We start from the raw sequence: 57,671 nt of genomic DNA, 5'->3' as shown, positions 1-57,671 counted from the left end.
ACCTTTAGTACGAGGTTTACGAATGAATGACCCAAAACTGCAAAGAATTGCTAAAAAGTACGATAAAACTCCCGCTCAAATCATTCTGCGATGGGCTTTACAACATGGTATTTCAAGCATTCCTAAGTCAGCTAATTTGCAACGAATTAAAGAAAATTTTAACGTTTTTGACTTTCAAATTACCCAAGAAGACATGAGTTTTATTGATACATTCAACGAAAACCTACGTGTTGTAGAAGACCCAATGGATTTGTTCTAAAAATAAAGTCAATAATTTGCAACGCTTCTCTCATCTTTTGCATCTTATGAGTAATTATGAAATCTTAACAAACGCAATTGTATGAAAAAGCTACACTCATTAATTATTTTAGGTTTATTGGCAATCAATATTTCCTTTGCTCAAGAAAAAGAAACACCTTATTTTGTAAAAACGTACAAATCTTCTGAAATCAAAAATCTTTCTGTACGCACTTCGGGCGGGGGGATTTCGGTAACTGGCGGTGCAGGCGATGAAGCACGAGTTGAAATATACGTTAAAGGTAACAATGGCAACGCCAAACTCAGCAAAGAAGAAATTGAAGACCGTTTAAAAGAATACGAATTAAGCGTAAAAAAAGAAGGTGAAACCATCGCTTGCATCGCCAAACGCAAAAGTGAGAGCGGTTGGAACTGGAAAAATGGTTTGAGCATTTCATTTAAAATCTACACTCCAGAAAAAATTTCAACTGACCTAGTTACAAGTGGCGGCGGTATTTCTCTCAAAAATCTTTCTGGAAACTTAGGCTTTACAACAAGTGGAGGGGGCCTGAAACTACAAAATTTGGGCGGAAATGTTAAAGGTCGGACTTCAGGTGGCGGAATTGACATCAGCGGTTGTAGAGATAATATTGATGTAGCTACAAGTGGTGGTGGAATTGATGCCGACAATTGCAAAGGTGATATTAGACTTAGTACGTCGGGCGGTGGTTTAGATTTAAAAAGTTTAGACGGAAATATCAAAGCCACAACAAGCGGTGGTGGAATCAGAGCAGAAAATATTAGCGGCGAATTTATCACATCAACTTCGGGTGGTTCTATTCATTTAGAAGATATTACAGCTAGTGTAAAAGCGTCAACTTCGGGCGGTGGAATTGATGCCGACATTAAATCTCTTGGAAAATACCTTTCGTTATCGACCAGTGCAGGAAGTATTCATGTCAGAATGCCAATGGACAAAGGAATGGATTTAGACCTAGACGGACAAAGAGTAAAAGTGTCGACTTTAGCTAAATTCAATGGTCAAGTTGAAAAAGACCGTGTAAGAGGTTCGCTCAACGGTGGCGGAATTGCAGTGACAATGGACGCAAATTCAGGTGGAGTTTATATCAATGAATAAGCAAATGAAAAAGCTATTAATCGTCATGCTTTGTGCTTTCGTTGGAACGGAAGCCTCAGCCCAAAAGGAAATTTCGGCAAAAACAGTTTTTGAGAAAATTGATAAAGGGCAATCCGTTGATTATCAAGATGTAACGATTGTGGGAGATTTGGATTTAACCGAACTTTCCAACAAAAAACGTATCAAAAACAAAGGAAATTACGAAGAGTTTAAAAGCTATGTCGAAGTGCCTATTTCGTTCAAAAATTGTACTTTTAAAGGCGATTTTATTGCCTACAAAAATTTGGAAGAAGAAAAAAATCGTAAACTTGGCAATGGAAGCATCAATTGGAGCATTGGCGACGGTACTACCTATACGACAGATTTTGAGAAAAATGTTATTTTTGAAAATTGTACTTTTGCAGGGAAAACCGAATTCAAATATTCTGACTTTGCTGAGAAAGTATCTTTCGGTGGAGCAAAATTTGCCCAAAGTGCCAACTTTAAATATGCTGATTTTAAACAAGAAGTGATTTTTGCAAAATGTGATTTTGGTGAATACGCCAATTTTAAATACACAACATTTAAGCAAGATACTGATTTTTTTGATGTACGATTCAAGGATTATGCGGATTTTAAATATACTAATTTTGGCGACCGTGTAACGTTCAAAAGCACCGCTTTCAGTAATCATGCAGACTTCAAATATGCTGAATTTCGAGATGAAGCCAACTTCGATAACACTAAGTTTAAAGCTAGCGTTGATTTTAAATATTCAAACGGAAAAAAATACATGAATTAAGAAAACCTGTTTTTTTATCCAAAAACGCCTCTAAAACTTTTGTTTTAGAGGCGTTTCTATATTAATCATTCAAAACTTCTACACAATACCCCGACGCCTTTAATTGTGCAATAATATAACTTTCGTTGATTAGGGTTACTGCGTTTTCTATTCGCAAAATTTTATCGCAATCTTCCAAATCAACATTCCATTTACCTTCAGGCAGTACAAGCTCATTCAAAATTGGGGCTACTTTTCGTACCTGAACTTTACTTTTTATGGTAGTTTTAAAGACCCAAATCATGGCTTAATGTAATATTAGGTTTAATAATTACACAATTATATAATATTCAACTGACAACCCTATGTCAGTTAGTTTTACTATCTTTTGCTATTTTTTTATGAACTTGTTTATTCAAAATATATAACATAAAAATCGTAATCACCATTGAGGCAACAACTACATAACCCAACAGCGGATAATTCTGCATAGTTCCGTTGCTTCCTTGTGTTACAATGACACCTGCCAAAGCAGACGCAGCTCCACCCGAAATTTGCTGAATCGACGAGTTGATGCTCATAAACGCACCTCTATCGTGTTGCTCTGGAATAGCCGTCATCAATGCCGATGCAGGAATCATTCGAGCAGTTATTCCTGCAAACATCAGAATATTGATAATAATTACTATCCAAAGTGGCGTTTGGTTCAAATTCGTATATATCGCAACCATAATTATCGTTAAGACAGAGCCAATCACAAACATCTTATATTTACCAAATCTATCGCTAAGTTTACCAGAAAGTGGCCCAAAAAGTATCGAAAAAACACCTGTTACACCATACAAAATTGGCAAATCTTCCATCCTGATTTTTAGGTTATTAATACTAAATGCACTTCCAAAAGGCATCAACATAAAACCACCCGTTGCTAATAAGATAGTCGCCAAAAATGCCCTTATATATTCCGTGTTTGAAAGCGTTTTCCATAAATGTTGTAATGCATTTCGGTCATTTTGAGCATCTAAGTGAGCATTTATTGGTTTCATATAAACCACAATTGCTATACCAACAAGAACCGAAAATCCTGCTATCATCCAAAATGGCGAATGCCATCCAAACTCGTTGGCCAACAAAAGTCCAATCGGTAAACCCAAAATCTGACTCGCCGCAAACGCCATTTGTACGAAACCCATCACTCTACCACGAAACTCCAATTTGAATAAGTCCGAAATAATAGCAAAACTAATTGAGCCAATTACACCACCAAAAATCCCTGTTACAATACGAGCAATCAACAAAAACTCATAAGTCGTTGCCAATGCACATAAAATTGTACCAAAAACAAAACCTACATAAAAGAAAAGTAAGAGTTTTTTGCGGTCGAATTTATCAGCAAAACCCGCAGCCAATAAACCCGAAGCTCCTGCACTAAAAGCATAAGCCGATACAACTAAACCAAACTGCGAAGGTTGAATACTCAATTCTTTCATCAAAATTGCTCCCAAAGGCGACAAAACCATGAAATCCAAAATCAGTGTAAATTGTAAGATTGCCAAAATGGCAATAACAAAAATTTGATATTTCGTAAAACTTGTACTTGAAGTAGTATTATTCATAGAAACAATATTTTTAATTAAATAAATGTTCGTTTATTTATGTAGTAAATTTTTTAAATTTTAAAGGCTTTCATTACCAAATCGAATGTTTGCCACATAATTTCATTACTAAATTCAAAAGGTTGGCCTCCTATATTTTTTCCTTCATTATGAAAACGAAGCAAATTATACAATGGAGCATAAGCTACCGACCAAAAAACCTCAATCGGTATTGGTTTTACTTCTTTTCTGTTTATGGCATTTTGCATAAAAATGCTCATTTTTTCTCTAAATTCTGAAACAATATCAGCAGAAATAGCTTCTCGAAAAGTTGAGCTTTTTATTTGTTCATAAAAAGTCATTTCAAGTTGATGACTCAGCATAAAATTGGCTCGATTTTGCCATTGAACTCGCATTCCTTCGGTAAAAGAAGCATTTGTATCAAAGTTTTTGAATATTTCTTGATTCAATTTTTCGCCAATTTCACGCCCGATGCTCACAATCAGGTCTTCTTTATCTTTGTAATAAATATAAAGCGTTGCAGGCGAAACATTCGCAGCTCGTGCTAGTTTTTGCATACTAAAACCCTCAAAACCTTGATTTACAAGCAATTCAAGAGCTTTTTGTTTAACAACTTGTTCTTTATGTTCGTCACGTATTCTCATATTCAATGCAAATATAAATGAATGTTCGTTCTTTTAAAAGGGGTATTTATTTTTTTTGACTCTATCATTTCATTTTTCCAAAAAAGCTTGTTTTTAATTATATTTGAAAACACAAAAACTACCGAATAAATTATGAAAAGAATTACTTCAATTGATGTTGTTCGTGGCATTGTTATGCTCATTATGGCACTCGACCATACACGAGACTTTTTACTACAAAATGCTCTCACACAAAATCCTACAGATTTATCAAATACTTACCCTGCCCTTTTCTTTACTCGCTGGATTACACACCTATGTGCCCCTACTTTTGTTTTTTTGTCAGGTGTATCAGCTTACATTTCGGCCAAACGACAAAATAATATCAATGAGAGCCGTAAGTTTTTGCTTACTCGTGGTATTTGGCTGATATTCTTGGAGTTTAGTATCGTATCCTTCGGAATTTGGTCAGACATTGGCTTTCATACTTTACTTTTTCAGGTCATTGCTGCCATTGGCGTGGGTTTTCTATTGCTATCATTATTGGTTGGCAAATCACACAAAATTGCTTTGGGTATCGGCAGTTTTATTATGGTATTTTACGGACTGTTTGCTTTAGTCCCCGAATCGGGTCTTAGAAACACTTTGAGTCCATTATTCGTGCTTACCGTCCTTCCACTTGGCGAAAGATTGCTGATTTTGGCTTATCCAATACTGCCGTGGTGGTCAATTATGCTACTTGGCTATGGTTTAGGCGAATATTTTTTAGTAGAAAAACCAAATAGAATTAGATTTTTCATGAAAATGGCAGGAGGATTTTTAATTGCGTTTGTGGTTTTGAGGTTGATAAATATTTACGGAGACCCTGTTGCATGGAGTGTTCAAACAAAGCCTTTTTTTACATTTTTATCATTTATAAATGTATCTAAAAATGCTCCATCGCTCGACTTTACGCTTTGTATGCTCGGAATTGCTTTTGCTCTTTTATGGTTAACTGAAATGTATGGAGCAGATAAACTGAAATTTTTTAAAGTATTTGGCAGTGTTCCACTATTTTATTACCTCATTCATTGGTACGTGATTCGCACATTTTTGATAGTTATATTCTTGACTAAAGGTTATCATTGGGGAGATTTTGTTTTTAATGAACAGACGCTCGGTCGCCCCAAAAACGATGATGGAATTACGCTACCACAAGTTTATTTGGCTTGGTTTAATGTGATTTTGATTATGTATCCGATTTCTAAATGGTATAGTAATTATAAAAGCCAACATCCCGAAAAAACTTGGTTACGGTATTTATAGCTAAAAAATAACGCTGATTATCACAGTTATTTATCTGTGATAATCAGCGTTGTGAAAGCGTGGCAGCCATTAACAGCCCGTTTTATCAGCTTGCTAATTTTATTTAAACCAAAGTAGCTGTTAAAGAAATTTCGGCATTAAATAATTGCGAAATTGGGCAATTAGCTTTAGCATTTAAAGCTGCTTCTTGAAATTGTTCTTCAGTAATGTTTGGTATTGAAGCTGTCAATTCTAAATGAATATTCGTGATTTTGCCATCTTCAAAAACAACTTTTGCATTAGTATCAATGTTTTCTGCTGTAAAGCCTAATTCATTTAATACAAAACTAAATTTCATAGAAAAACATCCTGCATGTGCCGCTCCGATAAGTTCTTCTGGATTTGTTCCAACACCGTCAGCAAAACGAGTTTTGAATGATAACTGTGCTTTATCTAAAGTTGTACTTTGAGTAGAAACCGTTCCTACGCCTTCCATTCCTGTACCTTTCCAATTTGCAGATGCTTGTCTTGTAAATTTCATTGTCTTTATTGTTTAAAATGTTTATTTTGAATTGATGATACAAAGGTCAGCATCAGCTTCAACAAAAACTTTAACCTAAGTTAAAATCGTAAACAACAATTAATTTTTTTCTGAAATTCGTTTTCTAATCCGACTCAATGACGGCCCTTGAATACCTAAATAGGAAGATATATGATACAACGGAATTGTATTCATAATAGCCGGATGATGCGATATTAAATCTAAATAACGTTGTTCGGGCGTTTGAAAAAGTAAACTTTCGGTACGATTAAGTGCAATGTTTGACGCTTGTTCGGCAATCAATCGGCCTAATCGCTCCCACTCATGCGACTCTCGATAAAGGGTAGTCAGATTATCAAAATGGATATATATTACTTTGGAGGCCACCATCGACTGCGTATAAAAATGACACGGAATCTGGTTAATAAAACTCGCATACGAAACCACTAATTGATTGTTGGTGTAGAAAAAAATATTTTTCTCGTCAGCAGTTTTTTCATCAACATAGTAAGTTCTAAAAACGCCTTCCAACACAAAGCCCAAATGTTTACAAACTTGCTGAAAATCGTTATAAAATTCGCCTTTTTTGTAAGTTTTTACTTGCCAATATTTTAATGAAAGCTGAAACGCTTCACTACTCATTCCAGCAAAAGATTGAAAGGCTTTTCCCAATATTTCAATTTCGGTCATAATTTTAACATTTTTCAACAAATATGAATAACGAACGTCGATAAACCAAAACACTCTTTAAATATTGAAAATTAAGTTTAAAAACCTTTCACCACATTTTTAAACCGCCGAAGACCCAATACTTACAACATTATTTTGATTATTTACATCATTCACACATTCATAGTATTTTCTGTTCTCAAGCAATGTACCTTTCCTGATAAGTTATTTTTAACAAAGCAATGCATGATGAACAAAAAAGATAAAGCCATTATTGAGACAAAAAGCGAAATAATGGAAGAAAAAAAACTGAACTACAAGCGTTTTTGGGGATGGGGATTTGGGCTTATTTTAGCTTTGATGGGTATCGCTTATCTCGCTGGTTTAATTACTTTCGGAACAACCAAAAAGGCTTCAGATGTTACAAAAAAAGCCTATTTCGATAGAGATTCGATTGCAACTGCAAATTCGGCAAAAATGGATAGTACCAAAAAATAAAAAGAGGCCTTATTAAGACCTCTTTGGTTGCATGGATGCGTCAGCCTTAAAATAGCTTTTTCATAAAATTTTTACTAATTTTTATTTTAGAAATTTGTATCATCGGCACTTGGCCCATAAGTTCCAGGAATTGGTACGTCCAACAATCTCAAGAAAACACCCAATTGGGCTCTGTGATGAATCGTTTGACACAAAGCATGGTGAACAGTTTCGGCTTTTGTCATTACCATGTGTATGTGGTCCCCTGAACGTAAAGTCCAAGTTTCGGAGAGTTTTTCTTCATTTTCAGCAATTAATTGTGACCTTCCGTCAATCAATGATGCCTCAAATAGAGCAAGCAAATCAGCCGTATTATTAATGATTGTTGGGTCGTATGAAGCTGAGGCAAAATCTAATTCATCAGTAGTCAGAGCCATTGTTATCCAAGTTGGTAACTCAGCAATGTGCGTGGCCAATGTACGAATTGTCATACTTTTTGGGTGCGGCTGCCAGTCATATTTATCATCGGGAATGATAGACAACATTTTACGTGTAACAAGTGATTCTTGCTCCAATTCTTTGAGATACATTGCAATCATTGACATACTTTGTGTTGTTTTAGTTAATGATACAAAGCAACTGTGTGTCACTGACAACCCTATGTCAGTGCTTTTCAAAGAATTTTATAAATATTTATTTTAATAATTAACAGGCAATTGGGGCATATAGTCGCTTACTTCAATGTGGTCATTTTTCTTGAAAACTTGGAATGTGTCTTCAATATCAGACATTCTTGAAACATTAAAATCTCGGTATTCATTTCGTTTATAACACCAAGCAATCACGTGCCATCCGAAAGCATAAAAAATCAACCCAATTGGTTCGGCTTGGCGTTTGCTGATTTCTTCTTTATTATTTTTGTAAGCAAAAGAAATGACGGTTTTAGAGGCAATTGTTTTTTGTAGAATTGCTAAATGCTCATAATCTTGTTTGAGTCTGGCAGGAACTTGATATTTGATATTATTGGTTAAAAACTCTGCTTTTTCTTTCTGCGATGTTGGCAAAATCGACTTAATTTTATTCAACGCATCGGTATAATGTTTTTGTATTGATTTATCTGTAAAACCATACACCATTGATTCCATGAGTAAAAGGGCATTTGCTTCTTCTGTAGAAAGCGAAATGGGCGGCAGAAAATAACCCTGAACCACAAAATAGCCTTTATTTGGCTCAAAACTCAAAGGAATCCCCGACTCACTGAGGGCTTTCAAATCACGATAAACTGTACGGATACTGATTTTAAACTTATCCGCAATTTTTTCAGCCAAAACGTATTTCCTTGACTGCAACAAAGTTAATATCCCAAATAATCTATCAATTCGATTCATGTTGGTTTTATTTCTACTTTTTCATAATTTATTCTAACGTCTTCAAATATACGTTTGTTCATTTAAAAATACAATTAGCCTGTCTAAAAAGTATAAATGCCCAATCGTCCCAATGTCCGAAGGCGTACTAAACTTGTCCGTTTTCGGACAAATATTTTTAATAAAAATTATCTAAAATACTGATAGTAAGTTGTTTAAAAAAATTGGCACAGGTTTTGAAAATTAAATACTGCTGTCTAAAATTAGGGTTTAGGACATACAGTACACAAAATTATGAAAAAGTTAAATTATCAAAAACCAGAAAATAAAGTTCTGGCAAAATTAAAATCCATGCAACTTTTAAACAAAAAATATGTCGTTTCTATCAATCACTTTTTGTAACCTTTTTTTATTTGATGAGTATCCACAGTTTATTAATAATTGTTAAAAAACAGCTACTTAACATTTCTTAATGCTCATTCAAAGCAAATGAAAATAGATTTGCAACCACAAAAACAAATTATAAACGACAATTATGAAAAAGCTTATTTTATTTTTACTAACGCTCTCAAGTGTTGGCTTAAAACAGACTTTTGGTCAAATCGTACCACGTTCGCTCGAAGCAAAAAGAACCACAAAAGCAGTAATTATTGATGGGAAACTCAATGATTTAGCTTGGCAAGATGCTGCAAAAGCCGATGATTATACTGAATTTAGACCTGTTATTGGTCGAAAAGAAGAAAAAGGCAATCATACAGAAACATTTTTGATGTATGATGATGCAGGAATTTATTTTGGCGGAACGTGCTTTGAGCGAAACATTGATAGCATTGCCAAAGAATTAGTCGGTCGAGACGGTTTCGGAACGAATGATTATATTGGATTGATTTTCGATACTTACAACGATAAATTAAACGGTTTTGAATATTTCTTGACTCCGCTTGGAGAGCAATGGGATGCAAAAATGACTTCCAATCAAAACAGTAATAATGGTGGCGAAGATTTTAGTTGGAATGCCGTTTGGAAAAGTGCGGTCGTGATTCATGATAAAGGCTGGAGCTTTGAAATGTTTTTACCTTATTCAGCCATTCGATTTAGTAAAGATAAAGTACAAAATTGGGGAATGAATATTACTCGTCGGCGTCGAAAAACGGAACAACAATATACTTGGAATGCCATTAATCCAAATATCAATGGATTTTTGACCCAAGAAGGTCAGTGGACAGGCATTACCAATATTAAGCCTCCGCTACGCCTACAACTTTTTCCGTATTTTTCGGTTTATGGAAATCATTTTCCGACCAATTTAACGGACCAAAAAAATTGGACAAATCAGATTTCAGGTGGTCTTGACCTAAAACTTGGCTTAAATCAAGCTTTCACTTTGGATGCTACTTTGATTCCTGATTTTGGGCAAGTTCAAAGCGATAATAAAGTCTTGAATCTTACGCCATTTGAAGTTAAATTTAATGAATATCGTTCTTTTTTTACCGAAGGCACAGAGCTTTTCAATAAGGGAAACTTATTTTATTCACGCCGAATCGGCGGAACACCCATTCATTTATATGACGCTTACGACGATGTAAAATCTAATGAAAAAATGATAAAAAATCCATCGGAAGCAAAATTAATCAATGCGTCAAAAATATCTGGGAGAACTAAAAACGGACTTGGAATTGGCATTTTAAATGCCGTAACTCAAGCACAATTTGCTACCATAGAAAATATCGAAACAGGCGAAATACGTAAATTTGAGACAAATCCGACCACCAATTACAACTTAATTGTGCTTGACCAAACATTCAAACATAACTCAAGTATAAGTTTTGTAAACACAAACGTAACTAGAGGAAGTAATGATTATAATGCCAATGTAAGTGCTGGGTTATTTAGTTTTTTTGACAAGAAAAATACCTATAATTTATCAGGAAGTGCATCAGTTAGTCGCCTAAAATATAAAACATCTGACAGTGAAAACGCTTTGGGATACAGCCATACCCTTAGTTTCGGTAAAACCAGCGGAAGGTTTAACTTTAATGTTTCACAAGCATTGACTGACACCAAATTTAATAGCAATGATTTAGGCTATTTTACCAATAACAACTTTATCAATCATAGCTTTTATGTTGGTTACAGATACACCGAACCCAAAGGTTGGTACAACCGCCTTTTCCTTAATTTGAATGGAAGCTTGAGTAATTTATTCTCGCCAATTGGTAATATAAAAAGCAAATATCAACAGTCAAATTTGCAAGTAAATATCAACGCTCAAACAAAAAAACTGATTTGGTTTGGACTTTTTGGTAACTATCGCCCAGCCCAAAATGATTTTTACGAACCTCGCAATGAAGGTTATGTTTTCAAGCGAGGTAATAGCATTGCTTTGGGTGGTTGGATTGAGTCAAATTCAGCAAAAAAATATTCAATTAATGCTGAAGCAGTCGAGCGAGTTTTCTTGAATTTCTATAAAATTTCAGGTATAGACTTATTTTTAGGGCAAAACTACCGTTTTAGTAGTAAGTTTTCGATTGGGCATCAAATTGGTTTTCAGCCACGCCCAAGAGGTTTAGGCTACACCGCCACACTCGACGATAACAGCATTTTATTTGCCATCAGAAAAGTAAATACCGTTGATAATGTATTAAACCTGAAATATAATTTTACCAATAAAATGGGCTTAACTTTCAGAGCCAGACATTATGTGAGTGTGGTTGATAACAAAGAATTTTATACGTTGAATGAAAATGGTTCGCTTGATGCAAAAACAGGGATAACCGATAAACACAACCGAAACGTCAATTATTTTAATATTGACATGGTTTATACTTGGCAATTTGCCCCAGGAAGTTTCTTGAATGCTGTTTGGAAAAATGCAGGCTTTACCAATTCTGACATTGCGAATACACGTTATCTTGATAATTTTCAGAATACCATTCAAAGTGACCAAAACAATAATTTATCGCTCAAAATCATCTACTTTTTAGATTATTTACAACTAAAAAGGAAAGTGTAAATCGTTTAAGAAAACAAAACCAATGATTCAGCTAAAAAACGTTTCTAAATATTACCCCGCAGGTTTCGGCAAAACTTATGTGTTACGAAACATTAACCTCGAAATAAAAGAGCGAGAATTTGTGTCGATTATGGGGCCATCGGGTTCGGGAAAATCAACACTTCTCCATATTTTAGGTTTACTCGAAGAAGCATCTGAAGGAGAATATGTTTTGGGGGAAACTCCCGTATTGAAACTTTCCGAAAAGAAACGCACCGAACTGCACCGAACGAGCATTGGTTTTGTTTTCCAAGCTTATCATTTGATTGATGAATTAACGGTTTATGAAAATATCGAAACACCCCTTTTATACAAAGGACAGTCGTCGTCAGAGCGTAAAAGTCGAGTAGCCGACGTGCTTGACCGATTTAATATTGTAGCCAAAAAAGACCTTTTTCCATCTCAACTTTCGGGTGGTCAGCAACAATTAGTAGGTATCGCCAGAGCCATTGTTGCAGAACCAAAAATAATTTTTGCAGATGAACCAACAGGTAATCTTCATTCCGAACATGCACAACAAATCATGGAATTATTCAAAGAATTGAATCAGAAAGATGGCGTAACAATCGTTCAAGTAACACACTCAGAAGCCAATGCCGAATACGGAAATCGAATTATTAGATTAAAAGACGGTTGGGTAGAAAATGCCTAAGCATCAAGAGGAATTTTGACTAAAACTTTATTATTTTCAATTGCATAATCATGAAATTTACATTTTTAAAAATTGCTCTTTTAAGTGTCTTATTATTTCCAAATCGACATGTGGGAGGCCTTTGTTTTGGTCAAAAATTATCTTTAAAGGAGTGTGTTGATATTGCCATCAAAAATAATTTAACTTATCGAGAAAGTCAGATTTTGGGCGAAAGTGCCAATGTAGAGTTGTCGAGAGCCAAATCACTTATTTATCCACGCATCGGTTTTGGAACAGGGCAAGATATTCGCGTGGGTCGAAGCATTGACCGATTTACAAACGCATTCATTGAAGAGGTTTATACAACTAATTATTTCGGTTTACAAGCAACAATGACACTTTTCAATGGTTTTCAGATAAAAAACCAAGTTCGTCAAAATGAATTTTTACGTGATGCTGGTGCAAAAAATATCGAAGCCGTCAAAAACCGCACAATTATTGGCGTTTTGCAGGCATATTTGCAAGTTTTGGCTTCGCAAGAATTATTGGAAGTGAGTAAACAACAAGTTGAAACCTCAAAATCTCAAGTTGAACGAATCAATAAACAAGTTGAGGCAGGCGTTGTCGGACAGTCCGAATTGTTTCAAATAAAATCTCAATTGGTTAATGATGAATTTTCGCTCGTTACGTCTCAAAACGCTCATAAAGTTGCCAAACTTGCATTATTCCAACTCATGAATCAGTCAAACAATAATAGTTTTATTTTTGAGTCTTTAAAAGAAGACGTTTTATTATATAACATTGATAATCAATCAATTGATGGGATTTTCGAGCAAGCATCCAATAATTTCCCCGAAATAAAAGCGGGCGAATTACGCCTAAAAAGCTTCGATAGCCAACTCAAAGCAACACAAGCAAACACATTACCACAAATCACGCTTTCGAGTAATTATGGAACTTTTTACTCGTCTTCTAACAAATCAGAAAACTATTTCAAGCAAATCAACGGCACACGAAGTGGTTCATTAAGCCTCGATATTAGTATTCCAATTTTGGGAAGATTACAAAATTCACCTCGCATTTCGGCAGTTAAAGTTCAGCAACAATTAAGTCAAAATCAGTTTAATATGGTTAAACTCCAACTGCGTCAATCAATTGAGCAAACATTTCAATTACTTTCGGCTGCATCCGACCGCTACAAAGTAGCAACCAATCAGGTAGCTATTTTAGACCAAAATATCAAAGCAGTTGAAAGCCGAATCAATGCTGGAACGGTCAATTATTTAGAATATATACTTGCAAAAACCAATTTTGACCGAGCAAAATCCAATCTCGTACAAGCTAAGTATGAGTTTTTATTACAGAAAAAAATCTTAGATTTTTACTCAAACGGTGAATGGAAAATAGATTGATTTGGGTTGTTTTTGAAGTAGAAAAATGTTGATAATCGACAATATTTTTCTACTTCAAAATACATTCCCATGATGAGCTTAATATTAATTAGAAATTAAATTTTTCGCAGAAAATTGTCGTTTCCAAATATTTGCCGTAATTTTGCTTGGCAAATAAGAAAACGAAATTATTTGCATATGTTAGATTCTTCAAAACTGCTTTACGAAGCACTCACTTACGACGACGTTCTGCTCGTTCCAGCTTACTCCGAGGTTCTCCCACGTGATACGCAAACGAAAACATTTCTGACCAAAAATATTCAATTGAACATTCCACTTATCTCGGCGGCAATGGATACCGTGACCGAATACGAAATGGCGGTGGCAATGGCTCAAGAAGGAGGAATTGGTTTTATTCACAAAAACATGACCGTTCAGCAACAAGCCGAGCAAGTTCGCAAGGTAAAACGCTCGGAAAGCGGTATGATTATCGACCCAATTACACTTCATGAAACAGCTACCGTAGGCGATGCATTACGTATTATGAAGGAATTCAAAATTGGTGGCATTCCAATTGTTGATGAAAACCAGAAATTAAAAGGTATTATTACTAATCGTGATTTACGTTTTCAATTAGATAACTCAAAAGCAATTACCGAAATTATGACCAAAGATAACTTAATCGTTGGCCATGAAGGAGCGGGTTTATCGGAAGCAGAAGATATTTTGCGTAACTATAAAATTGAAAAACTACCAATCGTTGACAAAGACTACAAAATAATCGGGTTGATTACTTACCGAGATATTTTGAAGAAAAAAGACCGTCCAAACGCCGCAAAAGATAGGCTTGGTCGTCTGATTGCAGGAGCAGCAGTTGGCGTAACTCCCGACATCGAAGAGCGTGTTGCAGCACTTATCAAAGCTGGCGTTGATGTTGTTAGCATTGATACAGCTCACGGACATTCAAAAGGCGTAATTGATACCCTCAAACGTATCAAAGCTGCTTTCCCAAATATTGATGTAATCGTAGGTAATATTGCCACTGAAGAAGCCGCCGAAGCCCTTGCTAAAGCAGGAGCCGATGCTATCAAAGTTGGCGTTGGCCCAGGAAGTATCTGTACAACTCGAATCATCGCTGGTATCGGAATGCCACAATTATCGGCCGTTGCAGATTCTGCAAGAGCAGCCGCAAAATATGGTGTACCAGTAATTGCCGACGGTGGAATCCGTTTCTCTGGCGATATTGTAAAAGCTATCGCAGCAGGTGCAAGTACAGTTATGATTGGTTCATTGTTGGCAGGTACAGAAGAAGCACCTGGCGAAATGGTCATTTATGAAGGACGTAAGTTCAAAACATACCGTGGAATGGGTTCGGTAGAAGCGATGGAAGATGGCTCAAAAGACCGTTATTTCCAAGATGCAGAAGATGATATTAAGAAATTAGTTCCAGAAGGAATCGTTGGTCGTGTGCCTTTCAAAGGCCGTGCTGCCGAAATCTTGTATCAAATGGTTGGAGGACTTAAAGCTGGTATGGGCTACTGCGGTGCAGGAGACATTGCCACTTTACAGCAAGCAAAATTTGTAAAAATAACTGCTGCTGGCATCAAAGAAAGTCATCCGCACGATATTCAAATTACTAGAGAAGCTCCGAACTATTCGAGATAAACAAGATGTTATCATAAGAAATGTCGTAGAGGCGTTGCGTTGCAACGTCTCTACTATTTTAAAACGTTTAACACCTTCACTCTCTCACTGAAAATTATGAATCGAGTTCTTATTACGGGTGCAAATGGTTTGGTTGGAAGTGCTGCTACTCGCCGATTTGTTGACGCTGGCTATAATGTTTCTGCATTATGTAGAGCCAATAGCGATTTATCTTTGTTGAAAGATATTGCTGATAAAATTTCCATCATTGAAGGTGATATTTTGGACATTCATTCACTCGAAAATGCCCTTGAGAATAAAGACTTTGTGGTTCATACAGCCGCTTTGGTTTCTTTTGCTGCCAAAGACCGAAACCAAATGTTTAAAGTAAACGTAGAAGGAACAGCCAACTTAGTAAATATTTGTTTAGAGAAAAAAATAAAAAAACTTTGCCATGTTAGTTCGATTGCCGCTTTGGGTCGCACAACGGCTGCATCAGAAAACGTTTTTGGAGGAATAATCGACGAAAATCAAAAATGGGAAGATTCTCCACTCAATTCTAATTACGCAAAATCAAAGTATGAGGCCGAACTAGAAGTTTGGCGGGGAGAAGCCGAAGGACTCAATGTTGTGGTTGTAAATCCTTCAATTATTTTGGGCGAAGGAGATTGGCACAAAAGTAGTACGAAGCTCTTTAAGTATGTTTATGACCAGAACAAATATTATACCAACGGTAATCTCAATTACGTTGATGTTAAGGATGTTATCGAGGGTATTTTTCGTTTAACAACTTCAGAAATCAAAGGAGAACGCTTTATACTCAATGGCGGGACAATCACTTACAAAGAGTTTTTTGAGAAAATTGCCCGTGTTTTCAATAAAAAACCACCAACAAGTACCCTTTCACCATTGATGGTCGAAATCTTGTGGAGGTTAGAATCCATCCGTGCTTTCTTCACAAAAAAATCTCCACTTATCACAAAAGAAACTGCAAAAAACTCTCGCACGAAATTTGCTTATAAAAATGACAAGATTCGTAAAACAATTGGTTTTGAATTTACAAAATTAGATGATACAATTTTTCGAGTTTGTAGTTTTCTGCAAAAAGGAATTTAAAATATTCATCGAAAATCAAAACGAACTTTTATTTTGCAAAATTTATTGACATTTAATAAATAACTTTTATATTTAATCCTAATTTTAATATTAATGTTCGCTTTTATTATCTGTTAATAGCCAATCAAGAACAAATAAATGCTCTTAACGGCTAAAATCAATTAATACCAAACAAAATATTCGAAATTGTAGTCATAATTTAAAGTCCCAAAACTACATTTTTAAAGTCACGATGTGCAGTCCTATGGTTGGACTGACTAACCTTTGAGTGGAATCTACATGCAACACGAATTTAGTGACAGATTCGATAACTTCGACGACGCTGACGTAAAAGCATCTGCCGAACGCTTTGAGGAAATGCTCAAAAGTAAGGAATCGATTTTCTTCGATGAAGAAACGTACGAACAATTGTCAGAATATTATTTGCTCAAAAGCAAATGGGATATGGCCATGAAAGCGTGCCGAATTGGCTTGCAACAATACCCTTATTCGCTCGAGCTACTCTTGGATAAAGTGCAATTGCACGCCAATTATGAGCAGTTTGAGGAGGCAATGTCGGTACTTGACCAAGCGGCCACTTTCAACCCCGCCGATAACGAAATAACTTACATGAGAGGAGTAATTTCTAATCTGATGGGTAATTATGAAGAAGCTATTGAGCATCTTCGTGAAGCATTGTTATTGTCGGACGAGAAAGAAACCGTTTATTTTCAGTTAGCACAAACGTATCAAAATTGGCAAAAATTTGAAGAAGCCGCTCATTTTTATAAAAAAGCGATTCGTCATAAATTTCATGAGGAAATTGGTTTTTATGAATTGGTTTTTTGTTTAGAGCAAGCCAATAAATTAGAAGAAAACCTCGTCTATTTTGAGCAATTAGTTGATAATGACCCCTACTCGCACTTTGCGTGGTTTGCTTTAGGCATGATGTATAGCCGATTGAATAAGCACAAAGATGCCGCTTTCGCCTACGACTATGCCGTTACAGTAAAAGAAGACTTCGCTTCGGGTTGGTTCAATTTGGCCCATGCGTACATGAATCTCAATAATTTTATTGATGCTAAAGAATGTTACGCCAACGTATTGAAACATGAAGCTCCTTCGGCCGAAGTTTACACTCATTTGGGGGCATCTTGCGAAAAATTAGAACAATACGAAGAGGCGTATAAAAATTATAAAGAAGCAACCATTTTAGATGAAAACTGGGACGATGCTTGGTTTGGAATGGGTTCCGCTTTATACGAGCAAGACCGATGGCTTGAAAGTGTTCATTTTACCCAAAAAGCCATCAAACTCAATGAATCCAATGCTGATTATTGGTTGTTATTGGGCGATACCGAATCAAAACTTGGCAACTTTTTATCGAGCAATGAAGCCTACACGCAAGCCGTAGCAATCGACCCAAACAATCCTGATATTTGGTTGAATTGGTCATTGTTATTTTTTGAGCAAAGCGAATATAGCAAAGCTTTTGAAATAGTTTATGATGGAATTTCGGAAATGCCCGATGACCCAGATTTATTTTATCGAGCTGCCGCTTATCTAATTTTTGATGGCAGCTACAATGAAGCCTACAAATATTTAGAAACTGGTTTGATTTTAAACTTCGAATCGCACACCCAAATCTATGATTTCTTCCCGAATCTAGATACGCAAAAGGCACTTCATCGAATCATCGAGCAGTATAAATAAGTTTAACAAAAAAGAGCTTGAAAATAATTTTCAAGCTCTTTTTTGTTATCAAATAAAAAGTATGCTACATCATTTTCCCACTTTCAATTGACTTTATACCTTTTTTTGAAAGTGCTTTTACACCAAAAATTAAATCAGCAAAACGAGGGTCGGTTGTTAGCCCTTTTTTGTATCGGCTATAAATTTGTTGAATAACTACTGAGTTTTTGAATAAACCAAAAACATAGAAATACAAAATATTAGATACATCTCGGCCACTTTTTTCGGCATAACGCTCGGCAAACTCTTGGCGTGTCAAATTCCCTTCAACCCACGAAAGATTGAATGTTTTCTCAAAAGTTCCATCATTGGCTTCCGCCCAGTACGAAAGACTTGTACCTAAATCCATAAGAGGGTCGCCAACGGTGGTCATTTCCCAATCTAAAACAGCTATGATTTCTGATAAATTATTGGCATTTAACACTACATTATCATACTTATAATCATTATGAATGAGCGTTGGCTTTCCTTCTGTAGGAAGGTTGACTTTAAGCCAATTTGCCAGATTATCCATTGATGCAATTTCATCTGTTTGCGAAGCCAAATAACGCTTATGCCAACCTTCAACTTGCCTCAGAATATAGCCTTCTGGTTTACCAATATTTATTAGTCCCGTAGATTCAATATCAATAGCATGCAAATCGGCTAGATTATCACAAAGTGCTTCCGATAGTTTTCGCATTTCATTAGGAGCAACCGAAGCCATGAGTTTTGGAGCATCTTTTGCCCGCAAAATAATGCCTTGCACTCGCTCCATGATATAAAACGGACAACCCATTATGTTTTCATCTTCCGAAAAAATAATTGGATTCGGAATTTTTGCATAACCAATTGATTTTATAGCAGTCAAAATCTTGTATTCACGTGCCATATCATGTCCTCCCTTGATGTCTTTTGCTCCAACGGGTGGGCGACGCAAAACATACGCTCGGTTTGCTGTTTTCAAGAAATACGTCAAGTTTGAATACCCTCCTGGGAATTGCGAAACTTCTATAATTTCTTCAAAATCAGGCAATTGGGATTTGATAAAGTCATTTAACTTTACCAAATCCAATTCTTCTCCTAGCCGAACAGTCGTTGGCGTATCTATTTTTAATGAAGTCATTATCGAGAAAATAGCGAATACCGAAAATAGACTATTCTGGTTTCGTATCCATTATTTATAATTTTCTTATTGGTGTTCTGGTCTTAATAAATCATTCACCGTTTTCACAGGATTAAACGTAATCAATGGCACTTCTACAAAAAGCGTATTCCAATCTGCCATTGCACCATTCCAAAGACCTGGAAGTTCTTGAGCTTTTAGGTCACGACCACTTTGAGATTTTTGTGTATTAAACCCTGTTTTTGGGTCACGGAAATCCAAAAGATTAAATTTATTTCCTTTGTAATCTTTCAAAGTACAAATCAAATCAACTGGGTTAAAGTGCGTTGCTTCGTCGAAAATTTCTTTTTGGTCAGGATCTTTCAAATCAATTTGGGCAGATTCTACTACTTGTAACGACGTTGAACCATCGGCATTTTCTGCCCAAAAAGGCCCACCACCTGGTTCACCAACGTTTTTCACCATGCCACAAATACGCAATGGACGATTAAGTTTCGCACGGCAATAAGTAATTTTTTCTTCTAAAGTATAATCTTCGTAATCTTCGGGAGCTTCGACACAAAGTTCGTTTTCTAAAAATTCAGAAATTTCTAGTAAATCTACTTCGCTTATTTTTACGCCATCCATCATTTTCAAGAATGCAAAAATCGCTTCTTGGTAGCTCAGCACTAAACTTGCCAAAGCTTTTTTATAGATAATTGTTTGCTCTTTTAAGCTATCTGGCACAACATTATCAATGTTTTTGATAAATACAACATCAGCATCTTGGTCGTTCAGATTTTCTAGCAAAGCACCGTGTCCTGCTGGACGAAACAATAAATCTCCATTTGCATTGCGGAATGGTGTGTTATCAAGGTTCACCGCAATCGTATCTGTCGAGGGTTTCTGCTCAGAAAAACTGATGCTATATTTTACGCCAAATTTTGCTTCATAACTTGCCAAAACACTATCAATTAAGGCTTGAAACTTACTTCTATGCTCTGGCGAAACCGTAAAATGAAGATTTACTTTTCCGCCCGCATTGGCATATTTTGCTCCTTCCACCAAATGTTCTTCGGCTGGTGTGCGAGTTGAATCTCCGTATTTATGAAATTCCAACAAACCTTTAGGTAAACTACCATAATCTAGGCCTTCGGCTGTTAGGAGATGCTTTAAGATAGTTTTATGATCGGCTGATTCGCTTCCGATTGATTTTATTAAACTATTATAAAACGCAAAATCTTGTAGTCGCTCCAAAAACTCATTGACTGATTTATCAATTTTGTCTTCTTCTAAAGCTGCAAAAAGCGATTTGAACATCCGAGAAGCTGCACCTGAAGCTGGCACAAATTTTAGTAATTTTTTACCGAAAATCTGGTCGTCAAAATCTTTGGCAAGTTTGGTCGCTTTTTCATCGCCAAGTTGAATCATTCCATCGTCGATGGTGGCGGCTTTGATGACGTTGAGGTAAGGAAATCCATTCTTAAAGTTTTCGATTTGCTCAAGAATTGTTTCAAGATTTGCCCCTCGGGCGTCAATTTGGCTAAGGTCTTTTTCGCTAAACATATTACTTAGGTTGAGTTAATTCTTTTGATTGTGCTGATTGAAACGTAATTTTACGAAAAAATAAAATCAAGGCAATGTTTTGCTCGTGATTAATTAAAAAAGATGAAGACATATACGTTCTGACTTCGTCTTTTTTAAGCATGATAATTTTTAGTAGTTGATAGCCAAAAGCTAGTGGCCAAAACAGAAAAATGAATTCAATACTTCCTCTTTTACAGCAAACGCAACAAGCGTCGGCATCGGTTCGTCGGCTTTCTGATGCCCAACGTAGTCAATTATTGAATGAATTGGCAGAAATCGTTGAGCAATCAAAGATTTTGATTATGTCTGAAAATCAAAAGGATTTAGACTTAATGGATAAAACCGACCCTAAATATGACCGTTTGCTTTTGAATGAAAACCGTATTCAAGGTTTGGCAGATTCGCTACGAGAAGTGGCTCTTTTACCCGACCCAACAGGAGAAGTTCTGACCGAAAGAAACCTTGAGAATGGCTTAAATATTAAGAAAATTGCCGTTCCGATGGGCGTTGTAGGCGTTATTTACGAATCTCGCCCAAATGTTACGATTGATGTGGCTTCGCTCTGCTTGCGTTCGGGCAATGCGTGTGTGCTGAAAGGTGGAAAAGAAGCTTTTTTCTCAAACTCTTGTCTAGTTGGCCTAATTCATCAAATTTTGGCAAAATTTGGCGTTGCTGATGAAGCAGTTTTACTTTTGCCAACCGACAGAAAATTTACCGAAGAATTATTAAAAGCAACTCGCTTTGTTGATATTATTATTCCTCGTGGGTCTGACTCACTTATTCAATTTGTGCGTCAAAATTCACTCATTCCTACCATCGAAACTGGTGCTGGCGTGGTGCATACATACGTTGAATCAAGTGCTGATTTAGCCAAAGCTAAAGACATTATTGTCAATGCCCGTGTTTCTCGTCCATCAGTTTGTAATTCTTTGGATTGTGCAATTATTGACGAAGCTATCATTGAACAATTTTTGCCAATGTTAGTAGAAGATTTCAAGAAATGGAACGTTGGGATTTATGCCGATGAAAAAGCTTACGCAGTTTTTGAGAAAATTGGCTATGAAAACTTACATCACGCTCAACCCGAAGATTTTGGCCGTGAATGGCTCGATTATAAAATTTCTATCAAGACTGTTACCAATATCGACCAAGCACTTTCGCACATTCAAGCATTTTCTTCTCGACATTCAGAAGCGATTCTGACACAAAACCAAGCTTTTGCAGCAAGATTTTTGGCGGAAGTTGATGCAGCGGCCGTTTATCATAATGCTTCTACTCGTTTTACAGATGGTGGACAGTTTGGTTTAGGTGCAGAAATTGGCATTTCCACGCAAAAACTCCATGCTCGTGGGCCATTTGCTCTCGAAAAACTCGTGACTGAAAAATGGATTGTAATTGGCGATGGACAAGTAAGATGGTAGCCGAGCGGAGCCAAAGGCCTAATTTTAGGTTCATTTCATTCGTAAAAAATAATTCTTAACTCGTAAATTCAGAATTTTCTCTACTTTTGTCATAGAAAATAACCTATGATAAAAATGAAAAACCTCCCTGAGCAATTTGCTCATCCGTATTCTTTTGCCCCAAAATTTAAGAAATCAGCCGTTTATTTCTCAATGGAATTTGCCATTGACCAAGCTCTCAAAACCTATTCTGGCGGACTTGGATTTTTGGCTGGCTCGCACATGAGAAGTGCGTATCAACTCAAACAAAACCTTGTCGGAATCGGTATTCTTTGGAAATTTGGTTATTACGACCAAGTTCGCAATACCGACAATAGTATGGCCGTGCAGTTTCGTGAGAAAATGTATAGTTTTTTGCAGGATACTGGCGTTCGTTTCCAAATTAACATACAAAATCGAGCCGTTTGGGTGGCTACTTATTTCTTGCCTTCGACTACATTTGGCACAGTTCCGATGTTTTTTCTGACCACCGATACCGATGGAAATGATAATTGGGCAAGGTCTCTTTCGTATCATTTATACGATGCTGATGCTTCAATAAAAGTAGCTCAATGTATGATTTTGGGTATTGGTGGAACAACTTTCTTGGATAAAATTGGCTACGAACCCGACGTTTATCATTTTAATGAAGCCCATGCTCTTTCTGGTGCTTTTCATTTGTATAAAAAGTTTGGTAAAGTAGCGGAAGTAAAGAAACATTTGGTTTTTACGACTCATACGCCCGAAGAGGCTGGTAATGAGAAACATGATATTAATATGCTCGAAAATATGAATTTCTTTGCGGGCGTACCGATGAATGAAGTTCGTAAAATTTCGGGAATCACCGATAATGTTTTCAATCATTCGTTGGTTGCTTTACGTTTAAGTCGAAAAGCCAATGCCGTATCGAAACTTCATGGCGATGTTTCTCGCAAAATGTGGGGAGATTATACAGGCATTTGTGAAATTACGCATGTGACAAACGCTCAAAACAACCTTTATTGGGCTGATGAAGTTTTGGAAAAAGCTCGCAAAAAAGGCGATGTAAAAACGATTACTTCCCGCAAAAAAGAATTGAAAGAAGTACTCTTCAAAACCGTTGCTGACCAAGCGGGTAAACTTTTCAAACCCGAAGTATTGACAATCATTTGGGCAAGACGTTTTGCAGCATATAAACGCCCTGATTTATTGACTCGTGACCGTGAGCGTTTCGACCGATTGATGAAAAACACCAAGTATCCTATTCAGTTTATTTGGGCAGGAAAACCGTACCCTTTTGATGGCGGAGCAATTAATAATTTCAATCAATTGTATTATTTGAGCCACCTTTACCCAAATATGGCTGTCTTAACAGGGCATGAATTGAACTTGTCTAAACTCATCAAGGATGGTTCGGATGTTTGGCTGAATACGCCAATTGTTACGCGTGAAGCGTCAGGAACAAGTGGTATGACTGCCGCAATGAATGGTTCGCTCAATTTCTCAACTTTTGATGGTTGGGTTTGTGAATTTGCTACCGAACAAAACTCCTTCGTTGTGCCAGATGCTCCTCATTCGCCTGATTGGGAGCGTGATATGGTAGATATTAGCAATATGCTCGATATGCTCGAAAATAAGATTTTACCAACCTATTATGACCGCCCAGAAGATTGGCAAAAAATGGTTTTACAAAGTATGAATGATGTAAATGCCTTCTTCGATGCCGACCGAATGGCCGCAGAATATTATGAAAAAGTGTATTAATTAGCATATAATTATAATGACGACCGATACAGGTTTTTATGATAGTTGATAAATTATGGTTTTCATCAAATTATCATCTTTCGTAAGAACCTGTGTGGTTTGCCGTAACAGTTTTGTTTTTTCTTGTATCTTTGGTCGAAATAGCAATAAACGATTTCAGCTATGCTTCGTGTTCCTTCTTCGATAAATACTCAGGAATTTGAATCTTTAAAGATTCAAGACATGACCTTTGTGGCGTACCGAAATAATATTTATCCACCAAGAAATGAGATTTTTTTTGAAGAACACGCCATTATTTATGTGCTTGAAGGCGAAAAAAGGTTTGTTTCTCCTACGCAAGATGTTCATGTAAAAAAAGGGCAGATTTTGTTTTTTCAGCGTGGCTGTTATTCCATGAATGAATCAATTGATAGCAATTATCGTAGCCTTGTTTTTTTCTTTCCAGAAAAATTATTGAAAGAGTTTGTAGCACAAAATCTATCACTATTTGAAGATTATACCCAAAGTTCATTTGAGCAAATTTTAAGTTTAGAAAGTAACGGAAACTTTGATATTTTCGTTGACTCGCTGATTCCATTTTTCAGTGCTAGAACCAACCTTTTGAATCAATTCTTGAAACTAAAATTTGATGAATTGATGTTGCATCTTCTCGACCTCGACCGTAGTAATCAATTCCGCATCACCCTATTTAATATTTATCAAGGACAAAAGGTTGATTTATCCTTTTTTCTTGAAAATTATTACCTCAAACCACTGTCTATTAATGAATTAGCCCGCATTTCTGGACGAAGTCTCTCGGCATTTAAGCGTGATTTTGAAGTACAATTTAATACATCTCCAGCGGTTTGGATAAAAAACAAACGCCTCGAATACGCATTTTTTCTTCTGCAAAATTCACAAAAAAATGTTTCTGAAATAAGCCTCGAAATAGGCTACGAAAGCGTTTCTCACTTCATTAAAGCATTCAAAGAAAAATACGGTTTTACGCCCAATAAAATTAATTAAACCAAAAACGCTATTTTTTGGTCGTATTTCGTTAATCATTATTAGGTTATTATACTCAATTTTGCACCGTCTATACCACAAACTCCGATGGCGGACAAATTCCAAAATAAATATCGCATTCCTTCGGCAAGACATCCCAATTGGGATTACTGCACAAATGGGGCATATTTTATTACAATTTGTACTAAAAATCGACAGTACTTTTTAGGAGAATGTGAAAAAGGCAAAATGAAGTTATCGACCGTTGGTGCGATTGTGCAGGGCTTTTGGTATGAAATCCCAAAACATTTCCCATTTGTTGAATTGGGTGAATTTGTGGTAATGCCGAATCATATTCATGGTGTTTTGATTTTGAATAAAAATGGTTTTTATGAAAATATTGAACCTGTTGACATAATCGACCCCGTAGAGACGTTGCAATGCAACGTCTCTACCGAGAACAAAAACGAATTTTATCAAAAAATATCACCAAAATCTGGGTCGATTTCAACCATTGTTCGGTCATACAAATCAATTTGTACCAAACACATTCATTCGGCATTTCCGACATTGAATTTTGAATGGCAAACACGTTTTTGGGACAATATTATTCGTGATGACGAGGCTTTTAATACAATTAGCCAATACATTCTCAATAATCCTTTGAATTGGGAAGAAGATAAATTTTTTGGAGAGGAAATGAAACCCGAATAAAGACGGTTGGTTGGTAGAGACGTTGCAATGCGATTCCATTGGGGCAACGTCTCTACGGCAGAACAAACATACAAATCGCATTAAAACAATTAAATTAATATGTCAGCACCAAAATCATTATTTGACAAAGTATGGGATGCCCACGTAGTTCGTAAAATCGAAGACGGCCCCGATGTTTTTCTTATTGACCGCCACTTCATTCACGAAGTAACGAGTCCAGTTGCCTTTTTAGGCCTCGAAGGACGTGGTTTAGGCGTACTTTTCCCAAATCGTACATTTGCTACTGCCGACCATAATACGCCAACAATCAACCAGCATTTACCAGTTCAAGACCCACTTTCGGCTAATCAGTTGAAAGCTTTGGAAACTAACTCGGCTAAATATGGTATTTCTCACTGGGGTTTAGGTCATGCAAAAAATGGTATCGTTCACGTAGTTGGGCCAGAAAATGGCATCACTCTTCCTGGAATGACCATCGTTTGTGGTGACTCGCATACTTCTACGCACGGTGCTTTCGGAGCAATTGCTTTCGGAATTGGTACTTCTGAGGTAGAAATGGTGCTTTCTTCGCAATGTATCATGCAACCAAAACCAAAGAAAATGCGTGTAAATATTAATGGTAAATTGGGTAAAGGCGTATTGCCAAAAGACGTTACTCTTTTTATCATTTCAAAACTTTCGGCAGCAGGTGCAACTGGTTATTTCTGTGAATACGCTGGCGATGTTTTTGAAAATATGAGCATGGAAGGACGTATGACAGTTTGTAATATGTCAATCGAAATGGGTGCAAGAGGTGGCATGATTGCTCCTGACGAAACTACTTTCGCTTACTTAAAAGGCAGAGAGCAAGCTCCAAAAGGCGAGGCTTGGGAAAGAGCTTTGGCATACTGGAAAACACTCAAAACCGATGAAGGTACAGTTTTCGATATAGAATATACTTTTGATGCTTCTGAAATTGAACCACAAATTACTTACGGTACAAACCCAGGTCTTGGAACTGGTATTTCTCAAAATATTCCTCAAGCTGCCAACGTACTTGATGGTGCTGCTTCTTATGCAAAATCATTGAATTACATGGGCTTTGCCGAAAATGACCAAATCATCGGTAAACCAATTGATTATGTTTTCTTAGGAAGTTGTACAAATGGTCGTATCGAAGATTTCCGTGCTTTTGCATCAATCGTAAAAGGACGTAAAAAAGCTGATAACGTAACAGCTTGGTTAGTTCCTGGTTCGCATATTGTTGAGGCACAAATCAAAGAAGAAGGTATTTTGGATATTTTGACCGAAGCAGGTTTTGCATTGCGTCAACCAGGATGTTCGGCGTGTTTGGCCATGAATGATGATAAAATTCCTGCAGGAAAATACGCAGTTTCAACATCAAACCGAAATTTTGAAGGTCGTCAAGGGCCTGGTGCAAGAACACTTTTGGCTTCTCCGTTGGTTGCAGCAGCGGCAGCGGTTACTGGAAAAGTTACTGACCCAAGAGAATTTTTATAAAACTCAACCACTAAGACACTAACAAAAACCTATGTGATACATTCTGCCTTAGTGGTAAAAAATAAAGACATATAAAATGGCATACGATAAATTTACAGTACTCAAAAGCACCGCAGTTCCGATGCCAATCGAAAATGTGGATACCGACCAAATTATTCCTGCACGTTTCTTAAAAGCAACAAGCAGAGTAGATTTCGATAAAAACTTATTCAGAGACTGGCGTTATAACAACGACGATTCTCCGAAAGCAGATTTCGTATTAAATAACCCAATCTATTCTGGAAAAATCCTTGTAGGTGGCCGTAACTTTGGTAGCGGTTCTTCTCGTGAACACGCTGCTTGGGCGATTTACGATTACGGTTTTCGTTGCGTAGTTTCGAGTTTCTTTGCTGATATTTTCAAAGGAAATGCTTTAAACATCGGTATTTTACCAGTACAAGTAAGTGAAGATTTTTTACACAAAATTTTCACGGCAATTGAAGCAGACCCAAAAACAGAACTTGAAATCGACCTTCCTGCTCAAACTATCACTATTTTAGCAACTGGTGAGCAAGAAAGCTTTGCAATTAACGGCTACAAAAAGAATAACATGATTAATGGCTATGATGACATTGATTATTTGCAGTCAATGAAAGCCGAAATTGCCGCTTTTGCAGATAAAAGTTTGTACTAAAAAAAGCGACAAGCTATAGGCTGTATGCTTTATGCATTTTATAATGATGCTTTTAGTCAATTGCCTATTGCTTATAGCCTAAAGCTCAAAGCATAAGATGCGACACATAGAAATAATGGATACAACACTCCGTGATGGTGAACAAACCAGCGGAGTGTCTTTTTCTGCAACCGAAAAGTTGGCAATTGCCCAAATGTTACTCACAGAAGTAAAAGTCGATAGAATCGAGGTTGCTTCTGCACGAGTTTCTGACGGCGAATTATTGGCTGTTCAGAAAATAACCAATTGGGCAAAAGAGCATGATTTACTTGATAAAGTAGAAGTTCTTACTTTCGTTGATGGGGATTCTTCAATTAATTGGATGATTCAGGCAGGAGCAAAAGTGATGAATTTATTGACCAAAGGTTCAATGAATCATTTGACTCATCAGTTAAAGAAAACACCCGAACAGCATTTTAGCGAAATCTCGAATGTGATTGCTTTGGCTCAGTCGAAAGGTATAAAAACCAACGTTTATCTCGAAGATTGGAGCAATGGCATGCGTAACTCACAAGAGTATGTGTTTCGTTTTCTTGATTTTCTTTCAACACAACCCATCGAGCGAGTTTTATTACCCGATACCTTGGGTGTGCTCACGCCACAGGAAACTTATACCTTTCTGTATTCGATTGTAGAGCGATACCCAAATCAACACTTTGATTTTCATGCCCACAACGACTACGATTTGGGCGTAGCCAATGTGATGGAAGCAATCCGAGCGGGTGTACAAGGACTACATTTGACTGTAAATGGCATGGGCGAACGCACAGGAAATGCTCCTTTGTCAAGTACGATTGCAGTTATCAATGATTTCATTCCTGACGTAACGACTTCTGTGGTCGAGCAATCGCTTTATACAGTTAGCAAGATTGTAGAATCTTTTTCTGGATTTAGTATTCCTGTCAATAAACCTGTTATCGGAGAAAACGTCTTTACGCAAACCGCTGGAATTCATGCTGATGGAGATAATAAAAACAATCTCTATTTCAATGATTTGATGCCCGAACGTTTTGGTAGAACTCGAAAATATGCTCTCGGAAAAACTTCTGGAAAAGCCAATATTGAGAAAAATCTACACGAAATTGGCATCACGCTTTCACAAGATGAAATCAAGAAAGTAACGCAAAGAATCATCGAACTTGGCGATCGAAAAGAAGTTGTTACCAAAGAAGATTTGCCTTATATTATCTCAGATGTACTTGATAGTGAAGCAATTGTAGAGCGTGTGCAGGTAATAAACTACGTAATGACTCATTCAAAAAACCTTCGACCGTCAGTTACATTGATGGTGAAAATTGATGAAGAAACTTTTGAAGAAAACGCTCAAGGAGATGGTCAATACGATGCTTTCATGAATGCATTGAAGAAAATTTATCTAAAAAAGAAAATTGCTCTTCCAACATTGACCGATTATGCGGTAAGAATTCCGCCAGGAGGAAAAACCGATGCTCTTTGTGAAACCATAATTACCTGGGAAAGTCCAACAAAAAGTTTCAAAACCCGTGGATTAGATTCTGACCAGACAGTTTCAGCAATCAAAGCAACTCAAAAGATGTTGAATTTGATAAATTAGACACAAAGTTTTAATCTCAATTATATTTCAAAAAATAACACTTTGTCGCTTTGTGACTCTGTGATTCAAATAAAACATGAAAAAACATATCTTAATCGTCCCAGGTGACGGAATCGGGCAGGAAGTAACTGCCGTAGGTAAAAAAGTAGTAGAGAAAATCGCTGCAAAATTCGGTCATGAATTTACTTATGATGAAGCATTAATCGGTCATGCTGCCATCGAAGCAACTGGCGACCCACTTCCAGAAGAAACTCTTGTAAAAATGAAAGCTTCTGATGCTGTTTTATTCGGTGCGGTTGGTCATCCGAAATACGATAACGACCCTTCGGCAAAAGTTCGTCCAGAGCAAGGTTTATTGAAAATGCGTAAAGAATTAGGCTTATACGCAAACCTTCGTCCAATCAAACTTTTTGATGAATTATTAGAAGCATCAAGCATCAAACCTGAGTTATTAAGAGGAGCTGATATTTTATTTTTCCGTGAATTAACTGGTGATGTTTATTTCGGAAAACGTGAGCGTATCGACGGCGGAAACACTGCTTATGATACAATGATTTATAGCAAATATGAAGTTGAGCGTATTGCAAGAAAAGCATTTGACGCAGCCATGACTCGTGGTAAAAAATTGATGTCAGTCGATAAAGCAAACGTACTCGAAAGTAGCCGTTTGTGGCGTGAAGTGGTTCTTGAAGTAGCCAAAGATTATCCAGAAGTTGAACTTTCACACCAGTTCGTTGATGCGGCAGCCATGCTTTTGATTAAAGACCCACGTAAATTTGATGTTGTTGTAACTGGAAATCTTTTCGGAGATATTTTGACAGACGAAGCATCACAAATTGCTGGTTCAATGGGAATGCTCGCTTCGGCTTCAATCGGAGACAGCACAGGCGTTTACGAGCCAATTCATGGTTCAGCTCACGATATTACTGGAAAAGGTGTTGCCAATCCATTGGCTTCAATTTTATCGGCTGCTTTGATGCTCGATATTTCATTTGGATTAAAAGCTGAATCTGAAGCAATTATTGCGGCTGTTGACGCTACTTTGAAAGCAGGTTTCCGCACAGGAGATATTGCGGATGCTTCTACGCCAAAAGATATGATTTTAGGAACAGATGCAATGGGCGAACAAATCTTATCAAGAATCTAAATAAATTTGTGGTTCAACAAAAAAGGCGGGTTTTACTCGCCTTTTTTGTTTTGAAAAAATAATATGTATTTTTGAAAAAAATCACCAAAACTAACCCGATGAAAAAAAATATTTTTATTACTATTTTATTATTAATCAGCCAATTAGGTTTTTCACAGGCAAAAAAAGCAGTTGCTCCTACACAGAAAATCGGCTACGTTTATGAGGATTATATTCTGCAAAACCTTAACGAAATCAAGAGTTTACAAGCAGAAGTTGCTTCAAAAAAAGTAAGTATTGATACAAAACTAGAGCAGAAAGCCCGAACTTACCAAGAACAATATGCAAATTATCAGGCTATGATGAAAAATATTGTGGGACTCACAACTGATTCATTAAATGCCAAATTAAAACTCGTTCAAAACCTAAAAAAGGATGCGGAAGAGTTTCAAGCAAACGCTCAACAAGAGTTACAAAAAATGATTCAAGAAAAGTTTAATGCTATTCGTGAAAAAATAGGTGTTGCAATTAAAGCCGTAGCTGCAGAAAAAGGTTACAAAATTATCTTCAGAAGAAATGTAGATGCCGCAAATAATGAATCAAATACTGTCATGCTTTACTCGGCTGATGAAGGAAAAGATGATATTTCGGAAGCTGTGTTAATAAAATTGGGAACTATTCCTCCAAAAAAATAATAACCGATTTATCAAGAAAATCCTCGTCTGCAACGGTACATTCGAGGATTTTTTTATGTCCCATTCCCAACAAATATAAATTTCAAATGTTTTACTTATCTTTGAAAACAAACCATAAACCTACATTCATCAATGAAAAGACTTTTTACTGATTACTTTAAAACTTCGTTCGTCACGGCAAGTATCATCGGGCTACTTTCTTTGGTATTAGTCGCAGGAGCTTCAGGAGGGAAGAATATGCCTTATAAGCACTTTCCGAGTGATTCTCTAAAAAAAGATACAACACGATATGTGAGTTACAAAGATTTACCGCTGAAAGCTACACGAAAATTTAAACTCAATACCTCAGAAGGTACATGGTTATCGTTGGATGTAAGCCCCGATGCAAAAACCATTGCTTTTGATATAATTGGTGATATTTATACCATTCCTTTTGGTGGCGGAAAAGCGACAACAATAACAAAAGGATTGGCATTCGACACGCATCCAAGATACAGCCCTGACGGCAAAAAACTATTGTTTATTTCCGACAGAAGTGGTTCGGATAACATTTGGTACATTGATTTTGATAAAAAAGACACTGTTCAAGTAACCAAAGACCGTGACCAAAACTACGCTTCAGCCGACTGGACGCCAGACGGAAATTATATCGTTTTCTCGAAAGGCCGTATGAATGTGCAGCTTTGGATGGTTCATAAAGATGGCGGTGGAGGCGTACAACTCATCGACCAACCCGAACGCCTCAAAACCATTGACCCTGCTGTAAGTCACGATGGCCGTTATATTTATTTTTCACAAAGAACAGGGCCATGGAACTATAATGCCATGATGCCTCAATATCAAATAGGCATTTATGACCGAGAAAATGCCAAACGTACAACCATTACATCAAGATATGGCTCTGGATTCACACCAACGCTTTCGGGTGATGGAAAATGGCTTGTGTACGGCTCTCGTTTTGAGGAAAAAACAGGTTTGGTACTGAGAAATCTCCAATCGGGCGATGAAAAGTGGTTGGCTTACCCCGTACAAAGAGACGAACAAGAATCAATTGCAACCATGGGGGTTTTGCCTTCAATGGCTTTTACGCCTGATAATCAGTCTGTTATTGCTTCTTATGGTGGAAAAATCTATAAAATTGCAATTAATGGTGGCAATCCAACTCAAATCCCTTTTGATGTAAATATGGAACTCGAAATGGGGCCTCAACTCGAATTCAAATACCCAATTTCTGATACAACTCATGCACTTGTTACCCAAATTCGAGATGCAGTTCCTTCGCCTGATGGCAGTAAATTGGCTTTTACAGCTCTCAACCGAGTTTATTTAATGGATTTCCCGAATGGTACTCCACAACGTATTACTAACCACGATTTTACAGAAGCTCACCTTGCTTGGTCGCCAAATGGCAGTCAATTAGTTTTTACAACTTGGACTCCTGAAGGTGGAAATCTCTATAAAGTCAATGTAAATGGTGCAGCTAATTTACAAAAACTAACATCTAGTCCTGCTCTTTACAGTCAACCCGCTTGGACACTAAAAGGTGACAGAATCGTATTTATTCGTAGTAAATTACAAACTTATCGTGAATCTATTGGGCCAGTTGCCAACAACGCCGAAGACGAAATTTGCTGGATTGATGCCAACGGTGGTAATATTACAATAATTGACAAAGCCCGCGACCGCAGTAACCCACACTTTGTAAAAAATGAAGACCGCATCTATTTAAGTGGAAACGAAGGTGCAATTCAATCTATCAAATGGGATGGAACTGATGAGAAAATTCATGCTAAAATTACGGGAATTACTACGTACGGTATGAGTATTGAGGGTGAAGATTTTGTTCATAATTGCATGGTTTCGGAGAAAACAGCCGAAGCAATGGAAGTCAATAAACCGTCGCCAGCTTCCCAAACATTGATGTCGCCAGATGGAGAAAAGGCTTTGGCACAAATCAATAATGAAATTTATGTGGTGAATATTCCAAAAACTGGCAAAACTGTTAATATTTCTGTTTCTGAGCCTTCAGCTTCGCAATTTCCTGCAAAAAAATTAACCGAATTAGGCGGAGAGTTTCCTTCTTGGTCAAGCAATGCCCAAAAAGTACATTGGTCTTTGGGTCGTTTTCACTTTGTGTATGATTTAGAAAAATCAAAAACATTCGACGATAGCTTGAAAACTGCTAAAAAACTGCAAGAAAAACAAAAAACCGACTCGCTCAATAAAGCAAAAACTGATACTGTTAAAGCTAAAACAGATAGCCTCAATGTAAGTAAAAAAGCAGCTCCAAAGAAAGAAGACCCTAAATACAAAATTCAAGAAGTTGAGATAAAAGTTTTCTACGCAAAAGATGCTCCAACTGGTAATATTTTGTTGAAAGGAGCAAGAATTATCTCTATGAAAGGCGATGAAATCATAGAAAATGGTGATATTTTAATAGAAAATAATCGCATCAAAAGCTATGGAAAAAGTGGAACACTTAAAAGTTCTGCGGGAGCAAAAGTAATTGATACAAAAGGAAAAACAGTTATCCCTGGCTTTGTTGATACACACGCTCACATGTGGCCACAATGGGGCATTCAAAAAAATCAGGCCTGGGTTTATGCCGCTAATCTCGCTTATGGCGTAACAACTACGCGTGACCCACAAACTGCCACAACCGACGTGCTTACGTATGCTGACATGGTAGAATCAGGCAAAATGGTTGGTCCAAGGGTTTACTCGACTGGCCCAGGTGTTGGTTATTGGTCGTATAATATCAAAGATTCTACGCAAGCAATCAATGCGTTGCGTCAGTACAGCAAATATTACAATACCAAATATATTAAAATGTATCTGACTGGTAATCGCCAAATTCGCCAGTGGATTATTAAAGCTGCCAAAGGACAACAATTAATGCCAACAACCGAAGGGGGATTGAATTATAAGCTAAACATGACTAATATGCTTGATGGCTACCCAGGACATGAACACGCTATTCCAGTTTATCCACTCTATAATGATGTGGTGAAGGCTATTTCTTTCTCAAGAATGTGTGTTACTCCTACCCTTTTGGTAGCTTATGGTGGGCCTTTTGCAGAGATTTTTTACTTTGAAACTGAAAATCCTTACCATGACAAAAAAATGCAAAACTTCATGCCTTATGAGGAGTTAGCCGAAAAGACTCGTCGGGTTACGGGTTGGTTTATGCCTGAAGAACATGTTTTTCAGAAACATGCACAATCAATGAAATATATGGTTGAAAATGGTGCGTTAGCAGGAATTGGTAGTCATGGCGAATTTCAAGGTTTGGGCTATCATTGGGAACTATGGTCAATGCAAAGTGGTGGCATGAAAAATCATGATGCCCTCCGAACTGCTACAATTTTGGGAGCAACCGCACTCGGACTTGACAAAGATTTGGGCAGTATTGAAAACGGAAAACTCGCTGATTTATTGATTTTGGACAAAAACCCTTTAGAAAATATTCGTAATTCTAACTCGGTCAAAATGGTTATTAAAAACGGTCGAATTTACGACGCCAATACCCTTGATGAAGTTTATCCTGCTCAAAGAAAACTCGAACGCAGCGAATGGAGCTTTGAAAAACCAGCCCTTAATACAGGTTTGAAAGATTGATAAAAATTGCAGTTGATAGACATCCCAAATTTTTGAATGATTAACTTTGAAGAAAAAAAGGTTAAAACTCAAAAATTTGGGAGTTTTTTTACTGTTACACAAGCAGTTATCTGAATGTTTGTTTTCATTTACACTCAAAAACTACATAATGTTCGATTAGTAGAAGCCATTAATTATGAAAAAATCCAATATTTTGAGTCAATATGCAAAAAACGTTGTTTCACAAAACGGCGAAGATGGTATTATTGAACGAATTTTGGAAATATTACCCAATACAAACAATTGGTGCGTTGAGTTTGGGGCTTGGGATGGCAAATATTTGAGCAATTGTTACAATTTAATCTCAAATCTGGGTTGGAATGGAGTTATGATTGAGGGAAATAGCAATAAGTATCGCCAACTACAACAAACATATAAAGGAAACGAAAAAACTTATTTGTTTAACCGTTTTGTAAATTTTACTGGAAAAAATTCACTCGATAACATTCTACAAAGTACGCCAATACCTATTGATTTTGATATATTATCTATTGATATTGATGGCAACGACTATCATATTTGGGATTCACTTAAAATATTTATGCCAAAGGTTGTAATCATAGAATTTAATCCAACTATTCCGAGCGACATAGCATTTGTTCAAGAACGCAATATTGATGTTAGTCATGGGTCGAGCCTTTTGTCATTAAATATTTTAGGAATTTCTAAAGGCTATGAGTTAATCGGGACTACACTTTGTAATGCCATATTTGTAAAAAAAGAATACTTCTCTTTATTTGGTATAGAAAACAATAGTCCTTCTATTTTGTGGGATACAGAAGGTGAAGCTCCTCGTGTATTTCAATTATTTGATGGGACAATTGTATTGTCAAAAGGGTTTAACTTGATATGGAAAAATGTAAAGGTTGATACGTATGACTTACAAAAAATACCAAAGTATTTTCGATTTAATCACGATTATCAAAATATCTATGGCTTATTCAAGGCAATTTTGTTTAAAGTTATAAAAAAAATAGTTTATAACTTTAAGTAGCCAAAATATCTATGAAAAATAAAATCAGCCCATCTATTTCTCAATAAATGGGCTGATTTGTATAGAAAAACTAAGAAATCTTAGTAACGATACATTTCTGATTTGAATGGACCTTCTACCGATACGCCGATATAAGCAGCTTGCTCAGGGTCTAACGAATCTAATTTTGCTCCAACGTGAGCCAAATGGAAAGCTGCTACTTTCTCATCTAATTGCTTAGGAAGAACGTAAACTCTTTTCTCATATTTGCCTGGGTTGTTCCATAATTCTAATTGAGCTAATGTTTGATTTGAGAACGAACATGACATCACGAATGATGGATGCCCCATTGCACAACCTAAGTTAACCAAACGTCCTTCTGCCAAGATGATAATTTCTTTCCCATCAACTTCATACATATCAACTTGTGGTTTGATAGTAGATTTTGTGTGGCCATAGTTTTGATTCAACCAAGCCATGTCTATTTCATTATCGAAGTGACCAATATTACAAACAATCGCTTTATCACGCATCGCTTTGAAGTGACGGTCACGGATGATATTTACATTACCAGTAGCCGTTACGAAGATATTCGCACGAGTTACAGCTTCATTCATTGTTACTACTTCGTAGCCATCCATTGCAGCTTGCAAAGCACAGATTGGGTCGATTTCAGTAACTAGAACACGGCAACCAGCTCCACGAAGCGATTCTGCCGAGCCTTTACCTACATCACCATAACCTGCAACAGCAGCAACTTTTCCTGCCATCATGATATCAGTTGCACGACGAATAGCATCAACTAATGATTCTTTACAACCATATTTATTATCAAATTTCGATTTTGTAACCGAGTCGTTTACGTTGATAGCTGGCAAAAATAAAGTACCATTTTTCATACGCTCATACAAACGGTGAACTCCAGTTGTAGTTTCTTCCGACAAACCTTTGATACCAGCAATTAGGTCTGGATATACATCAAAAACCATGTTTGTTAAGTCGCCACCATCATCCAAAATCATATTTAATGGTTTTTGTTCTTCACCAAAAAATAATGTTTGTTCGATACACCAATCAAATTCTTCGGCCGTTTGACCTTTCCAAGCGTAAACCTGAATACCAGCGGCAGCAATAGCAGCAGCAGCGTGGTCTTGTGTTGAGAATATATTACAAGATGACCAAGTTACTTCTGCACCTAATTCTACAAGGGTTTCAATCAAAACCGCTGTTTGGATTGTCATGTGTAAACAACCAGCTACTCTTGCTCCTGCCAATGGTTTTGACGGGCCATATTCTGCACGAATTGCCATCAAACCTGGCATTTCGGCTTCTGCTAATTTTATTTCTTTGCGACCCCAATCGGCAAGCGTGATGTCTTTTACCTTGTAAGGAATGTAAGTTTTTGTTGCTGTTGACATTATTGATATAAGTTAAATTATCCTTTTAAAATTCTTTATTTAGTTGCTTTTTCTAAATATTGAACAAAATTAGGATAATTTATTTGCTGAATCAACTTTTTTTGGATAATTTTTATTTAGTGGAAACTTCTGAATTAAAGTTTTTTTAGTTTTTCTTTAATTTCATTTTTCCGTCTTTAAGCACAATTGTATCTTTTTTGTCTTGTTTTTTATAGCCATTACCTTCGGGGTCAATGTCCGAATCAAAACCTGTTGCCGACGTAATTACTTTGCTTTCTATTTTATCTTTAATTCTGCCCAAACCGCCCAAAACTGTTGCTGATGCCTTTTCTTTCCAGTAAGAACCAGTTAATGTTGCATTGAAAGTTACCTCAATAAATCCATCTGTTCCAGCTTTTACCTCTAAGGTTTCATCATTATTTTGTGATTCGCCAACATGGTATTCCATACGAGGCTCTTTGGTTTCTTCAACATATTTGATGGCCGCAATGCCTTTATATTTACCCAAATCTTGTGCTTTTTTTATGTTTTCTTTTGTGTCAGGATGGTCTGCATTAACAATCAAGTATGTACCTGATTCAACTGCCGAACGACCATAATAATCGCCGAGCCAGATTCTCAACATTTTATCAGGCTTTGTAGCATTTCCTGTAAAATAGGCATAACTCCCCATCTTAATTTGACGAGGTTGCGTCTTAAATTCTTTGCCATCAAGCATAACACTCATTGAATTATCATTAGCGATTTGGCCAAACGTACTTATCGAAGCAATGAACAAAAATACGAAACAAGATACAGTTTTCATGTTTATCTATTTTTATAGGTTTATGAATATTTTAGATAAAATTAGAAAAATTTTGCCAACTACTCTATGATTTTAAACATTGTTTTCCCAAAATAAAAAAGGCTTTCTTCGCATGAAGAAAGCCTTTCAAAGCTGTTTTAAAATAATTATTTTAACGTTGCTATTAATTTTTCGTTCAATGCAACATAATCATCATTATTACCTGCTTTTGCTAATTCGATTCCTTTCAAAGCAGTTGCTTTTGCACCAGCTTTATCGCCCAATTTAGCTTGTATTTTTGCTTTCAAATGCACCATCCAATAAGCACTTGGTTGAGCATCAATGGCTTTATTTACCCATTCTAATGCTTTTGGCAATTCTTTTCCTACTTCAAAATAATAACTCGCTGCCGCAAAATACGGACGATTATCAACATTCATCGCAGCATCAATTGACTTCATTATTTTGCTATCAATATCTGCTTCAACAGGAATGCTAACTGCTGTATTTTCCCACAAAATTTGAATATTTGCCGATGCAGGCAATACATCGCCAATCATCATCGTGAAAGATTCGATCGCAAAAGGTAGCGTAAATGTTTTCACTTTAAAACGAGCTACATCTTCTTCGGTTTTATAGCCACTCAATCCACCGTTATTGACACCTTTATTAATGATAATTTCCCATTCGTCAGCATTAGGAATAGAGTAAATAGCATACGAACCTGCTTTTATAGCAACTCCGCCAACTTTTACATCTTCACCAAAAGTAACTTTTGTCGCACCATTTGCACCTGTTCTCCACATTTTACCGAAAGGCACTAAATCACCAAAGATTTTACGACCTTTTGCTAATGGACGAGAGTAATTGATTTCGATTGATGAAAGAGCAAAATCTTGCTTAATGATTTGAGTTGGGCTCGGAGCAGGCATTTTGATACCTTGTGCCATTGCTCCCATTGATACAAAAAGAGAGAATAGTAAAACGATTTTTTTCATTTGTGTTTTATGAGATTTTGTTAAAAAAATGATAACGCTGAAAATTGGGAAATGGTTTGCTTTGATAAACTAGACAAATGAGAATAGAATAGTCGAATCAAAATCTTTTGCCTCATGTCTAGGAAATTACACCAAACTAATTTTTTTTCCTGTTTCGGCGGCTTCATAAATGGCCATCAAAATCTTCATATCTCGTTTTCCTTCTTCTCCGCCAATATGGCTCGGAAATTTTCCAGTTTCTAAAAACTCTTTACAAATGGCTTCCATCATCACCGTTTGATGATGTACAATTGGCATTTTCATGTCACCGTCATTTGTTTTGCCTTTCAAAGGACCATAACTGTATGCTGGACTCAACTGTAACCAACCATCATTCGTCGAAACATACAATTGTTCAATATTAGATTTATACGACGAAAACCCATTAACCATTGCTCCACCAGGAAACTGCATTTGCCACGAAACCGATTCTTCAACATCTTTGAAACGTTCTTTATCGGTAATTGGGCCAAACTGAGCCGTTACCCAAAGTGGTTCTTCACCCGTAACATAACGAGACGCTTGTACGCAATAGATACCTACATCCATCAATGGGCCTCCACCAGCCATTGCTTTTTTTAAACGCCATTGTGTTGGGTCTCCAATTGTAAACCCAAAATTTGTTTGTACAAATCGAACTGCCCCTTTTTCTTTTTTCTGTCCAATTCGCATAACTTCCTGAGTAAAAGGCTCAAAATGAAGTCTATATCCAACACCCAACTGCACGCCTGCGTCTTTGCACGCTTTTATCATTGCTTCACATTCGGCTACCGAATTGGCCATTGGTTTTTCACACATTACGTGTTTACCAGCTTTGGCTGCTCGAATTACAAATTCGGGGTGCAATGAATTGGGCAAAACCACATAAATGATATCTACAGCTTTGTTTTTAGCTATTTCGTCAAAGTTTTGGTAATTGTAAACACTTTCTTTAGGAAGGTTATATTTTTTAGACCATTCCTCGGCTTTGGCAGGCGTACCTGTTACGATTGCAGCTAAATAACAATTTTTGGCATTTTCTAAGGCAACAGCCAATTGATTTTTGGCATAACTACCTAAGCCTACAAGGGCAACTCCAAGCTTTTTTTCATCTTTTTTGAATGGAGGTTCCGGAACGGCAACTAATGAAGGAACTGCAAAAGCAGCGGTTGTTGTCCCAAGTCCGACACCTAGATTTTGTAGGAACGAGCGTCGAGATTGATTTTCAGACATTTCTTTAGTAAATTGGGGTTGAAAATAGAAATTTTATGCAGTTTCATGTAATTTATTAGCATTAGAAACTGTTTCTAAATGTACGAACTAATTTATAAAATCAAAAGCATAAAAGTGGAAGATAACAAAATACAAAATAGTCACTCAACTATCCGCACACCCATTATTGTTGGTACTACACTCGTAGTTGGAATATTGATTGGAGCAACTTTTTTTGGTGGTCGTCGTGTGGGAGGAGATATTTCTCGTAGTTCAACAAAATACAAGGAAATCCTAACGTATATCAGCCGAAGTTATGTTGACAGCGTCAATACTGATTCGTTGGTTGATTATTCGATTACTAAAATGCTCGAAAAACTCGACCCACACACCTATTATTTTCCTCCTCAAGAAGCCGATATTGCTCGTTCCCAACTCGAAAGCGGTTTCGATGGTATTGGCATTGAGTTTAATGTTTTTAATGATACGCTCTATGTTGTGACACCTTTATCAGGCGGGCCTTCAGAAGCCGTCGGAATCCAAAGTGGCGATGCTATTATTAAAGCAAATAATAATAAATTAACAGGTAAAGACGCAAATAGCACTAATATTTTTGCCAATCTTCGAGGAAAACGAGGAACAGAAGTAAAGCTCGAAGTAAAACGTCGAGGCTTTAAAGGCTTATTAACATTCTCCGTTCTTAGAGACAAAATTCCTCAATATTCGATTGATGCAGCCTATCTGATGGAAGATAAAAAAACTGCTTACATCAAAATTAATCGTTTTACAGAAACTACATACGAAGAATTTAAACAACACATGGCCATTCTTCAAAAAGAAGGAATGAAACAATTATTGCTCGACCTCAGAGGAAATCCTGGAGGATATATGGATAGAGCAACTGATATTGTGGACGAACTCGTTGGAGGAAAAGATGTGATTGTTTACACCGACGGAAAAGACACTCGCAACAACCGAAAAACGTTTGCTGGTAATGACGGAATGTTTGAAAAAGGAGCAATCGTTGTACTCGTTGACGAAGGAAGTGCCTCGGCTTCAGAAATCGTTTCGGGAGCTTTGCAAGATTACGATAGGGCTTTAATCGTGGGTCGTCGTACATTCGGAAAAGGCTTAGTTCAACAACCTATTCAACTTTCCGATGGTTCGGAGTTACGTCTCACCATTTCTAGGTATTATATCCCAAGTGGACGAAGTATTCAAAAACCTTATGAAAAAGGACATTTAGAAAATTACGAACACGAACTCGACGAAAGAGGAAAATCAGGTGAGTTTTTCATCGCTGATAGCATCAAGAATAATCCAAAAATGCGTTTTAAAACCAAAGGCGGTCGAGTAGTTTATGGCGGCGGTGGCGTTACTCCAGATATTTTCGTACCAAGAGATACGAGTCATATTACTAAATATTTGCTTGAGTTATACGGTAAAAATATTTTACGAGAATTTGCTCTAAACTACGCAAATACTAACCGAAAAACCCTCGAAAAACAGTCATTTACAGTTTTTCTGAAATCATTCAATATTACTGAATCAATGCTCGAAACGGTTAAAGGAATGGCAAACACCTCAGAAATAAAGTTTAATAACGATGAATATCTTCGTTCAAAAGAATTTATAAAACTTCAGATTAAAGCCAACATTGCTAGACATATTTGGCAAAGAAACATGAAAAATGGACTAAATAATGAGTTTTATCAAATCATGTACGGACAAGATCCAATCGTTACAACGGCTATAAAACAATTTTCTAAAGCCGAAAAACTAGAAAAAGATAAGAAACTATAAAAACATTTGCAGAAAAAAAGCGTTTTGGACTATTACCAAAACGCTTTTTTTATTAAAAATTCATTCAAAAATATAGCTTTTAACCACATCACCAGTTCCAATATCAGTATAAATACCGTTATTAAGAAACTTAATTCCTTTGACAGTTAGCTGACATTTATCACCTGAAGAAATCAGCATACCGAGAGGTGAAAGACTTCCTTTTCCATCTGGAAAAACCAATCCTGCAATTTTTTTGTCATTCCGAATAAGTGCAACCTCCACTTCAGTAATCAAAAAACTCATATTGGGCATTTTTTTCTTCATTTCTCCTTGTAAAATAGCTTTTACTTCTAGCAGAGAATCGGATTTCGTAAGAGTTTTTTGCGTATCAGCACATTTTTCATTGAAAAAGAAAGAAATCGCTGGGCGAGGAATAAAAGTTTTTCTTTGTTGAGAAAATGCAAAGAAACTCACAAGGGTAATTGTAAAAGTAGCAAAAGTTTTCATTTTAATTGTTGTCGGTTTATGTAAACCCAAAACGACAATAAAATAATAATTATTGCTTTTTTTTGCCTAAAACATAGCCTAAACCTAAATTTGCTCGAAAAACACCCAAGTCAAAATTTTTATTGGAGTAAGGTGAAAGCTCAAAAACAACTTGAAACCTTGGCAACTTAATAATCGGAGAAGCTCTTACGCCCGCATTTAAAAAATACCCTTCTAATGGCGATTGTTTGGTAGCATCTGTATTTAGAAAATTTAGAAAATTTACTTTAAGACCAGCTCCAACGTAAAACTTAGCTCGTTCGTTTTTATTGAGATTGAACATCGGGGAAACTTCGGTGCTTAAAGACGAAAAGTAAGAATTCATTTGAAATCTAAAGTCTGCCCAAACTGGTTTATTTGGATTCGTAGCAATCGAAAAAATAGAATTAAAAGGATAGTATGTAAATGCTTGAGCTTGCGATAATTCGGCACTAAAGACAAATACGACAACCAGAAGTGATTTTTTTAGCATATTTTAGTGGATTTTCTTGCCCTATGAATACATGAAAATAGATTTTTATCGTGTTTGAAGATTTCTTAAATAATTTCGTCAGGTAAAACGCCTGCTTCACGAGCTTTGCTATTCTGCTCGTCAACCAATCTATTTATTTCTTTTATTACTTCAAAGAAAACAGCCAATTTCTCCGCAGGAATTTGTTCTTGAATCATTTTATTAAAAACAATTACACCTTCTCGTGAGAAACTTCTCTTTTTTCTACCTTCTTCAGTCAAAAATACTCTTACAAAACGTTTATCATCAGCATCAATTTCTCGATATATCCAGCCTTTTTCTTCTAAAGTTTTAAGCATTCTGGTCAAGCTTCTTGGTTCCATTCCAATCGAAGGACCTATTTTAGTAGCTGGTGTTCCTTTTTCAGAATCAATATTAAGCAAAACATAGCCGATTGCCATCGTCATTTCATTCGGATTTGCATACGCATTATACATACGAGAGATGGCATGCCACGCCCATTTTATATAAAAATCAACCGTTTTTTCCTTCTTCATTTGATATATTTTACTTTCGACTCTACGCAAAAGTAACAAAAAAACAGTATGCAGGCATACTGTTTAATAAAAATTTTCGATTTGTTTCTTTTTTAAGAAAACCTGTGTACAAAGAATTAGAAATCAATCTCGGCAGATTTGGTTTTCGCATTAAAAAGGAAGGTTTTTTTATTACTTAAATACATGAAATTAACCAAATTTGTTTGGTCGTCAAACAACTCTTGCATCAAATTATTATACAGAATATGACCTTTAAAATCTTGATTATTAGGCATTTCTACATATACCCAAGTAGCATCTCCTTCTAATTCTTTGCCTAAAACTGTTAAGGTTTTCTTTTGTTTTTGTGGAGTAATAATAGCAAAATGTTGCTGAATATATTTATTCAAAATCGCATCGCTGTTATCATTTTTACCGCCAATCATTATTTTTTGTCCATTATTCGCTTTCGTTAAAGCTGTTTCCAAGTCATCGGTAAACATTCGGATACTTATTTCTAACGATTTTTCTTTAGCGTTGAACTGAATTTCGGTCAATGATGTATGAAAAGCGTGTAAATGTAACAACCTTTCCGAAGGTTTAGTCGGAAAGGTTGAAGCTTGAAATACAGTAATAACTAAGATTAATGATAAATATATTACTAAACGTTTAATCATTTGAATAGTGCCTTAAATGTATCATTGAAAAGAACTAGCACCATTAATGTTAACAAGATGAATGTTCCTACTTGTTGGGTGCGTTCCATGAATTTTTCTGATGGTTTACGACGAGTTATCATTTCATACAATAAAACCAACACATGACCGCCGTCTAATGCAGGAATAGGTAGAGCATTCATAAATGCTAAACCCATTGATAATAAGCCAGTTAAACCCCAAAATCTTTCCCAATCCCAAAATTTACCGTACATTTGAGCCAATCCAACAGGCCCACTTACGGCGTTTCCTGCTGAAATATGACCTTTAAAAATACGACCAAAACCTTGAATTTGATTCGGAATAACCGATAATGCATCTTTCGCTCCTGTGATAAACGATTCGCCCAAAGACAAAGTACGTTTGCTTGAAGTCAAGGTAAATTCGGATGTAAAACCAATTGTTCCTTCTTCGGTTACAGTTGGCGAAAGTTTCAAGGTTTTATTTCCTCGTTCAACCAAAAGTTCAACTTTTTTACCTGCTTGTTTCTTTATTGCTGCCTGAAATTCTTGAAAACATGCAATTGGAGTACTATCAATTTTCACGATTCGGTCGCCTGCTTTTAAACCTGCGGTTTCGGCTGGCATTCCTTTCGCAATTTCTCCAACTTTAAATGGAAAAACTGGTTCCATGAAAGGCACTTTACTTGCCACTTTATCAATCAAATCATTTGGAATTGGTATTTCTTTTTGTTCACCATTTCTATCTATCGTAAAATTGGTATTTTCTTTCATCAAAGCAGCACGAACATCACCCGAACTTTCGTAATCTTCGTTGTTTACTTTGATAATTTTGTCGCCTGTTTTTAGACCAATTTCTTGAGCAAGTGGATGTGCATAATATCCTAACTTATTTACTTCGGCTTTAGAATAATATTCTTCGCCCCAATAGAATTTCACTCCCCAAAAAATCAAAATACCAAGAATCACGTTTACTATAATGCCACCTAGCATTACAAAAAGTCGTTGCCAAGCTGGCTTCGAGCGAAATTCGTAAGGCTCAGGAGTAGAAGAAAGCTGCGAGGCATCTTTGGTTTCGTCAATCATTCCAGCAATATCTACGTAGCCACCCAACGGAAACCAACCCAAACCATATTCGGTATCACCACTTTTCTTTTTCCACAAGGCAAAATTTAAGACATTGGGCAATGGAAAAAGAAAATCGAAAAAAATATAAAATTTATTAACCCTAATACCGAAAATACGAGCAAAAATAAAGTGTCCAAATTCGTGTAATCCGACTAAAATAGTCAATGCCAGCAAAAGCTGACCAATCATTGTTAAAATTGCCATTAGTTGACGTTTATTTATTTTAATTATTAAGATTTAACGTTTGGTCAAATCTGTTTACAAAATTATATTAATTGTTTATTCTAAAACTACTGTTCCTTCCAAATAATCAGCAGCGATATTTGCGTCATTCACCGACCAAATACCAACGTATGAACGATATGGAAATAAAAATCGGTTATCGTTTAGAGAAAAAAGAATTTTTTTGCGATAATCGGCCAAACTCTCCATCCCATTTTGCAAACGCAATTCATTGATTCTTTGTTCATCAACCTTATCAATTTGTCGAAAAACCCACTTATTTAGCTTCGAAGCAAATGGTTTATCCTGCATAGCCAACAATTCATCTGTCAAAATTTTGAACACATGACGAGCAAAAAATGCATCATTTCCGTTGATTGTTGCCATAATGTATGTAGCTGAATGTGGTGAAATTTTTCCATTACGAGCAGCCACCATTAAGTAATTAGAAAAATTAATCGTTTGGTTTTCGGGTGTTTGTCGGCGAATAACTGTGTAGAAAGGATACTGAATAATAGGCATTCCTCCTTCACCACAACCAATCGTCTCTTCATTCGGAAAGCCATAACGGTCAATAATATAATCTAATTCTGTTGCGTTTTGTCGGTCAATTTTCACAATTGTGTCGGCAAAAGCCTGAGCATCTCGCATCCTAAACCACTGGTCACGCTCAACTATTTTTGCCAATTTATCTTTCAGTCCTTTATTGATTTTTTGGTCAAACTCTCTTTTTTTTGCCAAATATTCTAGCTCAAATGTACGCCAGTTTGGGTCTTGTTGAATTCCAATAAATGCCGTTTCATCTTTAATAAAATCAAGACTTATCCCTTTTGAAGCAACTTCGAGCAAATATTTGTAGGTATTCGTTGCATCTCCCAAATAAGTTGCACAAACCGCCGCATTGAAATAATCTTTCATAAAACCACGAGGTACTGCTGCAAAAGCTTTTTCATAGTTTTCGAGAGCTTCTTTATAATTTGTATTAACCACCAGCAATTCGGCTTTATTGATGCTAGGATGGTATGTTTTTATATAATTTATATCTTGTGCGGCAGCTAATTGAGCAACAAAACTCAGCAACAAGACAACAAAAAACTTCATAGAAATTAAGTATTGATTTAAAATCCTGACTACTTGTATTTATTTACTAACGAAAATACCTTCAAAATTAACATACTTTCAACGAAAAGAACGAATTTTAGCAAAAACTTTGTTAATCCAATTAAGATATAAGGTGCGAGATATGAGATTCGAGAAATCAATATCCAATCCTGCAAATCTTAAATCTTATCAATTTGTCTCATATTTTTTGTTTTATGAATGCTATAAAATACGACGTAATTATCATTGGCGGCGGCCCAATCGGGCTTGCTTGTGGACTTGAAGCTCAAAAAGCAAATTTAAGTTATTTGATTTTAGAGAAAGGTTGTTTGGTCAATTCGCTTTACAATTATCCTGCTAATATGACATTTTTTAGTACTTCCGAGCGATTAGAAATCGGAGATATTCCTTTCGTATCAAATAATGCCAAACCAACTCGCAACGAAGCATTAGAATATTATCGTCGAGTAGCTATTCATAAAAAGCTAAATATCAAGCTCTTTGAAGCCGTTTTGTCAGTTAAATCAACTACAAACAAAACGTATGAAATTGTTACAAAAAAACGGGCTTATGAGGCTACGCACGTAGTTATTGCCTCGGGATTTTATGATATTCCGCAAAAATTAGGCGTAAAAGGCGAAGATTTGTCTAAAGTAACGCATTATTACAAAGACCCGCATTTTTATGCTTTCCAAAAAGTTTTGGTGGTTGGTGCAAATAATTCGGCAGTTGATGCGGCTCTCGAAACTTGGCGAAAAGGTGCTGATGTAACAATGGTTATTAGAGGCGAAGAAATTGGCGAAAGAGTAAAATATTGGGCAAAACCTGACATCGAAAATCGTATTAAAGAAGGTTCAATTAAAGCTTTTTTCAAATCAGAAATTGCAGAAATAACTGATAATGAAGTAATTGTAAAAACACCAGAAGGTTTGGTAACACTTGAAAATGATTGGGTTATTTCGATGACTGGCTATCAACCAAATCTTGATTTTCTGAGAAAAATTGGGATTAAACTGTCAGAAGATGAAATTATGAAGCCACAATACGATGAAAATAGTATGGAAACGAATCTGAAAAATATTTATCTAGCAGGCGTAATTTGTGGTGGAATGAACACGCACAGTTTGTTTATCGAAAATTCGAGAGTACATGCTGAAAGAATTATTCAGAAGATAATGGCCAATGTTGAATGATAGAATATTTTATTTTTGTTTCGTAAAAGAAGTTTTTAATTCATAAAACATCATTCCAAAAAACATTAAATATTCTAAAGCCACCAACCAAAGGTTTTCTTGATAAAGCTTGGTTTGATAAGTTGCGTAACTCAAAAAAACTGAATACGACCAAATTATTGGATAACGAAATTTCGTAAAAATGGCAATCACAATCAAGCTGCTTGCATACCATGGGTGAACTGTGGTTGCCATTGAAAAATACAAAGTAAGTATCACTAAAGCTCCTAAAAACAGGTTTTCTATTTTCCATGAAAGGAAAAGTATGCCTGAAAAAGTCAAAAAAGCTAAGGATTTTCCTAAAAAGCCAATGATATTGTATCCGTAGATTTTGAATCCAATTTCTCGAAATAAGTAATAGATGCTGGCATTAAATTCAAATTTTTGAAAGTATAGATTAACGCTCGAAAATAGTTTTTCTATGAGTGTTTGGTCAAGAAATGGCATAAAAAATAGTAGCGTGAATAGCCCCACAAAAACAGTATAAATTACTCCCTTTTTAAAACCCAAAACATTGATAATCAAAGGAATAAATATTAAAGGAAGCATTTTTACACAAACCGCACAAGCGAAAAAGAAGGAACTAAAAAAAAGGCTTTTTGGGTTTTGAACTCCTACATACAGAGCTCCCACTAAAAAACACATCACAACCCCCTCAAAATGCAAATTACCCGTTAATTCAATGATAATCAATGGGTTGAAAGCATACAAACTAAGGTTCTTATCATCCGAAAATCTCTTCGATTTTTTTAAAAGCCTATAACTAAAATAAAGAATTCCAGTTTCAGCCAAAAGAATAAATATCCTTAACCCAAGTATATTTCCTAGTAAACTACCTCTTGATAAACTTGCCGATGCAGCAAAAATTAATTGATTTAGCGGTGGATAAACTGTATAATAATGTGGTGAATTGAGCTTATCAAAAATATTTTTATCTCCAATAATTTGCTGAAAATCAACTGATTGAATAAAATCAACAGGAAGAATCGTATATGGATTGAGTCCATTGAGAAGCAATCGACCATCCCAAACAAAGCGATAAAAATCGTCAGATAAAGCAGGAATAGCAAACAATAAAAGTAAACGATAAAAAATGCCCGTAAAGATTATTTCACGAGCATTTTTTACCGTTTTTATCAAGAAAAAATATACAACAAAAAGTGCAGAATATAAGCCAAATAACTGCCAGAAAAATTGACGAGGCGTAAAGTACCCAAGCCAAATCAAAAGGCAAGAGAAAAGAGTTATAAGGCTTATTTTCTTTATCACGATTTGTTTATTTCAAAACCAAAGCTACAACTTTTGGCTGGACAATCGCAAATTCTGTCACTTTTCCTAAACCCGAATAGCGTACCCGAAAACCCTTATTTTCAAGAATATGCATGGCATCTCGCAGCGTCATTCCTGAAATATTTGGCAAATCTTTGTTTTCATCTTCTATTTTTCTCCAAGCAACCGAATTTCCTGTTTTGGTTGCTTTTACCCACCCCGCACTACTCGGAACATTTTGCAAACCTAACTCCTCTCCTACAGTTCGAAAATCTTCGGCATAACCCGTTTGCTCTTGATTTTCAATCTTTTGAATATTTGAAGGCTTATTTTTGGCAGGATGCAAGGCAACATCATACGCAAAGATTTTGTCAGCAATGGTTCTGAAAACTGGTGCAGCTACATCACGAGCATATAAATTTTCTCCTTGTGGTTCATCAATAATCACTGCACAACTATATTTTGGATTATCGGCTGGAAAAAATCCAATAAATGCCGTATAATATTGATTTTTCACATAGCCATTTTCACGCTTTCTTGATGTTCCTGTCTTTCCTGCAACTTTACAAAAACCTGTGTTTATATTCATTGCAGTTCCATGTTCTACAACACCTTTCATCATTTCGTGGGCAAGTCTTGCTGTGCGTTCCGAACAAATCGGATTCGGGTCTTTATTTCCCTCAAACTTCTCTATAACTTTGTCGGCTTCCCTTACTTCTTTGACAATAAAAGGCTGAACCCAATTGCCATTATTGGCAATGGCATTATAAAAAGTAAGCATTTGTAATGGAGTCAAACGGGTTTCATAACCAATCGACATCCACGGAATAGTGGTGTTACTAAAAGTTGAACTTTTACGATTTTTAATAATTGGTTCGGTTTCACCTTTCAACTGAAAGCCAACGGGTTGGTCAAGTTTGAATCGAGTTAAGTACGAAACAAAATTATCAGCGTTGCCAAATCCAAAGTTATTTTTGACCAAATTATAGATACCGATATTACAAGAATGCTCAAAAACTTGTCGAACGGTTTGATTTCCATGGCTTTCCGAACAAGTCATTTCGGTACTATTATGCATGATACTTCCGCCACAAAAACCTGCATTATCATCCAAGTTTAGTTTTGATTTTTCCATCAAAGCCACCATTGTTGCTAGTTTGAAAGTCGAACCTGGGTCAGTTCCACCTCGTACTGCATAATTAAAATCTTCTAAATAAAAGGTTCGAGTTGAGTCACTTCTGCGAGAAAGATTGGTCATTGCTTTGATTTCGCCCGTAGCTACTTCCATCACGATTGCCGAACCGTATTTGGCATTAGCACTTACCACTTGGTTGCGTAACGCACTTTCAACGATGTCCTGAAAATTCACATCAATCGTCGTAACAACATCCAAACCTGCTTCTGGACGAACTTCGGGCGTATCTTCAATTGGTTTCCAAACCCCACCAGCTAAACGTTGAAAAAAGCCAACGCCATCACGACCTGCCAAATAATTATTAAAACTAAATTCAATACCAAAATCTCCACGTGTTTGCGTGTCACGGTCAAGTTTTCCAATCGAACGCAAAGCCATATCATCAAAAGGCATTACTCTACGTTCCAATTGTTCAAATTTCCCGCCGCCTTTCATTGATCCTTCTCTAAAAAATGGAAATTTCTTGATAATTTGACGTTCTTGGTAATCAACCAAATGATTGCCAAGCGATACAAATATGAGTTTCTTTTCATTTCGTGCATTCGTAATCAGCTCTTTATATTCTTTGTCCGTACGGTCTTGAAAAAAATTAGCTAATAACATACTCAATGAGTCGATTTTTTCTTTGAAATACAGTGGTTTTGCACGAGTTACATCAATTCCAACTCGGTAACGTGGCACTGATGTTGCAAGTAAACTCCGACCGTCAGTAGCAAAAATATTCCCTCGTTGAGCCTTAATTTTCATTGGTTTACGCTGCACTTTCTCCACTTTTCCTATCCATTTTTTCTTTTGAAAAACCTGAACAACAAATATTTGTGCAGCAACCAACGAGCCAATCAAAAATACTATTCCAAAAGTAACTTTGGCTCGCCACTGGATTTCTTCACGTATAGAGCGTTTTGGGGACATGATTTTTATGTTTTATCCATACAGATGAATGGCTGTAAGGCATTTTTGAGAAAAATAAATACAAATGAGGTAACAGGATGTATAAAATACATCGCAAAGATTTTATTTCACCACAATTTTTGTTGGCGGTGTAATATTTTCTTCCAAGCCATTTTCGGTTAGTTTTTTGGCTATTTCCGATTGTTTGCTAGCAAACATATACCTCGACTTTTGTGAAATGTAAGCAGCACGTTTTTCTTCCATTTCATTGCGAGCTTTGTCGATTTTTTTGATAAAACCTTCGTAATTATGCTGCACATAAATGTAGAAAATACCTAAAAACCCTACCCAAATAATTCTTTTTAGGGTTTCGGTTGGAAGTTCATCTCCAAGTTCTAATCGATTGGTAAGCCAAGTATTAAGGCGGTCAAAGATACCTGCTTTGCGAGGAGTTTTAGGCATAGCAGGCTCAGGACGGTCCCGAAAAGTATTCGTTGCCATTCCAGTATGAGTTTATAGGTTTATTATTAAAGCACGTTTGTTTTTATTGAATTTGTTTTTTGGAGCTACCTTTCTTATTCAGAAAAAACCGAAATGAAACAGCATCTGCTCTTATTCAACATTTTCAATAAATTACAAGACAAATTTATAAATTACGTTGAAATAAAATCGACATTCTTGCTAAATTTATTTTACGGCAACAGGCACCGCAATTCTTAATTTTGCACTTCTGGCACGAGGGTTTTGCTCTACTTCTTCTGGCGATGCCTCAATTGCTTTTCTGATAATTGATTCTAATGGTTTTATATCATTTCCAAAAAGGTCTTTCTCTACTTCTCCGCTAAATTTTCCACTCCTAATAAAGTTTTTCACCAAACGGTCTTCAAGCGAATGATAAGCCATTACCACCAATCGTCCTTCGGGAGCAAGCACTTCGGGCGTTTGTTGAAGAAAATCTTCTAAAACAGCCATTTCTTCATTTACTACAATTCGTAATGCTTGAAAAACTTGGGCGAAATACTTATTTTCTTTGCCACGAGGAGCAAGTTTTTGCAAAATCCCCTTCAAATCATTGATGGTTTCGATTTTTCTGTTGAGTCTTGCCGTATAAATTGTTTGGGCAGCGGTTTTTGCATTTTTTATTTCGCCGTACATTCCCAAAATCTTATGCAATTCGTCGATTGAATATTCATTGACAATATTTTTTGCCGAAATTGGAGCATTTTGATTCATTCGCATATCCAAATCAGCATCAAATCGGGTTGAAAATCCTCTTTCAGGTGTATCTATCTGGTGTGAAGAAATACCTAAATCAGCCAAAATTCCATCAACTTTTTTTACGCCAAATAAGCGAAGATATTGTTTAATACTTCTGAAATTTGCATCAATAAAAGTAAAATTTTTATTGTCAATTAATTTTGATTGAGCTTTCGCATCTGCATCTTGGTCAAAAGCGTATAATTTTCCCGTAGTAAGTTGCTCTAAAATAGCTCGTGAATGTCCACCGCCGCCAAAAGTGACATCCACATAAATGCCATCGGGTTTGATATTCAGACCATCCAAACATTCTTTGAGCATAACGGGCGTGTGATAAACAGACATAAACTTTTTCTATATTTACAATGTTCAATAAATTGCAAAAGTAGTAAAAAATAAATAGACAATGGCCAATAGCCTTCGGTCGATAGTTTTTTGCACATCAACAACCAAAGAAAATCTTATGAAATCATCTACAAAAACCTTACTCATCATCTTATCAGTTTTTGTTCTTAATGCTTGTAAAAAAATAACCGAACCCAAAACTGGCATTTGGCGAGCCATAATTCCAACAGCGGGCGGAGATTTGCCATTTAATTTTGATATTCAGCACGATGGTGATGCATATTCAGTAGTTATTTTGAATGGCGAAGAAAAACTAAAGATGGATAAAGCTTTCATCAAAGATGATTCGTTGCATATTCCGATGGAAGTTTTTGATGCCGAAATCGTTGCTCATGTGGAAGGAGAAAAACTAAATGGTTATTGGAAAAAAATGCGTTCTGATTTTAGTTTTTTGAAAGGGAATTTCTCAGCAGAATTTGGCAAAAATTACCGTTTTATTCAGAAAAACGAAACTACAACAACTTCTTTATCAAGTAAATACAACGTATTGTTTGTTTCGGAAGATAAAAAGGATTCGACCGTTTCCGTAGGTTTATTCAACACCAAAGGCAATGAAGTAACTGGCACTTTCCTGACAACAACTGGCGATTATCGTTATTTATCAGGTAATATTATTGAAGATTCTTTAAAACTTTCATGTTTCGATGGTACGCACTTGTTTTTATTTAAAGCCAAAATCGAAGGAGATAAGCTCACTGGCGGAGAATTTTGGTCTGGCTTAAAAAGTCTTGAAACTTGGGAAGGTGTAAAAGATGAAAATGCCAAACTTCCTGACGAAAAAACATTGACTTATCTAAAAGATGGCTATAAAACGATAGCTTTTTCTTTCCCAAATGAAAATGGCAAGAAAATTTCCTTGACCGATGAACGCTACAAAGGTAAAGTTGTCATTGCACAAATAATGGGTTCGTGGTGTCCAAATTGTATGGACGAAAGTAAGTTTTTAGCTCCTTGGTACGCCAAAAACAAGCAAAAAGGCGTAGAAATTATAGGTTTGGCCTATGAAAAAAGTACCGACCCAGCTTTTGCTTTTCCAAAAATAAAGCGATTAAAAGAACGCTTTGGAATTGATTATGAAGTGCTTTTGGGAGGAACAAACGACAAAGCCGAAGCGTCAAAAACATTGCCAATGCTTAACCACGTTTTGGGCTTTCCAACAACTATTTTTATTGATAAAAAGGGGCAAGTTCGTGAAATTCACACAGGCTTTTCTGGCCCAGGAACTGGCAAATATTACGATGATTTCGTAAATGATTTTAATCTTTTAGTCGATAAATTATTAGCCGAATAAAACATTTTTTATGTTTTGAAGGTTTTATATTTATTCTAGGCAATAATTTTAAGCAAAATATGACTTTCAGCACGACTGACATAATATTGGTCAATGAAAATGACGAGGAAATCGGAATTGGTGAAAAACTCATGGTTCACCAACGTGGCTTGCTGCATCGTGCATTTTCAATTTTGGTCTTCAACGACAATAACGAACTATTGATTCATCAACGAACTTCTCATAAATATCATTCGGGCGACCTTTGGACAAATACTTGTTGTGGTCACCCGAATGCCAATGAAGAAATTAGTAAAGCTGCCCATCGTCGTTTGGGGGAAGAAATGGGTTTCGATACTTCACTTGAGTTTCTTTATAAATTTCAGTATCGTACTGAATTTGCTAATGGATTGGTTGAAAGCGAAATAGACCATGTTTTTATTGGCAATTATAACGATAATTTTACCGTAAATCCAGAAGAAGTAGCTGATTATAAATGGATTATGCTCGATGATTTATTAGAAAATGTTGCTCAATACCCAGAAAATTACACTTTTTGGTTCAGAGAAATATTGAAAAGTTCAGCATTTTTGACTTATATGTCTTCCAATTTAATTTTAGTTTAGGAGCAGATTTGACATTTTTTTCATTCTTCCACACGATTAAAAGTTGTCAAATCGCTTAATTATCTACAAATAATTATTGTATTTTTGTGCTTACTCCATCGCTTAAAACCGCAATGAAAAAGCACAAACTCCTTATTATTATCCTGCTCATCAGCACTTTATCTTTTGCACAAAAGAAAACTAAAAAAGATTATTTAGTTACATTAAAGACAAATTTCGGAACAATGCACCTCGTGTTGTTCGATGATACGCCACTGCATAAGGCCAATTTTGTAAAACTCGTCAATCAAAAATTTTACGATAGCCTACTTTTTCATCGCATCATTGATGGCTTTATGATTCAAGGTGGCGACCCAAACTCAAAAAATGCCAAACCTAACGAAAGACTCGGTAATGGAGGTGGAAATTTAGAACGAATACCATTTGAGTTCAAGCCTAATCATGTTCATAAAAAAGGGGCTTTGGCCGCTGCTCGTGATGGTAATCCAGAAAAAAAATCTAGTGCTTGCCAGTTTTATATTGTTCAAGGCAAAAAGCTCTCCGACGATGAAATTACAGCAGTTTCTCAACGAAATTCAATGAATTACACAACCCAACAACGAGCCGATTACATGATTTTGGGTGGAACGCCACGATTAGACAATAATTATACAGTTTTTGGCGAGATAATTGATAATATTCAAGTAATTGATGAAATTGCCAAGCAGCCAAAAGATGCTGCCGACCGACCAAAGTCCGACATAAAAATGAGCATGACCGTCAAAAAAATGCGAAAGAAGAAGATTACAAAGCAATTTGGCTATAAATATGTGTAAAGCTTCTTGTCTTTTTTAAACAAAACACTTTTCTAATGAAAACTATTCTAATCACAGGGTCAAATGGCTTGCTGGGCCAAAAACTCGTCGAGTTATTAACACAAACAACAACCAATGGCGAACCACAAAATACAATTGTAGCAACAGCTCGTGGGCAAAATCGCTTGCCGATAACAGATGGTTATGTGTATCAATCAATGGATATTACCAACCGTGAAGAAGTGCAAAATGTTGTTGCAAGTATAAAACCAAATGTGATTATACATACGGCCGCCATGACCAATGTTGACCAATGCGAAAGCGAAAAAGATGCTTGTTGGTCACAAAATGTACATGCTGTTGAATATTTAATTGAAGCTTGTTCAAAAATTGATTGTTTTTTGTTGCACCTTTCAACTGATTTTATTTTTGATGGAAAATCAGGGCCATACAAAGAAGATGCAGAAGCCAATCCAATCAGTTTTTATGGTTGGAGTAAATATGCCGCCGAAAAACTTGTGATAAATAGCAACATCCGTTGGGGAATTGCACGTACGGTGTTGGTTTACGGAATTGCCCACGATATGAGCCGCACTAATATTATTTTGTGGGTGAAAAAATCGCTAGAAGATGGAAAAAATATCAAAGTTGTAACTGACCAATGGCGTACACCAACGCTCGCTGAAGATCTGGCAAAAGGTTGTGCATTAATTGCTGAAAAAGAAGCCGAAGGTATTTTTAATATTTCGGGTAAGGATTTCTTAACTCCTTACGAAATGGCCATAATGACAGCCGATTATTTCAATCTTGATAAATCGTTGATTTCCCAAGCCGATTCTACAACGTTCTCACAACCAGCAAAACGCCCACCAAGAACTGGTTTTGACCTTACAAAATCTAATGAAGTACTTGGTTATGAGCCTGCTAGCTTTATGGAAGGAATTGAGGTTTTAGCAAAGCAGATAAAAAAATAGTCAAATTGTGACGAATAAAATAAAAAGGTCGAGTTTGAAAACTCGACCTTTTTTATAAATAAAATTTCTTCCAACGAATATATTCATCAACCACATCTGAAACCATATAGCGAATGGGTTTTCCTGCTTTGATTGAATTTCGGATAAATGTTGCAGAAATATCAAGCAATGGAGCTTCTACAAATTTTACTTTTGGGTGATTCTTGAAATTATGTTCAGCCGTATTAGGTCGTGGATAAACGTATAATTCGTAATATTCTAAAATCTTATCATAGTTTTTCCAATTCTCAAACTGAACCAAATTATCTTCTCCCATAATGAGTTTAAACTCATGATTTGGATAACGCTCCGTCAATTTCGTGAGTGTATCAATAGTATAACTCGGTTTTGGCATCGAAAACTCAATGTCGCTCGCTTTTAGTTTATAATTATCCGAAATTGCTTTTTCGACCATTGTCAAACGGTCAAATTCATGCAATAAACTTTTGTTTTTCTTGAATGGATTTTGCGGCGAAACAATAAACCAAACTTGCTCCAAATCGGTGCAATTGGCCATTGTATTGGCGATAATCAAATGACCAACATGAATTGGGTTAAATGAGCCAAAAAGCAAACCAATTTTCACACTTCTAAAGGTTTTTGTGTAATTATTAATTCATTTTGAGTAAATTTCTCGTATAATTCTTCTGCTTTTTGCCAAGAATGTTCGATATCGTCATTCAGCAAAATGACATCAAATTTATTCTGAAATTCCATTTCAAACTTCATTTTATAGATGCGTCGTGAAATACTATCTTCATCGTCCGTTCCTCTCGAACG

The 57,671-nt window shown here is 36.2% G+C and carries 53 protein-coding genes (2 of these 53 running past the window's edge); 28 read left to right on the top strand and 25 right to left on the bottom strand.

The window, feature by feature from the left end:
* The 3 genes from MJQ71_RS15975 to MJQ71_RS15965 form a co-directional block, all read left to right on the top strand.
* Positions 1 to 259, top strand: the end of a protein-coding gene (locus tag MJQ71_RS15975; protein WP_238807657.1) for an aldo/keto reductase. The gene continues 572 nt to the left of window position 1, outside the view; the window shows 259 of its 831 coding nt (coding positions 573-831); its start codon lies off the left edge, out of view; the stop codon is at positions 257 to 259.
* Between the two features lie 81 nt (positions 260 to 340).
* On the top strand, positions 341 to 1,375 hold the full coding sequence (locus tag MJQ71_RS15970) for a DUF4097 family beta strand repeat-containing protein (protein ID WP_238807655.1): 1,035 nt from the start codon (positions 341 to 343) through the stop codon (positions 1,373 to 1,375).
* A gap of 4 nt (positions 1,376 to 1,379) precedes the next feature.
* Positions 1,380 to 2,156 carry a pentapeptide repeat-containing protein gene (locus MJQ71_RS15965; protein WP_238807654.1) on the top strand — a complete coding sequence of 259 codons (777 nt, stop codon included), beginning with the start codon at positions 1,380 to 1,382 and terminating at the stop codon, positions 2,154 to 2,156.
* Between the two features lie 61 nt (positions 2,157 to 2,217).
* Here the strand turns inward: MJQ71_RS15965 and MJQ71_RS15960 are convergent, their stop codons facing one another.
* From MJQ71_RS15960 to MJQ71_RS15950, 3 genes are all read right to left on the bottom strand, one after another.
* Positions 2,218 to 2,439, bottom strand: coding sequence for a hypothetical protein (locus MJQ71_RS15960; protein ID WP_238807653.1), 222 nt, complete (start codon positions 2,437 to 2,439; stop codon positions 2,218 to 2,220).
* A gap of 64 nt (positions 2,440 to 2,503) precedes the next feature.
* A complete protein-coding gene (locus MJQ71_RS15955) occupies positions 2,504 to 3,751 on the bottom strand; it encodes an MFS transporter (protein WP_238807652.1) in 1,248 nt (415 codons plus the stop codon).
* 53 nt (positions 3,752 to 3,804) lie between these two features.
* Positions 3,805 to 4,395, bottom strand: a complete 591-nt coding sequence (locus MJQ71_RS15950; RefSeq protein WP_238807651.1) for a TetR/AcrR family transcriptional regulator — start codon at positions 4,393 to 4,395, stop codon at positions 3,805 to 3,807.
* 132 nt (positions 4,396 to 4,527) lie between these two features.
* On the opposite strand from MJQ71_RS15950, the gene MJQ71_RS15945 reads away from it, so the two are divergent.
* Positions 4,528 to 5,679 (top strand): acetyltransferase domain-containing protein, encoded by a 1,152-nt coding sequence (locus tag MJQ71_RS15945; protein ID WP_238807650.1) that lies wholly within the window; start codon positions 4,528 to 4,530, stop codon positions 5,677 to 5,679.
* A 103-nt stretch (positions 5,680 to 5,782) separates the two neighbouring features.
* Here the strand turns inward: MJQ71_RS15945 and MJQ71_RS15940 are convergent, their stop codons facing one another.
* Both MJQ71_RS15940 and MJQ71_RS15935 read right to left on the bottom strand, forming a co-directional pair.
* The gene (locus tag MJQ71_RS15940; protein WP_238807648.1) at positions 5,783 to 6,199 is read right to left on the bottom strand and encodes an OsmC family protein; all 417 of its coding nucleotides are present in this window, start codon (positions 6,197 to 6,199) and stop codon (positions 5,783 to 5,785) included.
* Between the two features lie 99 nt (positions 6,200 to 6,298).
* Positions 6,299 to 6,889, bottom strand: coding sequence for a Crp/Fnr family transcriptional regulator (locus tag MJQ71_RS15935; RefSeq protein WP_238807646.1), 591 nt, complete (start codon positions 6,887 to 6,889; stop codon positions 6,299 to 6,301).
* A gap of 228 nt (positions 6,890 to 7,117) precedes the next feature.
* Between MJQ71_RS15935 and MJQ71_RS15930 the strand changes: the two genes are divergently transcribed.
* Positions 7,118 to 7,366 carry a hypothetical protein gene (locus tag MJQ71_RS15930; protein WP_238807644.1) on the top strand — a complete coding sequence of 83 codons (249 nt, stop codon included), beginning with the start codon at positions 7,118 to 7,120 and terminating at the stop codon, positions 7,364 to 7,366.
* 86 nt (positions 7,367 to 7,452) lie between these two features.
* Here the strand turns inward: MJQ71_RS15930 and MJQ71_RS15925 are convergent, their stop codons facing one another.
* Together MJQ71_RS15925 and MJQ71_RS15920 are read right to left on the bottom strand one after the other, a co-directional pair.
* Positions 7,453 to 7,950 carry a DinB family protein gene (locus tag MJQ71_RS15925; RefSeq protein WP_238807642.1) on the bottom strand — a complete coding sequence of 166 codons (498 nt, stop codon included), beginning with the start codon at positions 7,948 to 7,950 and terminating at the stop codon, positions 7,453 to 7,455.
* Between the two features lie 93 nt (positions 7,951 to 8,043).
* Positions 8,044 to 8,733: a helix-turn-helix transcriptional regulator gene (locus MJQ71_RS15920; RefSeq protein ID WP_238807640.1), complete on the bottom strand. Its 690-nt coding sequence runs from the start codon at positions 8,731 to 8,733 to the stop codon at positions 8,044 to 8,046.
* Positions 8,734 to 9,247: 514 nt separating this feature from the next.
* Here MJQ71_RS15920 and MJQ71_RS15915 point away from each other — a divergent pair.
* The 6 genes from MJQ71_RS15915 to MJQ71_RS15890 all read left to right on the top strand — a co-directional run bounded on the left by MJQ71_RS15915 (position 9,248) and on the right by MJQ71_RS15890 (position 18,238).
* Positions 9,248 to 11,725 carry a DUF5916 domain-containing protein gene (locus MJQ71_RS15915; protein ID WP_238807638.1) on the top strand — a complete coding sequence of 826 codons (2,478 nt, stop codon included), beginning with the start codon at positions 9,248 to 9,250 and terminating at the stop codon, positions 11,723 to 11,725.
* 22 nt (positions 11,726 to 11,747) lie between these two features.
* Positions 11,748 to 12,416: an ABC transporter ATP-binding protein gene (locus tag MJQ71_RS15910; protein ID WP_238807637.1), complete on the top strand. Its 669-nt coding sequence runs from the start codon at positions 11,748 to 11,750 to the stop codon at positions 12,414 to 12,416.
* Positions 12,417 to 12,466: 50 nt separating this feature from the next.
* The gene (locus tag MJQ71_RS15905) at positions 12,467 to 13,807 is read left to right on the top strand and encodes a TolC family protein (RefSeq protein WP_238807636.1); all 1,341 of its coding nucleotides are present in this window, start codon (positions 12,467 to 12,469) and stop codon (positions 13,805 to 13,807) included.
* Between the two features lie 177 nt (positions 13,808 to 13,984).
* On the top strand, positions 13,985 to 15,451 hold the full coding sequence (guaB, locus tag MJQ71_RS15900) for an IMP dehydrogenase (protein ID WP_238807635.1): 1,467 nt from the start codon (positions 13,985 to 13,987) through the stop codon (positions 15,449 to 15,451).
* Positions 15,452 to 15,547: 96 nt separating this feature from the next.
* Complete coding sequence (locus tag MJQ71_RS15895; protein ID WP_238807634.1) at positions 15,548 to 16,546, top strand: SDR family NAD(P)-dependent oxidoreductase; 999 nt, start codon at positions 15,548 to 15,550, stop codon at positions 16,544 to 16,546.
* Between the two features lie 279 nt (positions 16,547 to 16,825).
* Positions 16,826 to 18,238 (top strand): tetratricopeptide repeat protein, encoded by a 1,413-nt coding sequence (locus tag MJQ71_RS15890; RefSeq protein WP_238807633.1) that lies wholly within the window; start codon positions 16,826 to 16,828, stop codon positions 18,236 to 18,238.
* Positions 18,239 to 18,302: 64 nt separating this feature from the next.
* On the opposite strand, the gene MJQ71_RS15885 is transcribed toward MJQ71_RS15890, so the two are convergent.
* Positions 18,303 to 19,382 carry a phosphotransferase family protein gene (locus MJQ71_RS15885; RefSeq protein ID WP_238807632.1) on the bottom strand — a complete coding sequence of 360 codons (1,080 nt, stop codon included), beginning with the start codon at positions 19,380 to 19,382 and terminating at the stop codon, positions 18,303 to 18,305.
* A gap of 66 nt (positions 19,383 to 19,448) precedes the next feature.
* Entirely contained in the window at positions 19,449 to 20,927 is a 1,479-nt protein-coding gene (locus tag MJQ71_RS15880) for a DUF4301 family protein (protein ID WP_238807631.1), read from the bottom strand.
* A gap of 191 nt (positions 20,928 to 21,118) precedes the next feature.
* On the opposite strand from MJQ71_RS15880, the gene MJQ71_RS15875 reads away from it, so the two are divergent.
* From MJQ71_RS15875 to MJQ71_RS15825, 11 genes are all read left to right on the top strand, one after another.
* Complete coding sequence (locus MJQ71_RS15875; protein WP_238807629.1) at positions 21,119 to 22,369, top strand: glutamate-5-semialdehyde dehydrogenase; 1,251 nt, start codon at positions 21,119 to 21,121, stop codon at positions 22,367 to 22,369.
* A 114-nt stretch (positions 22,370 to 22,483) separates the two neighbouring features.
* Positions 22,484 to 24,130, top strand: coding sequence for an alpha-glucan family phosphorylase (gene glgP, locus MJQ71_RS15870; protein ID WP_238807627.1), 1,647 nt, complete (start codon positions 22,484 to 22,486; stop codon positions 24,128 to 24,130).
* 162 nt (positions 24,131 to 24,292) lie between these two features.
* Positions 24,293 to 25,135 (top strand): helix-turn-helix domain-containing protein, encoded by an 843-nt coding sequence (locus MJQ71_RS15865; protein ID WP_238807625.1) that lies wholly within the window; start codon positions 24,293 to 24,295, stop codon positions 25,133 to 25,135.
* Between the two features lie 87 nt (positions 25,136 to 25,222).
* Positions 25,223 to 25,828 carry a transposase gene (locus tag MJQ71_RS15860; RefSeq protein ID WP_238807623.1) on the top strand — a complete coding sequence of 202 codons (606 nt, stop codon included), beginning with the start codon at positions 25,223 to 25,225 and terminating at the stop codon, positions 25,826 to 25,828.
* A 99-nt stretch (positions 25,829 to 25,927) separates the two neighbouring features.
* Positions 25,928 to 27,328 carry a 3-isopropylmalate dehydratase large subunit gene (gene leuC / locus MJQ71_RS15855; protein ID WP_238807621.1) on the top strand — a complete coding sequence of 467 codons (1,401 nt, stop codon included), beginning with the start codon at positions 25,928 to 25,930 and terminating at the stop codon, positions 27,326 to 27,328.
* A 76-nt stretch (positions 27,329 to 27,404) separates the two neighbouring features.
* Positions 27,405 to 28,001: a 3-isopropylmalate dehydratase small subunit gene (gene leuD / locus MJQ71_RS15850; RefSeq protein WP_238807620.1), complete on the top strand. Its 597-nt coding sequence runs from the start codon at positions 27,405 to 27,407 to the stop codon at positions 27,999 to 28,001.
* Positions 28,002 to 28,098: 97 nt separating this feature from the next.
* Positions 28,099 to 29,613 (top strand): hydroxymethylglutaryl-CoA lyase-like TIM-barrel protein, encoded by a 1,515-nt coding sequence (locus tag MJQ71_RS15845; protein WP_238807619.1) that lies wholly within the window; start codon positions 28,099 to 28,101, stop codon positions 29,611 to 29,613.
* Between the two features lie 76 nt (positions 29,614 to 29,689).
* Complete coding sequence (gene leuB, locus MJQ71_RS15840) at positions 29,690 to 30,760, top strand: 3-isopropylmalate dehydrogenase (RefSeq protein ID WP_238807618.1); 1,071 nt, start codon at positions 29,690 to 29,692, stop codon at positions 30,758 to 30,760.
* 98 nt (positions 30,761 to 30,858) lie between these two features.
* Positions 30,859 to 31,434 (top strand): OmpH/Skp family outer membrane protein, encoded by a 576-nt coding sequence (locus MJQ71_RS15835; protein ID WP_238807617.1) that lies wholly within the window; start codon positions 30,859 to 30,861, stop codon positions 31,432 to 31,434.
* Between the two features lie 132 nt (positions 31,435 to 31,566).
* Positions 31,567 to 35,052, top strand: coding sequence for an amidohydrolase family protein (locus tag MJQ71_RS15830; RefSeq protein WP_238807616.1), 3,486 nt, complete (start codon positions 31,567 to 31,569; stop codon positions 35,050 to 35,052).
* 175 nt (positions 35,053 to 35,227) lie between these two features.
* Positions 35,228 to 36,085: a class I SAM-dependent methyltransferase gene (locus MJQ71_RS15825; RefSeq protein WP_238807615.1), complete on the top strand. Its 858-nt coding sequence runs from the start codon at positions 35,228 to 35,230 to the stop codon at positions 36,083 to 36,085.
* Between the two features lie 80 nt (positions 36,086 to 36,165).
* On the opposite strand, the gene ahcY is transcribed toward MJQ71_RS15825, so the two are convergent.
* The 4 genes from ahcY to MJQ71_RS15805 form a co-directional block, all read right to left on the bottom strand.
* Positions 36,166 to 37,482: an adenosylhomocysteinase gene (gene ahcY / locus MJQ71_RS15820; protein ID WP_238807614.1), complete on the bottom strand. Its 1,317-nt coding sequence runs from the start codon at positions 37,480 to 37,482 to the stop codon at positions 36,166 to 36,168.
* Between the two features lie 145 nt (positions 37,483 to 37,627).
* On the bottom strand, positions 37,628 to 38,287 hold the full coding sequence (locus MJQ71_RS15815; RefSeq protein WP_238807612.1) for a hypothetical protein: 660 nt from the start codon (positions 38,285 to 38,287) through the stop codon (positions 37,628 to 37,630).
* Between the two features lie 146 nt (positions 38,288 to 38,433).
* Complete coding sequence (locus MJQ71_RS15810; protein WP_238807610.1) at positions 38,434 to 39,264, bottom strand: DUF2911 domain-containing protein; 831 nt, start codon at positions 39,262 to 39,264, stop codon at positions 38,434 to 38,436.
* Between the two features lie 126 nt (positions 39,265 to 39,390).
* Complete coding sequence (locus MJQ71_RS15805; protein ID WP_238807608.1) at positions 39,391 to 40,515, bottom strand: Gfo/Idh/MocA family protein; 1,125 nt, start codon at positions 40,513 to 40,515, stop codon at positions 39,391 to 39,393.
* Between the two features lie 78 nt (positions 40,516 to 40,593).
* Between MJQ71_RS15805 and MJQ71_RS15800 the strand changes: the two genes are divergently transcribed.
* Positions 40,594 to 42,297 carry a S41 family peptidase gene (locus MJQ71_RS15800; RefSeq protein ID WP_238807606.1) on the top strand — a complete coding sequence of 568 codons (1,704 nt, stop codon included), beginning with the start codon at positions 40,594 to 40,596 and terminating at the stop codon, positions 42,295 to 42,297.
* Positions 42,298 to 42,357: 60 nt separating this feature from the next.
* Here MJQ71_RS15800 and MJQ71_RS15795 read toward each other — a convergent pair whose 3' ends face one another.
* The 6 genes from MJQ71_RS15795 to MJQ71_RS15770 all read right to left on the bottom strand — a co-directional run bounded on the left by MJQ71_RS15795 (position 42,358) and on the right by MJQ71_RS15770 (position 46,939).
* Positions 42,358 to 42,786 carry a hypothetical protein gene (locus tag MJQ71_RS15795; protein WP_238807604.1) on the bottom strand — a complete coding sequence of 143 codons (429 nt, stop codon included), beginning with the start codon at positions 42,784 to 42,786 and terminating at the stop codon, positions 42,358 to 42,360.
* A gap of 49 nt (positions 42,787 to 42,835) precedes the next feature.
* The gene (locus MJQ71_RS15790; RefSeq protein ID WP_238807602.1) at positions 42,836 to 43,297 is read right to left on the bottom strand and encodes a hypothetical protein; all 462 of its coding nucleotides are present in this window, start codon (positions 43,295 to 43,297) and stop codon (positions 42,836 to 42,838) included.
* 65 nt (positions 43,298 to 43,362) lie between these two features.
* Complete coding sequence (locus tag MJQ71_RS15785; protein WP_238807600.1) at positions 43,363 to 43,833, bottom strand: MarR family winged helix-turn-helix transcriptional regulator; 471 nt, start codon at positions 43,831 to 43,833, stop codon at positions 43,363 to 43,365.
* 116 nt (positions 43,834 to 43,949) lie between these two features.
* On the bottom strand, positions 43,950 to 44,489 hold the full coding sequence (locus tag MJQ71_RS15780) for a DUF6702 family protein (protein WP_238807598.1): 540 nt from the start codon (positions 44,487 to 44,489) through the stop codon (positions 43,950 to 43,952).
* On the bottom strand, positions 44,486 to 45,820 hold the full coding sequence (gene rseP / locus MJQ71_RS15775) for an RIP metalloprotease RseP (RefSeq protein ID WP_238807595.1): 1,335 nt from the start codon (positions 45,818 to 45,820) through the stop codon (positions 44,486 to 44,488). The genes MJQ71_RS15780 and rseP overlap by 4 nt, the downstream gene beginning before the upstream one ends.
* A gap of 75 nt (positions 45,821 to 45,895) precedes the next feature.
* Positions 45,896 to 46,939, bottom strand: coding sequence for a hypothetical protein (locus MJQ71_RS15770; RefSeq protein WP_238807593.1), 1,044 nt, complete (start codon positions 46,937 to 46,939; stop codon positions 45,896 to 45,898).
* A gap of 215 nt (positions 46,940 to 47,154) precedes the next feature.
* Here MJQ71_RS15770 and MJQ71_RS15765 point away from each other — a divergent pair, with 215 nt between their 5' ends.
* Positions 47,155 to 48,132: a YpdA family putative bacillithiol disulfide reductase gene (locus MJQ71_RS15765; protein ID WP_238807592.1), complete on the top strand. Its 978-nt coding sequence runs from the start codon at positions 47,155 to 47,157 to the stop codon at positions 48,130 to 48,132.
* A gap of 9 nt (positions 48,133 to 48,141) precedes the next feature.
* On the opposite strand, the gene MJQ71_RS15760 is transcribed toward MJQ71_RS15765, so the two are convergent.
* From MJQ71_RS15760 to rsmH, 4 genes are all read right to left on the bottom strand, one after another.
* Positions 48,142 to 49,440, bottom strand: coding sequence for an MptA/MptB family glycosyltransferase (locus MJQ71_RS15760; RefSeq protein ID WP_238807591.1), 1,299 nt, complete (start codon positions 49,438 to 49,440; stop codon positions 48,142 to 48,144).
* A gap of 7 nt (positions 49,441 to 49,447) precedes the next feature.
* Entirely contained in the window at positions 49,448 to 51,547 is a 2,100-nt protein-coding gene (locus MJQ71_RS15755) for a penicillin-binding transpeptidase domain-containing protein (protein WP_238807590.1), read from the bottom strand.
* 102 nt (positions 51,548 to 51,649) lie between these two features.
* Positions 51,650 to 52,027 carry an FtsL-like putative cell division protein gene (locus tag MJQ71_RS15750; RefSeq protein WP_238807589.1) on the bottom strand — a complete coding sequence of 126 codons (378 nt, stop codon included), beginning with the start codon at positions 52,025 to 52,027 and terminating at the stop codon, positions 51,650 to 51,652.
* Positions 52,028 to 52,213: 186 nt separating this feature from the next.
* A complete protein-coding gene (gene rsmH / locus MJQ71_RS15745; protein ID WP_238807588.1) occupies positions 52,214 to 53,128 on the bottom strand; it encodes a 16S rRNA (cytosine(1402)-N(4))-methyltransferase RsmH in 915 nt (304 codons plus the stop codon).
* A 118-nt stretch (positions 53,129 to 53,246) separates the two neighbouring features.
* On the opposite strand from rsmH, the gene MJQ71_RS15740 reads away from it, so the two are divergent.
* From MJQ71_RS15740 to MJQ71_RS15725, 4 genes are all read left to right on the top strand, one after another.
* Positions 53,247 to 54,479, top strand: a complete 1,233-nt coding sequence (locus MJQ71_RS15740; RefSeq protein WP_238807586.1) for a TlpA disulfide reductase family protein — start codon at positions 53,247 to 53,249, stop codon at positions 54,477 to 54,479.
* Between the two features lie 59 nt (positions 54,480 to 54,538).
* Positions 54,539 to 55,084, top strand: a complete 546-nt coding sequence (gene idi, locus MJQ71_RS15735; protein ID WP_238807585.1) for an isopentenyl-diphosphate Delta-isomerase — start codon at positions 54,539 to 54,541, stop codon at positions 55,082 to 55,084.
* Between the two features lie 113 nt (positions 55,085 to 55,197).
* Positions 55,198 to 55,899, top strand: coding sequence for a peptidylprolyl isomerase (locus MJQ71_RS15730; RefSeq protein ID WP_238807584.1), 702 nt, complete (start codon positions 55,198 to 55,200; stop codon positions 55,897 to 55,899).
* Positions 55,900 to 55,934: 35 nt separating this feature from the next.
* On the top strand, positions 55,935 to 56,852 hold the full coding sequence (locus tag MJQ71_RS15725) for an SDR family oxidoreductase (protein WP_238807583.1): 918 nt from the start codon (positions 55,935 to 55,937) through the stop codon (positions 56,850 to 56,852).
* A gap of 52 nt (positions 56,853 to 56,904) precedes the next feature.
* Here MJQ71_RS15725 and nadD read toward each other — a convergent pair whose 3' ends face one another.
* Together nadD and gmk are read right to left on the bottom strand one after the other, a co-directional pair.
* On the bottom strand, positions 56,905 to 57,477 hold the full coding sequence (gene nadD, locus MJQ71_RS15720; protein WP_238807582.1) for a nicotinate (nicotinamide) nucleotide adenylyltransferase: 573 nt from the start codon (positions 57,475 to 57,477) through the stop codon (positions 56,905 to 56,907).
* A protein-coding gene (gmk, locus tag MJQ71_RS15715; RefSeq protein ID WP_238807581.1) for a guanylate kinase crosses the window boundary here: on the bottom strand, positions 57,474 to 57,671 show its final stretch. Its footprint extends 405 nt past the window's final position; only the last 198 of its 603 coding nucleotides appear in the window; its start codon lies off the right edge, out of view; it ends in the stop codon at positions 57,474 to 57,476. The genes nadD and gmk overlap by 4 nt, the downstream gene beginning before the upstream one ends.

Source organism: Emticicia aquatica, from assembly GCF_923079645.1.
In the GTDB taxonomy this organism is placed as follows: Bacteria; Bacteroidota; Bacteroidia; order Cytophagales; family Spirosomataceae; genus Emticicia; species Emticicia aquatica.
The sequence above is the reverse complement of the archived record's forward strand: the minus strand, read 5'-3'. Positions and strand labels throughout refer to the sequence as shown.

Bases quoted from the DNA above. Each gene is read 5' to 3' on its own strand.
- MJQ71_RS15970 (WP_238807655.1), top strand. From the start codon at position 341: ATGAAAAAGCTACACTCATTAATTATTTTAGGTTTATTGGCAATCAAT.
- MJQ71_RS15965 (WP_238807654.1), top strand. From the start codon at position 1,380: ATGAAAAAGCTATTAATCGTCATGCTTTGTGCTTTCGTTGGAACGGAA.
- MJQ71_RS15960 (WP_238807653.1), bottom strand. From the start codon at position 2,439: ATGATTTGGGTCTTTAAAACTACCATAAAAAGTAAAGTTCAGGTACGA.
- MJQ71_RS15955 (WP_238807652.1), bottom strand. From the start codon at position 3,751: ATGAATAATACTACTTCAAGTACAAGTTTTACGAAATATCAAATTTTT.
- MJQ71_RS15950 (WP_238807651.1), bottom strand. From the start codon at position 4,395: ATGAGAATACGTGACGAACATAAAGAACAAGTTGTTAAACAAAAAGCT.
- MJQ71_RS15945 (WP_238807650.1), top strand. From the start codon at position 4,528: ATGAAAAGAATTACTTCAATTGATGTTGTTCGTGGCATTGTTATGCTC.
- MJQ71_RS15940 (WP_238807648.1), bottom strand. From the start codon at position 6,199: ATGAAATTTACAAGACAAGCATCTGCAAATTGGAAAGGTACAGGAATG.
- MJQ71_RS15935 (WP_238807646.1), bottom strand. From the start codon at position 6,889: ATGACCGAAATTGAAATATTGGGAAAAGCCTTTCAATCTTTTGCTGGA.
- MJQ71_RS15930 (WP_238807644.1), top strand. From the start codon at position 7,118: ATGAACAAAAAAGATAAAGCCATTATTGAGACAAAAAGCGAAATAATG.
- MJQ71_RS15925 (WP_238807642.1), bottom strand. From the start codon at position 7,950: ATGTCAATGATTGCAATGTATCTCAAAGAATTGGAGCAAGAATCACTT.
- MJQ71_RS15920 (WP_238807640.1), bottom strand. From the start codon at position 8,733: ATGAATCGAATTGATAGATTATTTGGGATATTAACTTTGTTGCAGTCA.
- MJQ71_RS15915 (WP_238807638.1), top strand. From the start codon at position 9,248: ATGAAAAAGCTTATTTTATTTTTACTAACGCTCTCAAGTGTTGGCTTA.
- MJQ71_RS15910 (WP_238807637.1), top strand. From the start codon at position 11,748: ATGATTCAGCTAAAAAACGTTTCTAAATATTACCCCGCAGGTTTCGGC.
- MJQ71_RS15905 (WP_238807636.1), top strand. From the start codon at position 12,467: ATGAAATTTACATTTTTAAAAATTGCTCTTTTAAGTGTCTTATTATTT.
- guaB (WP_238807635.1), top strand. From the start codon at position 13,985: ATGTTAGATTCTTCAAAACTGCTTTACGAAGCACTCACTTACGACGAC.
- MJQ71_RS15895 (WP_238807634.1), top strand. From the start codon at position 15,548: ATGAATCGAGTTCTTATTACGGGTGCAAATGGTTTGGTTGGAAGTGCT.
- MJQ71_RS15890 (WP_238807633.1), top strand. From the start codon at position 16,826: ATGCAACACGAATTTAGTGACAGATTCGATAACTTCGACGACGCTGAC.
- MJQ71_RS15885 (WP_238807632.1), bottom strand. From the start codon at position 19,382: ATGACTTCATTAAAAATAGATACGCCAACGACTGTTCGGCTAGGAGAA.
- MJQ71_RS15880 (WP_238807631.1), bottom strand. From the start codon at position 20,927: ATGTTTAGCGAAAAAGACCTTAGCCAAATTGACGCCCGAGGGGCAAAT.
- MJQ71_RS15875 (WP_238807629.1), top strand. From the start codon at position 21,119: ATGAATTCAATACTTCCTCTTTTACAGCAAACGCAACAAGCGTCGGCA.
- glgP (WP_238807627.1), top strand. From the start codon at position 22,484: ATGAAAAACCTCCCTGAGCAATTTGCTCATCCGTATTCTTTTGCCCCA.
- MJQ71_RS15865 (WP_238807625.1), top strand. From the start codon at position 24,293: ATGCTTCGTGTTCCTTCTTCGATAAATACTCAGGAATTTGAATCTTTA.
- MJQ71_RS15860 (WP_238807623.1), top strand. From the start codon at position 25,223: ATGGCGGACAAATTCCAAAATAAATATCGCATTCCTTCGGCAAGACAT.
- leuC (WP_238807621.1), top strand. From the start codon at position 25,928: ATGTCAGCACCAAAATCATTATTTGACAAAGTATGGGATGCCCACGTA.
- leuD (WP_238807620.1), top strand. From the start codon at position 27,405: ATGGCATACGATAAATTTACAGTACTCAAAAGCACCGCAGTTCCGATG.
- MJQ71_RS15845 (WP_238807619.1), top strand. From the start codon at position 28,099: ATGCGACACATAGAAATAATGGATACAACACTCCGTGATGGTGAACAA.
- leuB (WP_238807618.1), top strand. From the start codon at position 29,690: ATGAAAAAACATATCTTAATCGTCCCAGGTGACGGAATCGGGCAGGAA.
- MJQ71_RS15835 (WP_238807617.1), top strand. From the start codon at position 30,859: ATGAAAAAAAATATTTTTATTACTATTTTATTATTAATCAGCCAATTA.
- MJQ71_RS15830 (WP_238807616.1), top strand. From the start codon at position 31,567: ATGAAAAGACTTTTTACTGATTACTTTAAAACTTCGTTCGTCACGGCA.
- MJQ71_RS15825 (WP_238807615.1), top strand. From the start codon at position 35,228: ATGAAAAAATCCAATATTTTGAGTCAATATGCAAAAAACGTTGTTTCA.
- ahcY (WP_238807614.1), bottom strand. From the start codon at position 37,482: ATGTCAACAGCAACAAAAACTTACATTCCTTACAAGGTAAAAGACATC.
- MJQ71_RS15815 (WP_238807612.1), bottom strand. From the start codon at position 38,287: ATGAAAACTGTATCTTGTTTCGTATTTTTGTTCATTGCTTCGATAAGT.
- MJQ71_RS15810 (WP_238807610.1), bottom strand. From the start codon at position 39,264: ATGAAAAAAATCGTTTTACTATTCTCTCTTTTTGTATCAATGGGAGCA.
- MJQ71_RS15805 (WP_238807608.1), bottom strand. From the start codon at position 40,515: ATGTCTGAAAATCAATCTCGACGCTCGTTCCTACAAAATCTAGGTGTC.
- MJQ71_RS15800 (WP_238807606.1), top strand. From the start codon at position 40,594: ATGTACGAACTAATTTATAAAATCAAAAGCATAAAAGTGGAAGATAAC.
- MJQ71_RS15795 (WP_238807604.1), bottom strand. From the start codon at position 42,786: ATGAAAACTTTTGCTACTTTTACAATTACCCTTGTGAGTTTCTTTGCA.
- MJQ71_RS15790 (WP_238807602.1), bottom strand. From the start codon at position 43,297: ATGCTAAAAAAATCACTTCTGGTTGTCGTATTTGTCTTTAGTGCCGAA.
- MJQ71_RS15785 (WP_238807600.1), bottom strand. From the start codon at position 43,833: ATGAAGAAGGAAAAAACGGTTGATTTTTATATAAAATGGGCGTGGCAT.
- MJQ71_RS15780 (WP_238807598.1), bottom strand. From the start codon at position 44,489: ATGATTAAACGTTTAGTAATATATTTATCATTAATCTTAGTTATTACT.
- rseP (WP_238807595.1), bottom strand. From the start codon at position 45,820: ATGGCAATTTTAACAATGATTGGTCAGCTTTTGCTGGCATTGACTATT.
- MJQ71_RS15770 (WP_238807593.1), bottom strand. From the start codon at position 46,939: ATGAAGTTTTTTGTTGTCTTGTTGCTGAGTTTTGTTGCTCAATTAGCT.
- MJQ71_RS15765 (WP_238807592.1), top strand. From the start codon at position 47,155: ATGAATGCTATAAAATACGACGTAATTATCATTGGCGGCGGCCCAATC.
- MJQ71_RS15755 (WP_238807590.1), bottom strand. From the start codon at position 51,547: ATGTCCCCAAAACGCTCTATACGTGAAGAAATCCAGTGGCGAGCCAAA.
- MJQ71_RS15750 (WP_238807589.1), bottom strand. From the start codon at position 52,027: ATGGCAACGAATACTTTTCGGGACCGTCCTGAGCCTGCTATGCCTAAA.
- rsmH (WP_238807588.1), bottom strand. From the start codon at position 53,128: ATGTCTGTTTATCACACGCCCGTTATGCTCAAAGAATGTTTGGATGGT.
- MJQ71_RS15740 (WP_238807586.1), top strand. From the start codon at position 53,247: ATGAAATCATCTACAAAAACCTTACTCATCATCTTATCAGTTTTTGTT.
- idi (WP_238807585.1), top strand. From the start codon at position 54,539: ATGACTTTCAGCACGACTGACATAATATTGGTCAATGAAAATGACGAG.
- MJQ71_RS15730 (WP_238807584.1), top strand. From the start codon at position 55,198: ATGAAAAAGCACAAACTCCTTATTATTATCCTGCTCATCAGCACTTTA.
- MJQ71_RS15725 (WP_238807583.1), top strand. From the start codon at position 55,935: ATGAAAACTATTCTAATCACAGGGTCAAATGGCTTGCTGGGCCAAAAA.